The following is a 53,725-nucleotide window of genomic DNA, read 5'->3' as shown; positions in this document are numbered from 1 at the left end:
TGCGCTGTGGATCGCCCTTGCGGAGAACGGATCGATGGCTGCGGGCGCTTCGTCAGAATGAAGCCTCGCATCCTCGAGGGCAGATGTGGCCGAACTGGCAGGGCGATGAACCGGCAACGGGCCATCGCCACCCGGAGGGGTAAGGGTCGGACCTTGAAATGTCCGACCGTTCCAACGGCAAGGTTCCCCTTGCTCTCCCGGGTTCTGCCAGCCGTGGCAAGAGGATCGCTATCTGGCCAAAAGAGCTGAACGGGGCGCTGCGAGGTGCCATTTTATAGACTACCCAACGAGGCAACTTACAGCGCCCCGTCCGAATACCCATGGCCGCAAATGGCGGTGGGCACCTGAGAGAAGGTCATGCCACGGGCAGGTGCTGCCGCGTGAACGGCGAAGCTTGTGTGACAGGTGGCCGGGATTTTTGACAGGATTGGATTTGGAGGGTGTGGCTGGATGCTTCGAGGCTTTGTCCTTCGGCCAAAGCGCCTCAGCATGAGGGCGGTGGGTGTGGCGGGCCTTGCCCTGGAGAGGGCGGAGGAAGGGACTGGGCAAACGCAGCAACCCTCATCCATCATCCTGAGCCTGTCGAAGGAGAGGTGCGCAGGCGCAGCCGGAGCCTCGAAGGACGCGGGTTGCGGGCTTGGGGCACGAGTGCGCGGCTGGATGCTTCGAGGCCCCTGCGGGGCGCCTCAGCACGAGGGCAGTGGGTGTGGCAGCCTCAACCTCATCGAAAGGGCAGCGTATGCCACTCACCCCCCTCTGGCCTGCCGGCCATCTCCCCCACAGGTGGGGAGATCGAATCGCGGATAGCGCTCGAACATCTCTGCCGCTGCGGGTTGATTGGGGAGCGTGCCCCCAGCCGATCTCCCTCCTTGTGGGGGAGATGGCCGGCAGGCCAGAGGGGGGTGAGCGGCTGGCTCCGGCGCCAGACATTTGGATGCAACCTGGCGCCTACGCCACCATTGGGGATGAGCTTGCTCCGACGCTAGACCGTTCCCCTTTGCCAAATGAAGCGCTCCCAAACCTCCATATCACTCCAAACGGCGAGGGCGAATCTACAACCCCAACCCCTCAAACAGCGCCGTCGAAAGATACCGTTCCGCAAAGGACGGGATGATCACCACGATGGTCTTGCCCGCGTTTTCCTCGCGTGCGCCGATCTTGATGGCGGCAGCCAGCGCACCGCCGGAGGAGATGCCGACGGGGACGCCTTCGAGACGGGCGACGAGGCGGGCGGTTTCGAAGGCTTCGTCATTGGTGACGGTGACGATTTCGTCGTAGATTTTCGTGTCGAGAACAGCGGGCGCGAAGCCTGCGCCGATGCCTTGAATCTTGTGCGGCCCCGGATTGCCGCCTGAAAGAACCGGGCTGTCGGCGGGCTCCACGGCGACGACCTTCAGGTCCGGTTTGCGGCCTTTCAGCACCTGGCCCACGCCGGTAATCGTGCCACCGGTGCCGATGCCGGAAACGAAGATATCGACGTCACCATTTGTGTCGTTCCAGATTTCCTCGGCTGTCGTCTTACGGTGAATTTCAGGGTTGGCCGGGTTTTCGAACTGCTGCGGAATGATCGCATCGGGAAGCGTTTCGGCCAGCTCATGCGCCTTGGAAATCGCTCCCTTCATGCCCTTGGGGCCTTCGGTCAGAACCAGCTCGGCACCGAGCAGCGCCAGCATCTTGCGGCGCTCGATGGACATGGTCTCGGGCATGGTGAGGATCAGCTTGTAACCCTTGGCAGCGGCGGCGAAGGCAAGTGCAATGCCGGTATTGCCGGATGTCGGCTCGATCAGCGTCGTCTTGCCGGGCGAAATCCGGCCCTGCGCTTCCAGCGCTTCGATCATGGCGACGCCGATACGGTCCTTGACCGAGGCGATGGGGTTGAAGAATTCAAGCTTGGCGAGGATCGTCGCCTTGACACCCTTGTCCGCGGCCAGCTTGTCGAGGCGCACCAGGGGCGTATCGCCGATCGTCTCGGTGATCGAGGAATAGATCCGTCCGCGTCCGGGTTTTCTGGCTTCAGACATGGCATGCTCCCATTGTGTCGCTGCAAAGAATTTTGCGCAGAATAGGAGGAATGGTCTGATGACGCTAGAGAACCAGAATGCGTATATGGCGCGATATGCGGTATGTCATACTCAAGATCGTCACGCTTTGAGACGATTGTTTCACGTCGCGCGGGTGGCGATCATCGCAGCCGTTGCTGCCAGAATGCCGGCCGCCGTCCGGTTGAGCAGGACGAGCGCTGTGGGTCGTTTCAGCAGCAACCGGGCCTTGGACGCCAGCAGGATATAGGGCAGCAGAACCGCCATCAGCACGGCAAAGGTCACCGCCAGCAACGTGATATATTCGCTGCTGCCGATGATGCGGATGTCGATCAGGGTCGGCACCAGCGCGACGTAAAACAGCATGGTCTTTGGGTTGCCGAGCGTGATCAGCAGACCTGAGAGAAACGACATGGCGATGCTCGTGCTCTTTTTCGCCTGCAAATCCTGCGGCAGAAGGCCTGCCGTCCAGAGCTTCCAGGCGATATAGAGCAGATAGGCCGCACCGGCGATTTTCAGGATCATGAAGGCTTCCTGAAAGGTCTGCGCCACGAAGGCGAGGCCCAAAATAACGGCGGTGAGATAGACCATATCGCCCAGCACCAGCCCAAGACCCATGAAGAAGGTTTCGCGAAAGCCGGAGCCCAGCGCCCGCGCCACGATGGCTGTCATGCCGGGGCCGGGGATGGCGGCGGCGATGAAGAGAGCGGTGGCATAGGTGATGAGCGTTGCAATGGTCACGACGAGGTCCCCGGAAAATCGGTTCTCCCGATATAGCACGACGCGCGGTTTTGAAAAGCACGACCAGCGCAAAAGCACAAAGCCCGCGACGAGGCGGGCTTTGCTGGTTTGACAATGTGAAGAGAGATTAGAGGAACGGGCGGTCCGGCATGTCGTCGATGCTGATGACGCCGTCATTGTTCTTGTCGAGGCGCGTGAACATTTTCTCGCCAGCGGCTGTAAATTCTGCCTTGCTGATCTGGCCGTTGCCATCGGTGTCGACCATGGCGAACATCGCGTTCATGCGACCGCCGTGGCCACCTTTGCCGCCCATGCCACCGTGACGACCCTCATGCTTGCGGCCTTCATGGCCCTTGCGGTCTGCCTGGTCTGGGCCGCCTTTTTTGTCATCCGGGCCATCGGTATTGGCACGCTCAGGGCGTGGATTGGCTTCACGGAAAGCTTCCATCTTGGCCTTGCGATAGTCACGCATTTCCTTTGGTGTAATCGAGCCATCCTTGTTGGCGTCGATTTCAGTGAAAAGCGCGTCCTGGCGGGCGGCGAACTCTTCCTTGGTGATCTTGCCGTCCTTATTGGCATCGGCTGTCTTCAGCAGATAGACATAGGCCAGTTCCGGGCGCATGGGCGGGCCGTGTCTGTCTGGGCCACCCCGTGGTGCCGCCATGGCGATTGGAGCCGCCGCGCTCAACATAAGGGCTGCGCCAAGTGCGGTGAGAGTCAATTTTCTCGTAATCATGGTTGGTTACCTTTTCCTTTGGTGTCCCTCTCGGAAAAACTAATCCGCGCATGTCACTACCGCCACTTAAACATCAGTAATGTGCATGACAAATCGGTAACATGCCTCAGCCTGCCGGTGCGGTCAGGCCCTTGAGGAAAGAGGTCAGATCATCGGTGATGAAATCGATATGCTCATCGGTAACATCAGGAATTTCCCAGCGCTCCATGACGATGCCTTCCAGATTGCGCGGCACCAGCAGCACCGTCTTCATGCCCAGAGCCTTCGGTGCCGTCAGGTTGCGCGGCAGGTCCTCGAACATGGCGGCCTTGGTCGTATCGAGCTTGGCAAGGGCTGCGAATTTCTCGTAGGTCGCGCTGGCTGGCTTGGGCAGATAATCGGCAGCGACGATATCGAAGATGTCCTCGAAATGGTCGAGAATGCCCAGTGCGCCAGCGGCAGCTTGCGCATGCGGCACGCTGCCATTGGTCAGAATGAACTTGCGGCCCGGCAGCGCCTTGATCGCCTCGCCCAGTTCCGGGTTGGGCAGAAGTGCTGAATAATCGATCGCATGCGCCCGCTCCAGAAAGGCATTTGGGTCGATGCCGTAATGGATCATCAGGCCCTGAAGCGTGGTGCCATGCTCATGGTAATAACGCTTCTGCAACGCCCGCGCCTCGTCCGGCTCCAGTTGGAGGAGTTCTGCGACATAGGCGGTCATGTTTTTATCGATCTGCGAAAACAGGTTTACCTCATGCGGATAAAGCGTGTTGTCGAGATCGAACACCCATTCGGTCACATGCGAGAAATCGGCGGCATTCGGTTCGTTTTTCGGTTTTGTGCTCATGGCCTTCTTATGCCCTGTCATCGGCACAAATAAAATCGAAAAGGCGACGCCTGGAGCACTTTGCCGCCTTGGGGCGGAAAGCTGCGACGTGATAATTTACGCGGCATGGAACTCTGGATACCCATCACCATAGCCGCTGCCTTCATGCAGAACCTGCGCTCCGCCTTGCAAAAGCATTTGCAGGGCTCGCTCGGCACGCGCGGCGCCAGTTTCGTGCGCTTTGGTTATGGCTTCCCCATCGCCATCCTCTACGTGCTGTTACTGCATTTTGTGGCAAAGCAGATTTTCCCGACCTTCAGCACGGCCTTTTTCATCTGGGCGGTGGTGGGCGGTCTGGCGCAAATCTACGCCACCATGCTGTTGGTGCATCTGTTTTCGCTGCGCAACTTCGCCGTCGGCACGGCCTATTCGAAGACGGAGCCGGTGCAGGCCGCGCTGTTCGGTTTCGTCATTCTGGGCGAAAAGCTGACGCCGGGCGCGATCATGGCCATCATCGTCGGTGTCATAGGCGTGATGACGATATCCATGGCGCGGCTGCCGCTATCGTGGAAAAACACCGTCACGGCCATGACCAGCCGCACCGCACTGATCGGCATCGCCTCGGGCGGTGTCTTCGGCATATCGGCAGTAGCTTACAGAAGCGCGTCGCTGTCCTTGGAAGGCGCGGGGCCGATCATGTCGGCTGCGGTGACGCTCGCCTGCGTCACGACGTTTCAGACCGCCTTCATGCTGGTGTGGATGGCGTGGAAGGACAAACGCGAGATCGTGCAGGTTCTCGTCACATGGCGCTCATCGTCTCTGGTCGGCATTGCGGGCGTGCTGGGCTCGGCGGGCTGGTTCACGGCCATGACGCTCCAACAGGTGGCCTATGTGAGGGCGCTCGGACAGATCGAGCTGGTCTTCACCTTCATGGCGTCTTGGTTCCTGTTTCGCGAACGGGTCAACGCCATGGAGCTTGCAGGATGCCTGCTGATCGTCAGCGGCATCCTGGGATTGCTGTTCTGGTAAATCTGCGGAAAATCAGGGAACGATGAGCGTGCCTGCGCCTTCGGTAAAGATTTCCAACAGAACCGAGTGTGCCGTCTTGCCGTTGAGAATGACGACGCCCTGAACGCCTGCCTTGATGGCCTCGATGCAGGTTTCGACCTTGGGGATCATGCCGCCGGAAATCGTGCCGTCCTTGATCAGCGCGCGCGCCTGCGAGACCGTCAGTTCCTTGATCAGTTCCTTGTTCTTGTCGAGAACGCCTTCGACGTCTGTGAGGAACAGCAGGCGGCTGGCATGCAGCGCACCAGCAATGGCACCGGCAAAGGTATCGGCATTGATGTTGTAGGTCGCACCGTCACGGCCCGGAGCCACCGGTGCGATGACCGGGATCATCTCCGACTTGGCCAGAAGGTCCAGCAGCGTGCGGTCGACTTCCACCACTTCACCGACGAAGCCGAGGTCGAGTACGCGCTCGATATTGCTGTCGGGATCAATGACGGTCTTCTTGGCCTTTTCGGCAAAGACCATGTTGCCGTCCTTGCCGCACAGGCCGATGGCCCATTCGCCGGTCTGGTTGATGAGGGCGACGATTTCCTTGTTGATCGAACCGGCCAGAACCATTTCGACGATTTCGACCGTCTTGGCATCGGTGACGCGCAGGCCGCCTTCGAATTTCGATTCGATGCCCATCTTGGAGAGCATCGCGCCGATCTGCGGGCCGCCGCCATGGACGACGATGGGGTTGATACCGGACTGCTTGAGAAGGGCGATGTCTTCGGCAAAGGCCTTGCCGAGGCCGCTGTCGCCCATGGCATGACCGCCATATTTCACGACGATGGTCTTGTTTTCGTATTTCTGCATGAAGGGCAGGGCCTGCGCCAGAAGCCGGGCCTGCATTTCGCTTTCGGAAGACGCCATGGAAACTAACCTCGTCGTTGAATGCCGCGCTTTTAACCCAAGTTTTTGACGGATGAAACAACGGACAGCCCATCGCGGGCAGAAAATTCAATCGTGATCGCCTCTGACTCCTCAGCCGGTTGACATAACGGCGCAATCGGACCAGCTTTGTTGCCGGGGGCGTGGACGCGTATCTGCCAGGGGCGGGCGGTACAGCCGTCATGATGATGGCATCGCGTCAAAGCCAGGAGTTCGATGACGGATGAGCTTGCCGGATCGGGAGAAGCGTTGCGGTTTGAAAGACGAGGTGCTGGCGGGCGAATACGTCCTCGGCGCATTGACTGCCGATGCGCGTGCCGAACTTGCCAAACGCATGAAGACGGATCGCCAGTTTGCCGCCATGGTGCGCCGCTGGCAGGACAATCTCACAGACACCGACAGACATGAGCGCCGGTCCTTTTCCTCCTATGTCGATGCGTCCAAGAAACACGAACGACACCAAACCCATGACAGGTTGCACCAACGCAGGTATCGGCGTTTTTCCATCGTGGCTGCTTTGTGGAATTCGGTGCGCTTCTGGCGGCTGGCGACATCGGCAGCGTTGTTGTGGGCAGCGGTGCTGCTCTTCACGTTCCCTTCAGTCTAATCGCAGACCAGACCGGGAAGATCAAAGCGGCACCTGTTTCGGGCCGCTTTGATCGATATCAGAGGCTGATGGTCCTGACGATTTCGTCACGAACGAGATCCAGACCCGAGGACTTTTCCGAGGAGGTGGCCAGCACCTCCGGATAGGCGGCAGGGCGCTTGCGGATTTTTTCCAGCGTTTCGTTGATAAGCCGCGGAACGCCAACATCCTTGATCTTGTCGGTTTTGGTCAAAATGACCTGATAGGACACGGCAGCCTTATCGAGAAGCGACAGAACGTCCTCATCGTTTTTCTTGATGCCATGGCGGGAATCGATCAGCACATAGACCCGCTTCAGGGTTGCGCGACCGCGCAGATAGTCGAAGACGAGCTTTGTCCAGGCGTCGACCTGGTCTTTCGGCGCCTGCGCATAGCCATAGCCCGGCATGTCGACCAGAGCCATGGGCGGCAGATCGCTTGCTTCGCCAGAATAGCCATCTGGAACGAAATAGTTCAGTTCCTGTGTCCGGCCCGGCGTGTTTGACGTGCGCGCCAGCCCTTTATGGCCGACGAGCGCGTTGATGAGAGATGACTTGCCAACGTTTGAGCGTCCGGCAAAGGCGATCTCGGGCGGGCCTTCCGGTGGCAGGAATTTCATGGCGGGCACGCCGCGAATGAAAATCCAGGGCCGTCCGAAGAGCGGCTTTTCCGCCGCCGGTTGCCCGCCTTTGATGTCAGTCGTCATTTCGATTGCACCGGCTTTCGCTTGAACAACGATTTCAGATTATCGAACAGTTCGATCTTGGCGCCGTGACGCTTCATGATCAGAGCCTGCTGCGAAATCGACAGCGTGTTGTTCCATGCCCAGTAGATGACGAGACCCGCAGGGAACGACGCCAGCATGAAGGTGAAGATCAGCGGCATCCAGGTGAAGATCATCGCCTGGGTCGGATCTGGAGGCGTCGGGTTCATACGCATCTGCATGAACATGGTGATGCCCATGATGATAGGCCACACGCCGATCATCAGCATATGCGGTGGCGTAAACGGCAGGAGACCGAACAGGTTGAAGAGCGAGGTCGGATCGGGCGCCGAGAGGTCGTGAATCCAGCCAAAGAACGGCGCGTGGCGCATTTCGATGGTGACGTAGATGACCTTGTAGAGCGCGAAGAACACCGGAATCTGCAACAGCATCGGCCAGCAACCGGCCACCGGATTGATCTTCTCTTCCTTGTAGAGCGCCATCATCGCCTGCTGCATGGCCATGCGGTCATCGCCATGTTTGGCTTTCAGCTCCTCCATCTTCGGCTGCACGCGCTTCATGTTGGCCATGGAGGCGTATTGCTTGCTGGCCAGCGGGAAGAACAGGAGTTTCACGACGATGGTGGTGAGCAGGATGGCCACACCGAAGTTGCCAAAATAACGGAAGAAGAAATCCATCAGTTTGAACATCGGCTTGGTGATGAAGTAGAACCAGCCCCAGTCGATCAGAAGATCGAACTTCGGAATGCTGTATTCATGCTCGTAGCGGTCGACCAGCGGCACTTCCTTGGCACCTGCAAAGACGAGATTCTTCAGCTCGATCGACTGGCCGGGCGCAACGGTAACCGCATCTGCACGGTAATCGGCCTGATAGCGTGGCTGGCCGTCCGTGAAGTGCGTGTAACGGGATTCGACCGGAAGGGTCTGCGGTGGAATGATGGCTGCTGCCCAATACTTGTCGGTAATGCCAAGCCAGCCACCAGTCGCCTTAGGCGATGTGAAAGGCTTTTCCTCGATGTTCTTGTAGCTCTCTTCCGCCAGACTTCCGTCTGCTCCGGCAACGCCGAGGAAGCCTTCGAAAATGACGAAGACGGGAGGCGTGACCGGCTTGTTGTTGCGGGTGATGCGACCGTAAGTCGAAAACGAGATCGGCTCCTGGCCGGGGTTCTCCACCTTGTCAGTCACCGTGATCATGTAGTGATCGTCGATCGACAGCGTGCGGGTGAAGACGACGCCCTTGTCGTTGGTGAACGACAGCGCGACCGGGGTCGATTCCGTCAGCTTGGAGCCGGAGGCCACGGTCCAGACGGTTGAGGGGCCAGGAACGGTGCCCACGGCCTCACCGGCGATATAGCCGAGTTCCGTGAAATAGCCGTCATGGGTATCCGACGGTGAAAACAGGGTAATCAGCGGGCTCGAGTCGTCGACCGTCTCATGGTAGTCCTTGAGGCGGATATCGTCGAGACGTGCGCCCGTCAGGTTGATGGAGCCCTGGATGGCGTTGGTATCGATCTGGACGCGCTGCGACTTTGCAAGTGCTTCGTCGCGCGAAACGGTGGCTGCCTGCTGGCCTGTCGCACCGGGCAGGGTGCCTGCAGGCTGTGTGGTGCCAGGGGCCGCGCCCGCCGTTGTTTGCTGGGTCTGCTGCGTCGCCTGCTGCGCCTGACGAGCCTCTTCGGCGCGGCGCTGCTGTTCGATACGCGGGTTCATGTACAGGAACTGCCAGGCTAGTACGATGACAACCGAAAGGCCTATCGCGATAAAGTAGTTGCGGTTTTTTTCCATCATTCTTTCCTGGGGCGGGTCTCCCGGGCGCGTCCGGATTTTGCGCGTCCCTTGATCCGCTCTATGAGCAAGTGTTCCAGTACGGCAAATTCGGTATTCAATGCGTCCCTTCGGGCGACAATCACATAGTCATGTCCGGGCTGCATTGCAAACCCGGCCGAAAGCCTGACGGCTTCCCTCAAACGGCGGCGCATTCGATTGCGTTCAACCGCATTACCTTGGCGTTTGGTGACCGTAAAGCCGACCCTTGGTTCGGTTTCGGGTGCCTTGCGATCCAGAACCTCCAGAAGAAAGGTGCTGCCTCGCCGTTTTTCTCCTGCCTGAACAGCAAGAAACTCCGGTCGGTTTTTCAACCGACCGGGTATTTTCTTCTCATGCGTCATGTGCCACGACTTTCATCGGGCTAAGGCCCAATTAGGCCGAAAGACGGGCGCGGCCGCGTGCGCGGCGAGCAGCCAGAACCTTACGACCGCCGGCAGTTGCCATGCGGGCACGGAAACCATGACGACGCTTGCGAACAAGCTTGGATGGCTGGAAAGTACGCTTAGACATTTATTTAATACCGCGGGGTGCGGCCCTTCTTGACTTTGTTCCTTCAGGAACAAGAGCGTTTCGTTGATGCCTGAACCACCGCGCAAACGGTAAGATGCCCAGACGTGCGGGCTTATAAGGGTTTAAGGGCCTCAAAGTCAATCGCCGAACCGCACAGCCTTTCCCGGCTCTTCCCGTCTGTATGACAGATAAGAAAATCTATGCTTGTCCCAATCCCAATATCTCGCTTTTTGGTGGATGAATTTGCTTAAAATTAGAAAGTCTTTCTTAAGGTAAGGTAGATATAGATTTACTGACAAACTATCGACAGGGGTTTCGTCTCTTGCATGTGTGCAACGGGCGATTTGAGGGGACATAGACGTGAAAATACGGGGCAAGATCAATCTTCTGGTGGGGCTTTTGAGCCTTGTAGCGTGTACCATTGGCGGATTGTCGATTTACGCCGTCAATGAATACCATGCACAGACACTCTCCCTCGATGCCGTGGCCGACCGTGCCCGTCATGGAGAGACCCTCAATCGCCTCGTGACAGCCGTGGTGATGGAATCGCGTGGTATCTACGCCGCCAAGGACACGGCCGCTGCCGCAAAATTTGCCGACGGAATTCAGAAAAACCTGGATGACATGGCTGCCCTGCTGACCGAATGGAAGCCACAGGTTCCCGCAACGCAGGCGGGCCAGTTCTCCAACCTCGAAAAGCGTTTCGCAGAGTTTCGCACCTTCCGGACGGAAACGGCCCGCCTAGGCCGCGAAGTCGGTCCGCAGGAAGCGAACGCCCAGGGCAACAACGATGCCAACCGCGAAAACCGCAAGGCCTATCAGGCCGATATCGACGCGGTGGTGAAGGGCGACCTTCAGGCACTCGAAGCCATCAAGACTGAAATCGAAACATTCGGTAACACGATCTTCTTCGTGGTCGCCTTCGTAACCGTGGCCGGTGTCGCCATCGGTGCAGTCTTTGGTCTTTACATCGGTTCGCGAGAGCTGAGCGCGCCCATTCTCAAGGTATCCAACGTCATGAACGCGGTTGCCGAAGGCAATCTGGATACGGAAGTGCCCTATCTCGACCGCAAGGACGAAATCGGCGAAATGGCCGCGGCAGTCGAGGTTTTCAAGCGCAACGGGCTGGAAGTGCGTCGGATGAACGCACAGGAAACCGCCATGCGTGCCAAGAGCGACGATCTGCAGGCCGGTATGGCGCAGGTTGTCGGTGCTGCCGCCGAGGGCGATTTCAGCCACCGCATCACCAAGGACTATGGCGACGACAACCTCAATCGCTTTGCGCAGAACATCAATTCGCTGCTGGTCAGCGTCGATACCGGCGTGACCGAAACCGGCCGCGTGATCGAAAGCCTGGCCCATGGCGACCTGACGCAAACGATGAACGGCACCTTCCACGGTGTGTTCGCCGAGCTTCAGGCGAACGTGAACGAGACGTTCAACAAGTTGAGAGCGACCCTGTCTGAAGTGCGTGGCAGCACGGAAAGCATCAACGGCAATGCCAATGAACTGCGCGCGGCGGCAGACGATCTGTCCAAGCGCACGGAGCAGCAGGCTGCCGCGCTGGAGGAAACATCGGCCGCACTCGACGAAATCACCGCCGTGGTGCGCAACTCCACCGACCGCGCGCAGGAAGCCAGCGCGATGGTCTCGGAAACCAAGGAAAAAACCGCCCAGTCCGCGACAGTCGTCCGTGATGCGGTTTCGGCCATGGGACGCATCGAACAGGCATCGCGTGAGATCAGCCAGATCATCAACGTCATCGACGAGATCGCTTTCCAGACCAACCTTCTGGCGCTGAATGCCGGCGTCGAGGCGGCGCGTGCCGGTGAGGCGGGCAAGGGCTTTGCGGTGGTGGCACAGGAGGTGCGCGAACTGGCGCAACGCTCCGCCAATGCGGCGAAGGATATCAAGGCGCTGATCACGAAATCGGGCGAGGAAGTCGGCAATGGCGTGACGCTGGTGCAACGCACCGGTGAGGTTCTGGACGAAATCGAGACCCGCGTTCTGGGCATCAACGATCATATCCACTCCATCGCCACGTCGGCCAAGGAACAATCCACCGGCCTGCAGGAGGTCAACACGGCCATCAACCAGATGGACCAGGTGACACAGCGCAATGCGGCGATGGTGGAAGAAACCTCTGCCGCCACCCACAAGCTGAGTGCCGAAGCGCAGAACCTCGTTTCTCTCGTCGGCAGGTTCCGCCTGGGCAACGAGACGGCCTCGGCCTACGCTGCCACGTCTTCACGGCCTGCTGCCGCATCGCCACGCTCTACCCCGGTGGCATCGCCAGCCCGTAAAATGATGGGCAACGTCGCCCGTGCTTTCAACGGCAATGCCGCGGTTGCCCAGAGCAGGGACGAGTGGCAGGAGTTCTGAGAACCATCTGAGCCGAATTGAAAAAGGCCCGCCGGGAAACCGGCGGGCCTTTCTAGTATGCTCGAGCGAACCGGGCTCGAACTCAGTTTCGCCCGGGGCGGTATTGGCTCATTCGGCAGGTGCCAAGGTGGGATCGAGCGCATCAATGCCTTCGTGACGGTCATAGGCAGCCTGATCGAGAATGCCCTGACGCTTGGCGACGATGGTCGGGATCAGCGCCTGACCGGCCACGTTGACCGCCGTGCGGCCCATATCGAGGATCGGATCGACCGCCAGCAACAGCCCGACGCCTTGCAGCGGCAGACCGAGCGTGGACAGTGTCAGCGTCAGCATCACGGTGGCACCCGTCAGACCCGCCGTTGCGGCAGAGCCGAGAACCGAGACGAAGGCGATCAGCACATATTCCTGAATGCCAAGCGGCAGGCCGTAAAACTGCGCAACGAAGATGGCGGAAATCGCGGGATAGATGGCCGCACACCCGTCCATCTTGGTCGTCGCACCCAAGGGAACAGCGAAGGCGGCATATTCACGCGGCACACCGAGATTGCGCTCCGTGACTTGCTCCGTCACCGGCAGGGTGCCGATGGAGGAGCGGGAAACGAAGGCAAGCTGGATGGCTGGCCATGCGCCGGAGAAAAAGCGGATCGGATTCAGCCCGTTGGCCACGAGGATGGTAGGGTAGACGACGAAAAGCACGATGGCGAGGCCGATATAGATCGCTGCCGAATACCAGCCGAGCGATGCCAGCGCCTCCCAGCCATAGACGGCAACGGCATTGCCCAGAAGACCGATCGTGCCGATGGGCGTCAGGCGAATGACCCACCACAGAATCTTGCGCGTAATGGCCAGCAGCGAGCGGTTGAACGCCAGAAACGGCTCTGCCTTCTCACCCACCTGCAAAGCGGCGATGCCGACGGCGATGGAAATGACCAGTATCTGCAAGACGTTGAAACTCAGCGCGGTCGTCGCACCACCAGGTGTGACCTTGGTCGATGCCTGAAGACCGAGCAGGTTGGCGGGGATCAGGCCTTTGAGGAAGTCGAGCCACGAGCCGGTGCTGGAGGGAACCGCCGCCGCCGTTGCCGCCACGCCGGAATTGATGCCCGGCTGGATCAGCAGACCCAGCGCAATGCCGATGAGAACGGCGATCAGAGCCGTGATGGCAAACCACAACAGCGTCTGCCACACCAACCGCGCCGCATTGTTCAGCTCCCGCAGATTGGCGATGGAAGCCACGATGGCGGTGAAAATCAGCAGCGGCACGAGTGCGCGCAACAACTGAACGAAGATCGAGCCGATGGTCGAGAGCGTCTGAACCAGCCAATTCGGCCCAGCCTCGGTCGCGCCCATCTGCCGGGCGATATAGCCCAGCGCAAGACCTACAACCATGGCGGCGAAGACTTGGAAGCCGAACGACGTGTAGAAGGGCTTATGTGCCCGTGTGGTGGATGAAGCAGACATTTTGTATTCCATGAAAGCGCTAAGGTGAAGGAAACAGCGCAGGAGGTGAGGTTGCCTCTATATTTGGCATATCGCCTGAAATATCAACGTATGAGATTGCGCGCTCTAGAGCGCTACTGGAAATTTATTTCAGCCACTTTGCGGCGCGTGTTGAACTTTGAATATGCGCGTAAAGAAAGTTTTGTCTGAAAGACGCTTGAGGAGAAGGGCGATGATAGCCGTGGCGATGATGGCAAAGGCCAAACGACCGGCAAGAACGGCATAAGCATCGGCACCGAGCGACATCATCAAGAGGGAATCTTCTATCACGCTATGTGCAAAACCCATGAAGACGCAGGAGAGAAAAATCTGGCGTGGGGAAATTTTACCGGATCGCGCTTCGCGGATCAACAAGCCTGCACCGTAGGAAATGCCGAGAAAAAGACCCACTGCAGTCAGATGCTCGGCCTCCCCACGAATGCCTGCCAGCCGCAGCAAAGGTGCAAGTGCGACCATCATCAATTTCAGAAGTCCTGTCGCTTTGAGGATTTCAAGGCACCACGACAGGACGAAGAGGACGATGAACATGGTCACCAGCGTTTCGCCTAGCCCCCAGAGATAATCAACCCAATCGGGCGCCGTGCTCATCGGCACCCAGGTCGGGTCGACCGGCGCTGACAACCAGCCAGTGGTCGACAGGATTTGATGCAGCAGAAAAGCATAGATCAAACCGCCGCCGATCCGCAGCGTCGTCGTCGCGATCATTCCGGGCCCGGCTTGCTGGATGATCTTCTGCTCCATGGGCAGTCCATGCGCGAAAAGGATAAGCGCGGAGAAGATCGTGACATCTGCAACGCTGAGGGCGGAAACGGGCACAAGCGTGAAGATAAGCGGGACAGCGGCCCAGATACCCACCAACATCGCGGACAGCCATGCCAATCCCAGTTCGGACGGTAGGCCGAGGATGTTCATGACGGGAGCAAAAACGGGAGAGAGCGCTTCTATAGCCCCGACCCTTGAGAGGAATTCGGTGGCAATAGCAATCGGGACGGTGATGCGGACCAGCAACCAGTAAATGGCAAGTGTGTGCCGGGTGCCTGCAAAAAGTGACGTTATAAATGACATGGGAAGCTCCGTGTTGGGACTCTCCTTTGCTAGCGCGAATGCCCGGGATTTTTGGTCAAAGATTGCACGTTCATGCAATTTTATTGCAAAGCTCCACTGTGCCGATACAGTGACACCCATGGACAAGATCGACCGAAAAATTCTGAACCTGATGCAACGCGACGCATCGCGAACCAATGTCGAGATGGCGGAAGCAGTCAACCTGTCTCCCTCCAGTTGTCTTCGGCGTGTCCAGCGCCTCTACAAGTCTGGAATTATCGAGCGCGTTGTCGCCATCCTCAACCCCGCTAGAACGGGCCGTGGTATCAAGGCACTGGTGATGGTGGAATTGAGTTTGCATGGTGAACAGCATATGCGCCGCTTTCTTGAGATCGCCTCTGCTGAGGAGACCGTTTCGCAAGCCTACGCCGTGACAGGCCAGTCCGATGTCGTTCTGATGATGCGTTTGCGGGACATGGAGGAATTCGACACTCTTTGCGACAGGCTTTTTCGCGATCAAAACAACGTCGCGCGCTTCGTCACCATGATGGTGATAAGAACCGCGAAGGAAGAAACCGCAGTTTCTTTGTGATCGTAACAGGCGGAGTACGGAGGACACGATCAAAAACATTCATCGGGCTCATAAGCCTCGCAGAATGGATTCTTCGATTTGAACCCCATAGGGTCTATCGCAATGAGTCATCTCGAGCGAGCATGGCTGGGTGCTTGATCGTGTTTGGAGAAAGTTTTGATGGCGCTTCTCAACGAAAATGCGATCCACCCCATCATCCTGCCGGACGGGTCCGTCTACAGAGACACGGTTTATCTAAAAAATGTGATCGACCATCCGCGGATGGAGATAGGGGATTACAGCTACTACACCCATTCGGGAAAGCCCGAAGATACCGCCCAGATTTTGGCCCCTTTTCTAGGGCATGGCGTTCGCGAGCGGTTGCTGATCGGGAAATTTGTGCAAATAGCGAGGGGAAGCTATTTTATTACCAGTTCCGCAAACCATCCGATGAATGGATTTACGACTTATCCCTTCCGCATCTTCAAGCCAGAAACCTTCGGCTATCAGGACCTTCCGGTGAAAGATACGGTCGTCGGTCACGACGTCTGGATCGGACAAAACGCCGCCATTATGCCGGGCGTGCAGATCGGCGCAGGTGCCATTGTGGCCGCAGCCGCAGTCGTCACCCGCAATGTGCCGCCTTACGCCGTTGTCGGTGGAAACCCTGCAACGATCATCCGGATGCGCTACCCGGACGACGTCATCGATGAATTGCTTGAGCTCGCTTGGTGGGACTGGCCATTGAGCAAAATAGAGGCCAATCTGCCTGCACTGACCGGTGGCGACATGGCCGCACTGAGATTGGCTTAGCCGCTTTGAGCGGCCACTCCGCTGCGCCGGAAGCTTCTCACAACCCGATCTCATTCGCCCAAGGCGGGTTCGCCCCTGCGCGCGACACCGTTACAGCCGCAGCCTTTGCGCCGAGCGCCAGTGCCTTGGCGATCTGGTCTTCTGTCAGTGCTGCGACCTGTGGCTTGGTCAGCAGGCCCTGAAGCTTCAGCGAGGCGAGGATGCCGGCGTCGAAGGTGTCGCCTGCGCCGACCGTGTCGACCACCTCTACGCGTTCGCTGGGGACTTCCACGCGCAGGTTCGCGGTGTAGCCAACTGCGCCTTCCGCACCGCGGGTGACGACGACGAGTTTGGCGCCTTGGTGTAGCCAGTGGCGGGCAAGCGTGTCTTCGTCGCCTTCCAGACCGAACCAGGCCAGATCCTCATCAGAGAATTTGACGATGTCCGATTTGGCGGCCATGCGGTTGATGCGTTCCAGATGATTCTGCTTGTCCTTGATGAAGCCGGGGCGGATGTTGGGGTCGAGCGAGATGACGCGTTTTTCGTGCTCGCGCATCAACAGCGCTTCATAGGTGCCGCCGCAGGGTTCAGGGATAAGGCTGATCGCGCCGAAATGCATGGCTTCGCAATCGGCACCGATGTTGGGCAGATCGGCTTCGGAGAGCATACGCAGCGCCGTGCCTTCATCGTAAAAGGCGTAGGTCGCGTGGCCATCCACCAGTTTGACGAAGGCGATTGTGGAGGGGCGGTGCGAGAAGGCGCAGAGGCTGTAATCGACATTGCTGGCCTTCAGCGTGTCCTTCAGGATTTCGCCCATCATGTCATCGGCGATGCCGGAGAAGAAGGCGGAGGGAACGCCGAGACGCCCCAGCGCGATGGCCGTGTTGAAGACCGCCCCGCCTGCATAGGGCGCAAAGCCCGGCTCGCCTTTCGTGGTCTCACGCGGTAGCATGTCGATCAGGGCTTCACCACAACACAGGATCATCCGGTCCTCCTCCGTATCAAAAACTAAATCGATTTAAACAAATTCGCCTGAAATGGCCAGATGTCTGCCAATCGAAAATTCTTCCCCAAACAAGATCAGGATTGCGGCAATTCGCTGACCCCGCCGCGGGCAGCAGACCATGGCAGCGGGTTGTCGAGAAAGGCCTCGACTTCCGACAAGGTCTTGTCATCGAAGAGTTTTTCCGCGCGGGCGACGGCCAGAACATTGCGCCATGTGCTCAAGTAATGCAGCTTCACGTTTCCGTTGCCAAAGCGTGCTTCAGCCTCCGGGAAGATGCCGTAATAGAACAGCGCAATGCCGTGATCGACAATGCCGCCAGCGGCTCTGATAGCATTGATGAAGGTGAACATGGAGCCGCCAGCGGTCGTCAGGTCTTCGATGACGAGCACGCGCGCACCCTCAGGCATATGGCCTTCGATCTGCGCATTGCGGCCATGGCCCTTGGGCTTCTTGCGGCAATAGATCATCGGCAGGCCCAAGCGTTCCGCCAGAAAGGCTGCGAAGGGAATGCCCGCCGTTTCACCACCGGCCACGCAATCGAATGTCTCGAAGCCAGCATCGGCAACGATCTTGGCTGCGGCGAAATCCATGACGGTGGAGCGGATGCGGGGATATGAAATCAGCTTGCGCATGTCGATATAGACCGGGCTCTTCATGCCGGAAGCAAAGGTGTAGGGGCTTTCAGAGTTGAAATGCACCGCCTTGATTTCCCACAACATCTTCGCAACAAGTTCCGCCACAAGCGCGCGATCCGTGAATGTAAACTGGGACATCGGCATTTTCCTCTTTTGATCATCGAGTGCATAAAAAAACTGCCGGATAAACCGGCAGCGATTGAAAAATTCAGGCAACGTCCCAGTGCAGCGGGAACATCGGGTCGAACACCGTGACCGGACCTGCGCCGGTGTCGATCTTCTCCGGGAAGCTCACCGGATCATCGCGCTTGACCATGGTGATCGTGTCGTCGTTGGACGCCAGACCATACCATGCCGGGCCGTTCAGCGAGGCGAAGGCTTCGAGTTTATCGAGCGCGTTGTCCTGCTCGAACACATGGGCAAGGCAGCTCATGGTGTTGATGGAGGTGTAAACACCGGCGCAACCACAGGCGCATTCCTTCAGCGGGTCCACATGCGGGGCGGAATCCGTGCCGAGGAAGAAGCGCTTGTCGCCAGACGTGGCGGCAGCGCGTAGTGCCAGACGATGCTCTTCGCGCTTGGCCACTGGCAGGCAATAATAATGCGGCTTGATGCCGCCCACCAGAATGGCGTTGCGGTTGATGATGAGGTGGTGGGTGGTGATGGAACCGGCCAGATTGGCCTTGGATGCCTTGATGTAATCCACGCCATCGCGCGTCGTCACATGCTCCATCGTGACTTTCAGTTCCGGCAGGCGCTGGCGCAGCGGGGCCAGAACCGTATCGATGAAGACCTTTTCGCGGTCGAAAATATCCACTTCCGGCGTCGTCACTTCGCCGTGCACGCAAAGCGGCAGGCCGATCTTCGCCATGCGCTCCAGCACCGGCATGGCCTTGTCCATATCCCTGACGCCACCGTGGGAATTGGTGGTGGCACCGGCGGGGTAGAGTTTGACGGCGGTGATGAGGCCGCTGTTCTTGCCTTCTTCCACGTCGTCAGGGCTGGTGTGTTCGGTGAGGTAGAGCGTCATCAGCGGTTCGAAACGATCCCCCGCTGGAATGGCTTTGACGATACGGTCCTTGTAGGCAATCGCATCTGCCGTCGTCACCACCGGGGGCACGAGGTTGGGCATGATGATGGCGCGCGCGAAATGGCGGCTGGTATCACCAATCACGCCTTCCAGCATCGCACCATCGCGCAAATGCAGGTGCCAGTCATCAGGGCGGCGAAGGGTGATCGACTTCATCGTGGGGCTCCAAAGCATGTCGCGCAAAAGTGTGCCGCGGTTTTGCGATAACGACATGCGTAAAACAAGACCGACAGCTTGCTGGAATTGCGCCCGTTTAACACCATTCTGCGCGAGAAGACAGCGCCAAAAACCACTTTTTCAGCGCAAAAGCTGGCGTTAAATCGCGCCCGCCTGCGGACCCCAGACATCGGTCATGGCAAAACCATCGGCCAGCGGATCGTTCGGGTCGAGCCAGACCTGATGCAGGCCGAAGGTGAACCCGCGCCCGGTAATGGTGGGAATGACTGCCGGTTTGCCAGCAACGTCCGTGACCGCCGACAGGCCCACCTCGAACTGTGTGCCGATGATGGAGCGGGATGTGTAGGTGTCACCGACCTGCACCTTTCCGCGCGCATGCAGCGTGGCCAGATTGGCTGAATTGCCGGTGCCGCAGGGCGAGCGATCCGCCCGGCCCGGCCACATGGTGGTGCAGGTGCGGATGGTGCCATCGGCTTCGGTATCGCGGAACATGACATAGGCCACGCCCGAAATGGCGGGGATTTCGGGATGCACGACGGGGATTTCGCGGTTGACGATATCCTTCAGCACCATGCCCGCCGTCACCAGTTTCGCCGCATTGGCCTTTTCGATGGTCAGTCCGATCTGGCTCACATCTACCAACGCGTAGAAAATGCCGCCATAGGCGATATCCATGCGGATGCGGCCCCAATCCGGCGTGTCGATCTCAACATCCAGCTCATGCACGAAGGATGGCACCATGGTGAGTTTCACCGTCTCGCAGCGTCCATCGCGGCAGGTGGCGGTTGCCTTTACCAGACCGGCAGCCGTTTCCAGCATGACGATGGTTTCCGGCTCTTTCATCTCCACCATGCCGCTTTCCAGCAGCGCGGTCGTGGCGCAGATGGAGTTGGAGCCGGAGCTTGCATGCGCCTGATCCGGCTGGAGAATGACGAAAGCAGCATCTGCATCCGGGTGCTTCGGCGGCAGCAGCAGATTGACGGAGCCGATGGGCGCGCCGCGCGGCTCCAGCGTCAGGAAGCGGCGAAGCTCTTCGCCTTTCGGATCGGTATTGAGCCAATGCAGCTGCTCGGCCACCGTATTGCCCGGAATTTTCGGCACGCCACCTGTCGCCACACGCCCGATTTCACCTTCGCAATGAACATCGAGAAGCTGAATTGTGCGTCTGAAGCGCATGGGGACCACTCCGAAAATGGATTATTATCAGCCGGTCATATCCGATAAAATACTGTTTGTATATTGCGTGTTCAGCGATCCCGGCATTCGGAATTTCCGCGATTGATAGACAGGCTGCAGTCGTTCGACCGTCGTGTGCTTCCGTTCAGTGCCTGCGGATCGACAACGCTGGTTGCCGTGTCTCCCACCGAACCGACCGTGTTACCCACGGAGCGACCAAGGCGCTCGACCTGTCGCCCGTAGTTTTCCCGCGTGCGCGGATCGAACACCGCAATCGGTGCGCTGACCACGACGCTCGCCGCCGTGCCGACCGTCTGCGCGGCACCAATGCCCACGGCACCGATGGCTTCGCCGAGGCCGACATCGGAATCCGTTACCGTCTGCCCGGCAATCAACCGGTCGCCGATGAGGCGCACGACCTCGGGGCTTTCAGCGAACTTGCCATGGTTGAGATTGTCACCGGATTTCAGCTTGGTCAGGTCAAGCACGGTGATTCCAGCACTCTCCAACTGGCTGCGATAGGGCTCCGCTGACGGATCGATCTGGCCGAGGCGGTCGACATTGCCGGAAATGCGACGCGAGAGGCTGAGCGCCCGGTCATCCTGAGAGACGAACAGCGTGAATTTCGGCTTTTCCTTGCCAAGGCTGGCGTATTGCCGGGCAAACACATCCACATCGAGATCGGGTGCAGCCAGAATGACATTGTTGATCTTGGGATAAACCCGGCCATGGCGGATCGCCATCTGGCGCAAAGCCTCCACCGCAAGCCAGGTACCCATGGAATGCGCCATGATGGTAACATCATTGATCGAGCCATCTTTGGCCAGCCGTGTCAGCATCTCTTCCAGCGCATCGCGGGAATAATTGGTGCTTTCCTTATCGTAATTATAATCAAACACGCTGGCGCGCGATGGCCATGTAAACACGACCGGCATCACATCGGAGCCGGAATCATGGACGATCTGCGCAAAGCGATAGACCGATTCCTCATAGCGGTTGTTGAAGCCGTGCACGAAGACCAGCACGCGCTTGCTCTTCAGGCTGTGGCGCTTGATCCAGCTGCGGCTTTGCGCCTCATCGGCAATCGGCTCGACGGAAACGGTGGTGAAATTCTTGAGTGGATCGGCAGGCAGCTTCTTCGGCCATTGCACCTGGCCTACCTTGCGGTTCGCCGCAGGTGGAATGGACACGGTTATGGCATCCACCTTCAATCCCGTACCACGCTCACCGCCAAACAGAATCGCCTTGTCATCGGACGGCGCACGCGTGGTCGCCACAAGCAGGTTGACCGCAGACGTGCCCTGCACGACTTGCCCTGTGGGTGTCATGACCCCGATAGGACGTCCGCCGCAACTGACAAGAAAGGCAAGCAGGGTAACTAAAGCAACGAGCCTTGCGGCCATTCCGATACTCCGGGAGCAGGACGGAGGTTCCATCGTCAAAATGACGAGCGAGAGCCTCGGCAATCAATTGCTCCCTTATTGCAGAATAGCCCTACATAAGCCAGCCGCGAAACGGGCATATGTCGTTCTTCAGGCAGACCGGGCCTCAACCGCGTTGGAGTGATGAAACCCTTTTATTTTCGTCGGCAGGTCTATCTGTCGTCACATTCCTGATGTCGGCCTGTCGTTTTGATAACGGCATCATGATTTCACGTCTCGTATGTTGGTTACACCGTGAACCGCTACGTTCAGCGACTGAGCGATCACGCCATTGAAAAGCGGACAGACGAAGAACAAGTCGCGATAGGTCTGCGTCGACGCGTTTTCTAGAGCATGAGCAACCGCTCGTAAAAAAACCGGACCGCTTTTGAACGCATAGGTTCCAGCCGAGGCTTCTTCGGAAATGACCTTTTTTTCTGCGGCTTCGACAACTTTGCCATGGGCGTCCTTCCGCAAGTAGCTGTAGATTGGATTGGTGCTGGCAAAGGTCAAAGCAATGCCGCCATCAGTAGGGTTTTCGTCAAAATGGCGCGCTGGATCGAGGTCCGTCGTGTACAGGATGTCAGCAAGGTCGATCAGCAACGGTCGATTGTCGCTGCCAAGTTGTACGGCAGCGCCAGCCAGGCTGCTGAGAGCGGCACCAGCGGTGAAGTGAGAGATGAAAACGACTTTGCAACCGGGAAACCAGGCCTCCAGATGCGACTCCGCAAAAGCACGGGTTTCGCGCCGATCGTGCAAAACGAATGTATAGGCCGTAGGCGCGACCTTCCCGGCCCACGGGCGCTGCATTAATGTCGCCTGCAAAAACGGCTGAGGATCGCCGATATTCTTGAGCGCCTTTACGCTGCCATCCGCTGACACGAAATCCGGTCCTGCCAGGGGAACCACAATGGTGACGTCAGAACCTGCCATCGTCCATCAACCGGCCATCGACATCGGCGCATCGACCGACACAGGCGCTCCACGCTCGACCAGAAATGCAGTCAGATCTTCTGGCGTTCCAAGACCCTTCATCGCATCGCGGCCGACCTCGTAGACCCCGATCCTGGCACCGTTGCGGATCATATAATTGTAAGCCGGGCAGGTGTAGAACTCGTTGTTGACGCGGTCATTGCTGGCAATCATGTCAATGGCCGCACGAACAAAATCGGAGCCACGACGAAATAGGTAGATGCCGACGGTCGCGAGATCGGAAATCGGCTTTTTCTCGGCGACCTCTGTTACCAGCCCATTCTCATCGACTTTTGCAAAAGACCATTTCGGGTCCATATCGGCATCGCGAAACACCAGGATAGAACCGTCGAGCTTGCGATCAAGGCAATCCTTGACGAAAGCACTGCAGTCGAAATCGACCCATTGATCGGAGTTTGCAACGAGCATTGGCTGGTCGTTGTCGAAGGTGCTGCGCGCAAGGAGCAAGGTACAGGCGGTTCCTTCAGTCAGGCGGTCGACCGTTCGAATGGTCACGCCCATCTCATTCAGACGCTCCACATCGGCACCACATGTCTTGATATGTTCGGCGCGCAGCAAGACCGTGGCACTCGCGTTTGTCGGGCAAACGTTTTCGATGACATGCTCGAGCATCATACGTCCATCGACATTGATGAAGGGCTTGGGTTTGCGCCAATTCTGCTTGGCAAAGCGGCTTCCCTCACCGGCAGCAGGTATCATAACGTTGATGAGTGTGTCGGTCGTTGGTTGATCACGCAGATTGGCCGCAAGTTCGGTAGCGGCAAATTCCGCGACTTTTTCCGGTGAATAGAAACTATAATATTTGGACGCGTCGATTTTCACATAAGCGACGGTCATGTCCTGAAGGATGATCTGGTTGAGCGCGGCCGAAAAGTAATATTGTCCATCGACCTCATCGCTGCTGAGAATAGCGCGACGAGCGGCAGCGAAGAAATCCCCTGCGCGTTTGAAATAGTAGAAACCGGCAATGGCGATATCGGAGACCACACGCTTTTCCGCTGCCTGGGCGACACGGCCATGCTCCTCTGGCACGATGTAGCACCATCTGGGATGGACTGAGCGAAAGGTGATGACGCCGGACGCCACATCGTCCTGCTGAAATTTTTCGAGGATGTCCATGAGGGGCACATCGATGATCTGATCGCTGTTGCAGATGACGAGTGGCTGTTCGTGGTCAAGTTCGTCGCCTGCAAGAAGTGCTGAACAAAGCCCGCCTTTGGTCTCGCCAACGCGTTGCACAACCCGGGTATGGTGTCCGCCGACAATTCTCAAGGTTTCATCGAGAGAAAACTTCCGCGCATCATCGGCAGAGATGATGAAGCAGAAGCGGGCGCCGGGAATCGACGTCTTCAAAGCCGATACGACCGAGTCTATCATCGGTTTGCCAGCGATTTCGATCAACGGCTTGGGAAAGAAATACTCCTGTTCGGGAAAGAACTGGGAGTGGCTGGCAATCGGCATGAGAATCTGCATAGCGAATCCTGACTGATGTTACGCTATCTTGCGTGGTGAAATATCGTTGTTGCCGACATTTCCCGAAACACGGCTATTCATCAAAATGTTGGCGTCCGCGTCCGCGCCTTCTGCGAGCAATTGCGTCATTTCCGCAAGCTCGATTTCGTTGATACGGGCCATGATGCGTTCGTAGGTCACGTCTGCCGGTGTCCCCACGACAAGCACATGACCGCCGCTTGCGCGGGCGGCGCGTATTCCATGCTCGTTATCTTCCAAGATAAGGCACTCATGCGGTTCGACGCCAAAGCGCTGCATCGCAGAGAGATACATTTCTGGATCAGGCTTGGCCTTGACCACGTCTTCATTGGAAATGATCTCGTCGATGAAAGGTGTCAGTGCCGCAAGCCGCATCATCACTTCAATCGAGTTGCGGATGGAGTTCGAGCAAACGGCGATCTTGCGACCACTTTTGTGCAATCGTGACAGAGCTTTCTGATGGTGGAAGACCGGCTTGCAACGCAAATGCGTAAGCTCGATCGTATAGTTCTGCTTGAGATTGTTGATCAGGTCACTCAGCCCACTTGGCAGACCGTGGGCCGCACTCAGAATCTCCAGCTTGCGGCGGGTCGGCAGACCGTCAAAGGTCGACAGATGGGACTCTCGGCTGATGGTGTAACCGAACAATTCAAGAGCGCGGTTAAGCGCCTCATAGTGCCAATCCTTGGCATCGATGAGGACGCCGTCCATGTCGAACAGAACCGCTTTGATCATAATGTTGCACTCCTGAAAAATGACGCCGCCTCATCCGGAAAATCGGTGCACAGCAATATGGAAGACATGGTCAGATCGACCCTGTTACTCAGCTCTTCCCAGACAGCTAGATGCGGTCTCCTGTGGAGCTCAGGGGAGACAACCGCGATCGGCTTGCCCAGTGCCTGAAGTTTGACCGCCGCTGCAACTTGAGGAAACTGGCCCGTGAAATTATCCAGCCAGATGCCCGAGCATCGGTCAGCCAGAGCAGGTTCGGGCTCATATTCGCTCACACGGCTGTAGGCAGGCATATCTGCTTTCAAATAGGCAAGCATGTCAGGAATGGACATGTCGAACACAAAATATTGCGAAACGCCATAACGTCGAAGAGTGTCGTCAGCGATCGTGGCCAATCCATCGGATTTGATGTTGAGTGCGAGCACCCCGTCACATTTGTTGGAAACGTAGAAATCGAGAAGCCATTCAAATGAAATGATGTCGTCGGACGTTTTTGGCGGATCATGGGAAACGACCAGCGCCCCATCGAGATCGCGGATATCCGTTTCCAGCCCATAGCCAGCCAAAAGTGCACGGGAGAACGCTTCGCGTGAGTTTTTTGTAATACTGTCGTTCCAACTGCCGCGATGTGCCAGAATATGACTTTTAGCAAGATCACTCATCTTAAAACTGCCCCGTTGCAGCTCACCTGCCGACGAACTTTGTCATCGCCGTTCTTATTTTGATTTGAATCGAGATATTCTATTTTCCATTAAAGATATCGAGCTTGCGCCAAGCTTATTGCCAGACGTGCAATTTTCTCAAAATACTGTGCATCGACCTATCGTGCCCGGCGTTACTTTCGTCAGTTGATACGAAAGATCGAAAAGACACTATAAAAGCGGTTTTGGAAAACAACGACATGCGCAATGAACATCGTCGCGCCCAAAGCTAGACCGTTTAAACATCATTGGATTATGGAACAGGATGCAAAGCGTCAGTTCGGCCTCCGCGAGAGACCACGCATGGTCGCTCATTTGGCAGATTGTCTTTTGCAGATTTTTTAGAAGAAAAATGGCGCACCCGAAGAGATTCGAACTCCTGACCCCCAGATTCGTAGTCTGGTGCTCTATCCAGCTGAGCTACGGGTGCGTGCCGTGGAAGCATGTTCCGTTGGCGTGGCGATCCTCTAAAACGTCCTCGGTTTTAATGCAAGCGATTTTGCTGAGAAATTGTCATTTTCGTGTAATGAAATTACTAAACATTTGAAATTTATGTGTTTTTTGATTTGGTGATTTTCACGGCAAAGAACTGACGTTGAAATTGGCTTTGCCCGGTCAGGCGTCTCCAACCGTCGCGGGGCGTGTCTCGGTCGCAGGGCGATCAGGGATTTCGATACGGAACTGGGTACCGTGGTGAGATTTTTCCACGAGCGCGATGGTGCCCTTGTGCGATAGCACGAGCTCACGCGCGATGACGAGGCCGAGGCCGGTGCCGCCGGAGCGGGCAGAGCCGCGGAAGGCCGAGAAGAGGTTCTCGCGGGCTTTTTGAGGCATGCCCGGTCCATTGTCATCGATAACGATGCTGACGACGTCTGCGTGGCGCTGAGCGGCAATGGTCAGGCGCTTGTCCGGGTAGTCTTCGTCGCTTGCCTGTTGCAGGGCCTGAACCGCGTTGCGACAGAGATTGTAGAGGACGCGGAACAATTGCTCGCTGTCGGCATCGATTCGCAGACCCTGCGGAACGGTATCGACGAATTCGATGCGGCTTGTCGGATCGATGGCAAGGATGTCCTTGACGTCCTGCACCAGCTCATCCAGATCGACAAGACGGCGCTTCGGCGCGCCTTCTGTGGCTTGGCCATAGGCCAGAACTTCGCTGGTATAGCCCACGGCGCGGTCGATGGTGCGCAGCAGTTTCGGCGCAAAGCTTCGTACCATGGGGTCCTCGACATCGACCAGCCTGTCTGACATCAGCTGGGCAGACGACAGTATGTTGCGCATGTCGTGGTTGATCTTGGAAACGGCGAGGCCGAGATCGGCGAGATTCTTCTGCTGCTTCAGCGTCTTTTGCAGCTGCGTCTGCATGTCGGCCAGATGTCGACCTGCCACGGCAAGCTCATCGCTGCCATCGTCGGGTCTGAACACCCGTGACGGGTCATCCGGCTGGTCTGAAAACACCTGCATCCCGACAGTCAGCCGGCGAATGGGCCGAATGAGAATGCGATTGATCGACACGAAAATCAGGCTGGCGGTAATCAGGGACAGGGCAACCGAAATCATCAAGACGTTGCCAGCATAGGCGATCATCGCAGCGCGCAGCTTGTGTTCGCCGATGACGATCTCGATGATCATGTTGCTGTCGCCGATGACATCGAACACACGAATGACGCGATTGCCGCCAAACAGCAAAACGGAGAAGGCGTCCCGCACGGCAGCCAGTTGCGAGACATCGGACAGATCATATTGATCGTCCACGCTCGGTGGGACTTCGGTGGCAGCCAGCAAAGTGTTGGTGCCGTCTTTTCTCAGCGCGATCAGCTTTGCACCGGTGGCCAGCAAGGTGTCGTTCTGGACGCTTCTGGGCAGTTCGGTCTGCAGGCCATCGATGACAACACCGGCTGCTGCCGCAGTGTTGAGCCGGTCGCGCAGCCACGAAAGGCGCATATTGGCGACGGACGGTACGAAGATCAGGACTTCGGCGATCATGACGAAAATCACCGTCAGCAACAGAAGGCGACCGGACAGGCCTTTCGTCAAGGCCGGTACCTCGCTCTGCGGGTCAGCCTGCCGACTGTCGGTCCTGTTTGTGATGGTCGAAAACACCAGGCCTGTTCCTGTTGTTGCATGGGCCATTGGTGTCATATCGGCGCGAGACCCGAATTCCAAGCGTTAATAGGCTTTTCGCACGATTTTCAAGCGCATGGACACGCTTACGCAGTGAGGTGTCGTCAGGTCCCGCGAAAAAACAAACCCGCCGATCAGTTCAGCGGGTTCGTGATAGGTACAGGCTGACATGACCGGCAGCGGATGCGCGGCTTGCAGATCGTCAGGCCGTCTTCGCCAGCCCAGACAGCGCCTTGACTAGACCCTGCGTCGAGCTGTCATGGCCTTCAGCACTTTCCTTGCCTTCGACCACGGGCAGAAGGCCGGTTGCCAGTTCCTTGCCAAGCTCCACGCCCCACTGGTCGAAGGAGTTGATGCGGAACAGCACGCCTTCCACGAAGACGCGGTGTTCGTAAAGCGCGATGAGGCGACCGAGCGCAAACGGCGTCAGCTTGTCGTAGACGAAGGTGATGGACGGGCGGTTGCCGGTGAAGACGCGGTGAGGGGCGATGAAATCGGCCTTCTTGTCGTCCATGCCCTTGGAGGTCAGCTGCTCTTTCGCCTCGGCCAGCGTGCGGCCCTTCATCAGCGCTTCCGATTGTGCAAGGCAATTGGCGATGAGCAGCTGATGCTGGTGGCGCAGCTTCGGCTCGAAACCATTGGCGGCAATCATGAATTCGGCGGGAATGACGCTCGTGCCCTGGTGGATCAACTGGTAGAAAGCGTGCTGGCCGTTCGTGCCGGGCTCGCCCCACACGACAGGGCCGGACTGACCTTCGACAGGCGTGCCATCGATGGTGACGCCCTTGCCGTTGGATTCCATATCCAGCTGTTGCAGATAGGCCGGGAAGCGCGACAGGCGCTGGTCGTAGGGCAGAATGGCGCGGGTCGAGTAATCCAGCACATTGCGGTGATAAAAGCCGATGAGGCCGAGAAGCATGGGCAGGTTTTGGCGCACCGGCGCTTCGCGGAAATGGGTGTCCATGGCATGTGCGCCATCCAGGAACTTGCCGAAATTGTCAGGGCCAATGGCAATCATCAGCGGCAGGCCGATGGCCGACCAGATGGAGTAGCGACCGCCGACCCAATCCCAAAAACCGAAGACACGGTCGCTATCGATGCCGAATTTCGCGACCTTGTCGAGCGCGGTGGAAACAGCGCAGAAGTGGTGGCCGACGGCCTCTTCGCCCAGCTTGTCGGCGATGAAGGCGCGGGCCGCGGCCGCGTTCGTCATCGTCTCGATGGTGGTGAAGGTTTTCGACGCGATGATGAAGAGCGATGTTTCCGGATCGATCAGCTTCAGCGTATCGGCAATATGCGCGCCGTCGATGTTGGAAACGAAATGCGCGCGCGGGCCATCGTGGAAGGGCGCCAGCGCCAGCGTGGCCATGACCGGGCCGAGATCGGAGCCGCCAATGCCGATGTTGACGATATCGGTGATCTTTTTGCCGGTTGCACCCTTCAGCGTGCCGGAGCGGATGGCATCGGCGAATTTGCCCATAGCAGCCAGCACGCCGTTCACGTCAGGCATCACGTCCTTGCCTTCGACAAGGACCGGGGTGTTGGAACGGTTGCGCAGTGCCGTGTGCAGCACGGCGCGGCCTTCGGTGAAGTTGATCTCCGCGCCGGAGAACATTTCGTCACGCTTTTTCTCGACGCCGCCTTCGATGGCCAGCTTTTCAAGAAGCGCCAGCACCTCGTCATTCACGGCGCATTTGGAGTAATCCATCAGCAGATCGTCGAAGCGCACGCTGAATTGCTCGAAACGATTAGCGTTTGCGGCAAAAGCGGCGCGAAGATCGGTGGCGGCAGTCTTCGCGGCAGTGGATTTCAGGTTTTCGACGATGGCCTGCATGGAATGCTCCTCATGCTCCGTGGAAGGATGAGGAAACTATTCTTTTTCATCGGGCTAAATCAAGGCGAGATAGCTAAATCGATTGAAATATCGTAAAGCACACCAATCAGTTAGCCAGCTTTCGAAGTTCACGCCGCAGGATCTTGCCGACATTGGTCTTGGGCAGTTCCGGCAGGAACTCGATGAACTTCGGTCGCTTGTAGTTGGTCAGGCTTTTGGCGCAGAAGGCCTTCAGCTCTTCCACCGTCAACGCCTCATCTTTTTTCACCACGTAAAGCTTCACGGCCTCGCCGGAATGCTCATCCACAACGCCCACTGCGGCACATTCCTGCACGCCGGGATGGGCGGCGGCCACCTCTTCGATTTCGTTGGGATAGACGTTGAAGCCCGAGACGAGGATCATGTCCTTCTTACGGTCCACGATTTTGGTGTAACCGGCCTCATCCATGAAACCCATGTCGCCGGACCGGAAGAAACCATCCGGCGTCATGACCTTGGCGGTCTCATCCGGGCGCTGCCAGTAACCCGGCATGACCTGCGGGCCGCGAATACAAATTTCGCCCACTTCGCCAAGCGGCAGACTGTTGCCGTCATCATCGCGAATGTCGATGTCGGTGGATGACACGGGAAGGCCGATAGTGCCGCTGAATCCGCTCGCCGTCAGGCAATTCACGGTCGCCACCGGCGAGGTTTCCGAAAGGCCATATCCTTCGCTGATCTGAGAACCGGTGACGGAGGTCCAGCGTTCGGCAACAGGTCTTTGAACCGCCATGCCGCCGCCCAGCACCAGCAGGAGCGAGGACAGGTCGAGCTTGCGGAAATCCTCATTGTTCAACAGCGCGTTGAACAGCGTGTTGATCCCCGGAAAGATGTGGGGCTTGTAAGCCGACAGCTCTTTGACGAAACCGGGAATATCGCGTGGGTTGGCAATGAGCAGATTGTGTCCGCCCAGCGCAATACCCATCAACGAGTTCACCGTGAGCGCGAAGATGTGATAGAGCGGCAGGGCGCAAACGAAGTTCAAGACCTCTGGCCGGTTCTTCAGCGCAAATACCGGCTCCATCCAAAGCGCGATCTGGGCTTTGTTGGCCAGCAGATTGGCGTTGGTCAGGATCGCGCCCTTGGAAACGCCCGTCGTGCCACCGGTATATTGCAGGAACGCCACGTCGCTGCGGCCGATATGGGTGGGCTTCAAGTCCATTTGACGGGATTGCGCCAGAACATCCTTGAAGCTGACAGCCTGCGGCAGCGCATAGGCCGGCACCATCTTCTTGACCTTGCGGACCACAAGATTGACGATGTGGCCTTTCAGTCCGAGCAGATCGCCCATCGTCGCGACGATCACATGTTTCACATCCGTCTTGGGCAGCGCCTGCTGAACGACATGGGCAAAGTTTTCCAGAACGAAGATCGCTTTCGCGCCGGAATCCTTCAACTGGTGTTCAAGCTCGCGCGGGGTGTAGAGAGGGTTGACATTCACCACGGTCAGCCCGGCACGCAGAATGGCATAGGTCGCCACGGGGTTCTGCAGAATATTCGGCATCATCACGGCGACGCGGTCGCCCTTTTGCAGGCCAAGTTGCTGCAGCCACGCACCGATGCGGCGGGTCTGTTCTTCCAGCTGGCGGTATGTCAGCGATTTGCCCATGCTGGAAAACGCCTTGCGATCCGCATAGCGCGCGCAGCTTTTTTCCAGAAGTTCCGCCAGCGAGGCGTAGCCGAGGTCGGGAAGTTCCGCGGGCACTGCCGGCGGATAGGATGCAAGCCAGGGCCGCTGTACGATGCGGGTCTCCTCACGGCTCAAATTCATGTCGTTCATAGTATCCTCCCCATGCCGGCATTTGCAATCATCTACGATGCGCGATCATACCTGTCTGCTCCTCAGCCCGACAGGTGCGCCAGCGAATATTGCAATCGTAGATGAAGCCTCCAAAACCATCCACTCACATCAGCGTATTTAACTCTAACGTAAACGTCAACTATTGCCCGTCCAAATCCCATTGCATCTGTTGTGAAGGGGAGAGCGATTGGCTTTTGACTTTAATCCTGATTTGAGCAATCAACAAAGCGGACAGAAATGCACGGAAACCGCCATGTCAGAAATCGCCGCTCTCACACTCAGCACCATCGGAAAGCGTTTCGGCGATGTTGATGTGCTTGAGAATATCGACCTGACGGTCAGGCGCGGCGAGATCATCTGCCTTGTCGGGCGTTCCGGCTGCGGCAAATCCACCCTGTTGCGGATCATCGCCGGTGTGGAAACGCCTGACGCGGGATCTGTGATGATGAACGGGCGCGAGATTGCCGGGCCGACGACCTTCATGGAACCTGAAAAGCGGCGCATCGGCTTCGTCTTTCAGGATTACGCGCTGTTTCCGCATCTGACGGTGGAGCAGAATGTTCTCTTCGGCCTGAAGGGCCAGCCGAAAGCGCAAGCCAGAGCGCGGGCAGCCGATATGATCGAGCATGTGCGGCTGACCGATCTGGCCAAACGATATCCGCATACGCTGTCAGGCGGGGAACAGCAGCGCGTCGCGCTGGCACGGGCTCTGGCGCCCAAGCCTGACATTCTCTTGATGGACGAGCCCTTTTCCAATCTGGACCGTGGCCTTCGCGACAGTGTACGGGAAGAAACGCTGGGCTTGCTGAGGGAGCTGAAGACGACGGCCATCATGGTGACGCATGACCCGGAAGAAGCGCTTTCGGCAGGTGACCGCGTGGTGCTGATGCAGCAGGGGCGTATCGTTCAGATCGGTACGGGATATGAGGTTCACGATCATCCCGTCAGCCGTTACGCCGCCGACTTCTTCTGTGCCTTCAACAAGGTGGAGGGAACGGTGCGCAACGGCCATCTGGCAACACCCGTGGGCGATTTTCCGCACATGGGGGCTTTCGGTGAAGGCAGCCGCGCTTATGCTTACATCCGTCCCAGCGCAATTTCGCTCGCCGATGGAAACGGTGGGGACGGGGTGTCGGGCCGCATTACCCATCGGGTCTTTATGGGCGAGATCGAACAGGTGTCGGTCAGCGTCGACGGTCTGGCGCAGGCATTGCGCGTGCGCAGCATGAACAGAAGCCCTGCAAACGCCGACCATGTCACGCTTTCCATCGCGAAAGACAGTGTGCTGATGTTTACCGCAGATTGAAAACGGATATTCGGGTCCGAAAAAGGGCGTCGAATTCAACTCAAAGTGACGGTATACCCCTAGAAATCGGTTGCGCATAACTTGATTTATTCGATCAGGTATGGTGCATGCATCTCCGACATCATTTTCAAGTCTCAAGGGGGATAGACATGACATCTTCGACCGTCGCCAGAGTAGCACTTCTTGCCAGCACCGTTGCTTTCGCAGCCAGTGCGGCCAATGCGGCTGAACTGAACATCTACACGACACGCGAACCGGCCCTGATCCAGCCGCTGCTCGAAGCCTTCACCAAGGACAGCGGCGTGAAGGTCAACACCGTGTTCCTGAAGGACGGTCTGGCCGAGCGCGTCTTGAGCGAAGGTGCGAGCTCCCCTGCGGACGTGCTGATGACGGTCGATGCCGGCAATCTGGTTGATCTGGTCGAAAAGGGCGTAACCCAGCCGGTCGAATCCGAGGTGCTGACCAAGGCTATTCCCGCTGAACTGCGCGATGCCAAGGGCAACTGGTTTGCGCTGTCCATGCGCGCACGCGTTCTTTACGCTGCCAAGGATGTCGATCTGTCTTCCTTCAATTATGAAGACCTCGCTGACGCCAAGTGGAAGGGCAAGGTTTGCATTCGCTCTGGCCAGCATCCTTACAACACGGCACTCTTTGCAGATTACATCGCCCACCACGGCGCGGAAGCAACCGAAAAGTGGCTGGCTGGCGTGAAGGACAATCTGGCCCGCAAGGCTGGCGGCGGCGACCGTGATGTGGCCAAGGACATCCTCGGTGGCATTTGCGATATCGGTATCGCCAATTCCTATTATGTCGGCCTGATGCGCTCCGGCAAGGGCGGCGAAGAGCAGGTCAAGTGGGGCGAAGCCATCAAGGTCATCTTGCCGACCTTCAAGGATGGCGGCACGCAGGTCAACGTGTCAGGTGCAGCCGTTGCCAAGAACGCACCGAACAAGGCCGAAGCCGTCAAGCTTCTCGAATATCTGGCTTCCGACGAAGCCCAGAAGATCTACGCGGAAGCCAACTACGAATACCCCGTCAACAAGGGCGCTGCCGTCGACAAGATCGTTGCCTCCTTCGGCGAACTGAAGATCGACAACAAGCCGCTCACGGAAATCGTGTCGCACCGCAAGGAAGCCAGCCAGCTGGTGGATAAGGTCGGCTTCGACAACTAAGGGCTACAGTTCCTGGCCGCGCTTGCCACGGCCCCTCCGTCATTCTCTGTAACGGAGCAGGTTTGGTGAGGTGATTAGATCCTCGGGACAAGCCCGAGGATGACGCGGAGTCAAATGTAGCCGTCTGCACAAACAGGCGCCCGTTTCACGCGGGCGCCTTGCCTGTTTCAAGCAACCTCGTATTCCGCGCGGCAAAACCTCAAGATCAGCATGCACGCCACCACCAGCACAGCCATTCCTTCCAAACCCAGACTGCGGATCAACTCCGCATTCTGGTGGCTGTTGGCATCGTGCGTCGTCGCCGCGCTCGCCATGTTGCCGGTTCTGGCGCTGCTGTCGGAAGCGATCAAGGGCTCGACAGGGCTGTGGCAGCATCTGCGCGAAACGGTGCTGGCAACCGCACTTCCGGAAACGCTGATACTTTTGCTCGGCGTCGGTCTGCTTGCCGGGTTTGTTGGCACGGCCAGCGCGTGGCTCGTCAGCGCCTATGATTTTCGTGGGCGAAGGCTGCTGGAATGGGCGTTGCTGCTGCCGCTCGCCATGCCGACCTATATCGTCGCCTATGCCTATCTCGATATTCTGCATCCGCTCGGGCCGGTGCAGGGCGTGGTGCGCTGGGTGCTGGGATATTCAAGTCCGCGCGAATTTCGCCTGCCCGATATCCGCTCGATGACGGGCTGCATCATTCTGCTTGGCTTCGTGCTCTATCCCTACGTCTATATCCCTGTCAGGGCGATGTTTCTGACGCAGGCCGGAAATCTGCTGGATGCCGCGCGCATGCTTGGAACCTCGCGACACGCGCTGTTCTTCCGCGTTGCCGTGCCGCTTGCCCGTCCGGCCATCGCGGTGGGTGTCAGCCTGGCACTGATGGAGGCGCTCAACGATATCGGCGCATCGGAATTTCTGGGCGTGCGCACGCTGACGGTATCGATCTATACGACATGGATCACGAAATCGGACCTGCCGGGAGCAGCCCAGATTGCGCTCTGCATGCTGCTTCTCGTTGTCGCCCTTGTTGCGGTGGAGCGTTGGGCGCGGCGCAGGCAACGCTATTCCACCTCGGCGCAGAAAAGCACGGTTCTTGCACCCGCACGCCTTAACGGCCTGCGCGGTATTCTGGCGTTCAGTCTCGGCAGTCTGCCGATCCTGATCGGCTTTGTGGCTCCGGCCATCTATCTCGTCGTCGAAGCCTGGAAACGTTTCCAGTTCAGCGGCCTTTCCTCGCGCTTTGCAGCGGAGACGTTCAATACCGTCCTGTTCGCGGGTACGGCCACGCTGGTCACGGTCGGGGCGGGGCTGGTGGTGGCCTATGCCATGCGGCTTTCCCCGGGCAAGACCTCGCTCTGGTCGTTCCGGCTGGCAACCGTCGGCTACGCCGCGCCGGGCACCGTCATCGCCATTGGTGTGCTGATCGCACTTGGCGGGTTTGACCGGTTTCTGGATGCCACGATGCAGCAATGGTTCGGACTTTCCACCGGGCTTCTGCTCATCGGCAGCGGAACGGCCCTGATCTTTGCCTATACCGCCCGGTTCCTCACCATTGCGGGCGGTGGCATCGATGCCGGGCTCAGCCGTATTCCGCTTTCTTTCGATCAAGCATCGCGAACGCTGGGACGAACATCCACGGCAACCTTCAGCGCCGTTCATCTGCCCTTGTCCAAGGCGGCCATGGCCGCTGCCGCGCTGCTTGTCTTTGTCGATTGCGTCAAGGAACTGCCAGCAACGCTGCTGCTGCGCCCCTTGAACTTCGAAACATTCGCCACGCATCTTTACGGTGAAGCCGCCCGAGGGACCTATGAGGAAGCCTCGATCGCGGCGCTTGCCATCGTAGTCATCGGCATACTGCCCGTCATCCTGCTGGCTCGCATCGGTCGTCTGCGCACGTGATGCTGGGCGGGTGGTGAGGCAGACAGGTCGGAACGATTTTGCCGCCTTGGGGTTTACAAGCCATAACGCATGCAAGCCCAAGGAGGAAACGTTATGGTACATCATGAACCCCGCGCCGGTCAGGACCCCTACGTCAAGGACACGCCGAGCTTCATCGCCAGCGACAAGGTCGAAGGCACCAGCGTTTACGGAGCCGACAGCAAGAAGATCGGCTCGATCCAGCGAATCATTTTGGAGAAACGGGGCGGGCGCGTCGCTTATGCCGTTCTGAGCTTCGGAGGCTTCCTCGGCATCGGTGACGACTACTATCCCCTGCCATGGGAAAAGCTGCATTACGACGAAGAGTTGGATGGCTACCGTATCGATCTGACAAAAGAGCAGATCGAAAACGGCCCGCGTTTTGCCAACAAAGACGATGAGAGCCTATTTGGCCGGGATGACCGAAAAGTCTACGACTACTACGGCGTCCCGCCCTATTGGATGTAATAAAGCATAAAGAGATGGCCCCGATCGGGGCCATTTTCTTTCGCGCATCATCTTGAAAGTTCAAATGAAAAAGCGGGCTAATGAGCCCGCTGACGCTTTGCTTCCGAGACTGCATCTTCGAAGCACTTGCGTGCTTCTTCAGGCGTTTTGCGCCCGTCAAGTGCAGCGCGGCACGCGCTCCGTGCACGAACAAAATTCAGCCCGCGCGTATGCGGCCAGTTTTCGGTCAGAAGTGCCAGCGCGTCGAACGGGCCGGCTATGATGTCTTTTGTCGTTTTGTCGAAATTCACTTCGACAGGCTCTGTCCATATAGTTTGCTTCATCGGACGCCTCCCTAACAGCCCATGTCAACGAGCAAAAAGTCGACATGGTTCCCGTTAAAAAGAATATTTCCAATGTCGCAGATTTACAACTGTAAAGTTGTGGCTCAGCGGAAGCCGAAGAACGACAGAATGGCGAGGACGATGACGACGAGGCCGACGATATAGATGATCTGGTTCATGGATAATCTCCGCTTTGTAATATCGAACAGAACGGATGACCGTCCATGCAGCGTTCGATGCTGAAACATTTGACACTCACCGTAACGTGAGCGGCTGCGTGAGGTTCCATGAATATAAGAATTTCATTGTGCGCGAGCAGATTGCGCCCTCATCATGGTCTGCCGAGAGCGCGATCTCCATGCCTATGACTTGGCAAGTTTGAACTGCACCACGTCAATGCGATCGGTGCGGAAACCGGCGGCGCAGTAATGCAGGTAATATTGCCACATCCGGCGGAAACGCTCATCGAAACCAAGCGGCTCGATGCGGTGCCAGTTGGCCATGAACGTCCGATCCCATGCCATCAGTGTCCGGTCGTAGTCCTTGCCGAAGCGCAACATGTCTGGCACGGCGAAGCCCTGTTCGGCGGCGGCGTCGCGAAAGGCGCTGATCGTGGGTAGCATTCCACCGGGGAAAATGTAGGTCTGGATGAAATCGGCGTTGCGGCGATACTCGTCGAAGCGGCTTTCATCGATGGTGATGACCTGCACCATGGCCTCGCCGCCATCGGCCAGAAGCTCGTTGAGCCGCTGGAAATAGACCGGCCAGTTTTCTTCACCCACAGCTTCGAACATCTCGATGGAAACGATCTTTGAGTATTGGCCCCGGCAATCGCGGTAATCTTCCAGCCTGATGTCGGCACGCTCGGAGAGCCCCGCTTTTGCAAGGCGTTTTCTGGCGAAGTCAGCCTGTTCGGTTGAAAGCGTCAGCCCGGTGACCCGGCATCCGGTCTTGGCGATGGCGTATTCGGCAAATCCGCCCCAGCCGCAGCCGACTTCCAGCACATGGTCGTCGGGTCCGATCTGAAGCTGTTCGACGATCCGGTCGTATTTGGCGTTTTGCGCGTCGGCCAGGCTCTGCCCCGGCTTTTCGAACAGCGCAGAAGAATAGGTCATCGTTTCATCCAGCCATGTGGAATAGAAACGGTTGCCCAGATCGTAATGGAAGGAAATATTGCGGCGGCTGCCGGATTTGGAGTTGCGGCGTAGCCGGTGACGCAGATAGGCAAAGGCCGAGACCAAGCGTGCGGGCTCGGAAACCGACACCCAATCCTGCTCATTGGCAATCGCCACTTCCAGAAGGGTGGCAATGTCTGGGGTATCCCAATCGCCGTCCATGTAGGCCTGTGCAAAGCCAAGACTTCCACCCATGATCAGGCGACGAACCACGCGACCGCGATTGAGTGAGATGACCGCGTGCGGACCGGGTTCCCGACCACTGACGACATATTCATAGCCGCCCGGGAAGAGCACCGTCAGGCGTCCCTGCGTCATGTTTTTCAGGCGGCGGCAGATCATCCGCTGCCAAAGAGGCGCATGTTCCATGAGAAAGGGGATGGTCTCCTGTTCAGCGTGGCTCATCTTTCATTCCTCCCAATGGTGCCGCTGCTACGGGGCTTTCGCCGGTGATGGTGCTGGCGATGCGATTGCGTGCAGCCTTGTGTCGATAGACCGGATTGCCTTTGGCCCAGAGCAGAAGCGCCTCCCAGTGGATCGCTCCCATGATCTTCAGTGTCATCAGCGGATACAGGAAAAGCGCGCGCAGCAGCGCTCCGTCGCTCAACGGGCGGCGCTTTCCCGAAAAGGAAGCAAACAGCAACTCGCCATCTCGATCACGTTCGTTGATGGCGATCAGGACCTTGTCATCGGGGGGCTGGATGCGGAAATCATAGGTGCATTCCATCGGCACGAAGGGCGAGACATACATTTCTTTGGCACAGGAATGTCGCACGGTCCCGGGCGTGTCGGACGCTGTCGGAATGACGTAGGTGTGGCGCTCATGGAAGGTGTTTCGAACTTCGTAGAGAATAGCGACCAGCCTGCCGTCCTGCCTGTCGTGGCAGAAATAAACGGTCAGCGGATTGAAGACGTAACCGAAGATGCGCGGATAGCAGAGCATGTCGACCCGCAAGGCATCGCGGTCAAGCGTCATGCCTGCCTCGGTCAGGTGCCGGACGACCCAGTCCTTCAGGCCACCCGTTTCGCCGACCCCGTGATCCCTGTCGTGAAGGCTGAAAAGTGCACCGCGATTGTGACCGAACAGTCGCAGGCAACTGTCGAGCAGCGGGAGTTCGTCGAGATCGATCAGCAGCGAAAAGACGCGGTAGCGCATCGTGTGGGCATGCGGGCGATGGCGCGCATGCACGACGTGTCCGGCATAGATGGCGGAGCGAAACGTCATGGCGCCATAACCCTTTCCGTCGTTACGAAAATGCGCCCGGATTCGTTTTCGACACTCCAGGGCCGCTTGACGCCGCCCAAGGCTTCCGCAACAGCCAGCCCGGACTGAAGGCCATCCTCGTGAAAGCCGCTACCGAAATGCGCGCCGCAGAACCAGGTGTTCCGGCGTCCCTGCAAATTCCAAAGGAGTTTCTGAGCCTCAAGGGCCTTCGCGTCGAATAGAGGATGAGCGTAATCGAACGTCCGGATCAGCTTTGCCGGATCGATCGGCCGGGAGGGGTTGAGCGTCACGAACAGTGGCGTCGCGTCATCGATGTTCTGGAGACGGTTCATCCAGTAGGTCACGCAAAGCTGCTCAGCGCCGGTCGCGTTGGGCTCGCTGAGATAGTTCCAGCTGGACCAGACATTGCGCCGCGCAGGCATCAGCGTTTCGTCCGAATGCAGGACGGCGGCGTTGCGGGTATAGTCGAATGCACCAAGAATGGAGCGCTCGTCCGTATCCGCATCTGCAAGCAGTGCAAGTGCCTGGTCGGCGTGAGTTGCAATCACGACATCATCGAAAATCGACATCTGGCCGGACCGGTCAAGGAGCTTGACGCCATCGTCGTCACGTCGCACCGCTGCAATCTGGCTGTTGAGGACGATATTGCCTTTAAAATCAGACCTGATGCGGGCGACATATTCCCGGCTGCCGCCCTTCACCGTGCGCCACTGGGGCCGGTCTGACAGTTGCACAAGACCATGATTGACGAAGAACCGTATAAACGCCTGAAGAGGGTAGGCACGCATATCTGCAGCAGTGGTCGACCAGATTGCAGCCCCCATGGGCAGCAGATGATCGTCGATGAAGCTTGCCGAATAACCGTTCCTGTCGAGATACTCGCCAAGGCTCATGCTCTCCAGCGTGCTGTCGGCAAGAAGTGAGGGAGCCTGCTTGTAGAACCGCAGCACATCGCGCACCATTGTCCAGAAGCGTGGACGCAGCAGATTGGACGTCTGTCCAAAGAGGCCCGCAAGACCGGAGCCGGAATATTCCAGCCTGCCACCATTGAGCGACGCGGCAAACGACATGTCCGAGGCATCCGTTTTCACATCCAGATGTTTGAAAAGCGCGACGAGGTTCGGATAATTGCGTTCGTTGTAGACGATAAATCCGGTATCCACGGCGATCGTATCCTTACCAGGCAGATCGACGGAAACGGTATTTGCATGGCCTCCCAGCCGGCTGTCCGTTTCGAACAGCGTCACATCCGCCGATTTATCCAGCAGCCACGCTGCGGAAAGGCCGGAAATACCCGAACCGATGACGGCGATCCGCCGGCGGTGAGATCGGTTGGAGTTGTCTGTCTGAAAGTCCATGACGCCGGGTTCCGCATTTATCATGTCAGCCAATACGCATGAAGCGGGCGAATGGATTGCTTGCCGCGCATTTTTTTCTTGTGGGTGATCCGTTTCATTGCCGTTGGCGTAATCGCTTTCATGACAATAAACGTTTCCATAAAAGGCCCTGCGTGCCACTATATAAGCAGCACCCGGACAAAGCCGTTGGTGGGCAAGTCGCATGGAAGCGGAGTGAAGCCGATCCGCATGAACGAGACCGTCAAAAACGAAATCGAAAGCCAATGTCCCACGCTCATCCAGGCCGTGGCGAGCGAGCGCAGCGTCGAAGCTTTCGAGGTGCTCTTTCGGTACTACGGCCCCCGTGTGCGGATCTATATGTTACGGCAGGTGCGTGATGCGCAGGCCGCTGAGGAACTGATGCAGGAAACCATGATGACGGTCTGGAACAAGGCCGCCCTCTTCGATCCGGCGCGGGGCAATGTCTCCGCCTGGATATTCAGGATTGCCCGAAATTTGAGAATCGATGCGCACCGCAAGGACAAGCGCCCGGAATTCGATATCAACGACCCCGCCTTCGTGAAAGACGATGCGCCCGCTGCCGATACGCAGATGGAAGAGGTTCAGGATGCCGAACGTCTGCATCGCGCGCTTGCCGAATTGCCGCAGGAACAGCGCGATTTGCTGAAGCGCTCCTTTTTCGACGAGGTTTCGCACAGTGCCATCGCTCAACAACTCGGCTTGCCCATCGGCACGGTAAAATCACGTATTCGTCTGGCATTCGCCAAACTGCGCGCGGCGCTGGAGGCACGCACATGAGTGTACGCCACAAGGTCAGCGACGAATTGCTGCTGGATTATGCTTCGGGAAGTCTCGGCGAAAGCTGGAGCCTCGCCGTTTCGACCCACTTGGCGCTGTGTCCCGAAAGCCGTCAGAGGCTGGTCGCGCTGGAAATGACGGGTGGTGCGCTTCTGGACGAACTGACCCCAACCCAGCCCGTATCCGATACGGACTGGCAGAATATGCGTGAGCTGCTGCAGACAAGGCCTGATGTGGTCCATGCGAAGCAGACATCACAATCCATCGAAACGGCCGTGTTGCCCGAACCCTTGCGGTCTTACGCCGGTGGCGATGTCGATGTGCTGAAATGGAAACAACTCGGCCCCGGCGCTTATCACTTCCCCATCCGCACACGCGATGGCGAGGCGAATGTGCGGCTGCTGCGTATCCCTGCTGGAAAGCCGGTGCCGGAGCATACCCATGGCGGGCGCGAACTGACCGTCGTTCTCTCCGGCTACTTCAAGGACGGCGACGATGTCTTCCGTCGCGGTGATTTCGAAGAGGCCGACGAGGATTTGACCCACCAGCCGATTGCCGGTGAGGGCGAAGACTGCATATGCCTTGCCGTGACCGACGCGCCGTTGAAATTCAAGAGCTGGCTGGTTCGGCTGGTACAGCCGGTTCTCGGCATTTAAGGAGACTGGACGATGGACTATCTCGTCGCCTATATCGGTACGGCCATCGTCTTTTTTGGTCTGGATTTCATTTGGCTGTCGAAGTCAACGAGCTTTTACAAGCGCGAGATTGGCCCTCTGCTTTTGCCGAAACCCAATTTCTTTGCTGCCGGTATCTTCTACCTTTTTTACATTGCAGGCATCGTCTATTTCGCCGTCGTCCCGGCTATCGACGGTGGCGGATGGAGCAAGGCGCTCACTGCGGGCGCAATTCTCGGCGGTTTCGCCTACGGCACCTATGACATGACCAATCTGTCCACCTTGAAGGGCTGGTCATGGCGTTTGTGCGTGGCCGATATCCTTTGGGGAACCTTCCTGACGGGCCTTGCTGCCGTTGGCGGTTTCTGGCTGGTTCAGGCCATCGCGTAATCCGCTTCCACGATCTTCCGCCATCTATCATAATGGTCCGAGAGACCGTGAAGCGCCTTGACGGCGTGATAGGATTGGCGGGGCGCATGGCGGGTGGCAAGCAGTGCTGCACCTAGAGCTGTGCCAGACGGGCTGTTGCTATCGGTCACCAGCACATCGGATCCTGAAATCGCTGCCAGCGCCTGCGTGTAAATGCCATTGCTGCCGAACGGACCTTCCACGATGGTCGTCTTGGCATTGCCAACCAGCCCGAGACAGGACGCCGTCATCATCGCCGCATAGAGACTGGCCGCAACATAGCGTTCTGTGTCGTTACGTGGTTCGTGCAGCCAGTGGCCTTCGCGGCCTGGGTAGGGGCCGGAACCATCAACGGCATTGGGAAGATAGACAATGTCATCCGCCAGCACACGCTCCAGAGCTCTCTCAAGCTCAGCCTCACTGGGCGGTGTGATGCCCGCCGTCAACATCTCGAATTCCCGCCCACCCATGAAGCGGGAAGAGGGAACGGGCTTTCCAAAGGCATCGACATTGACCAGCGTGTCGCGTGCCGGGTCAAGCTTCTCCAGCGAAGCGCCGACGCCGAAGCAGATGACCCATGTTCCCGTGGAAACCACCGAGAACGGACGTTCGCGAACCATCAGATGTGGCAGTAGCGACGCGTTGGAATCGTGCAGCCCGCAATAGACCGGCATGTCGCCATCAATGCCAATTTTTCCTGCGATCTCAGGCAAAACTGTTCCAAGCGTATCAAAAGCAGACCGCACTGGTGAAAGCAGATTGACGATGCCGAGCGTCTGCGGCAGGCTCGAAAACGTTGACTTGCCGGGTTGCCAGAGATCGGTGTGGCAGCCCAGCGATGTCGCCTCATTGGCCTTCACGCCTGTCAATCGATAGGCCCAATATTGCGGATAGGTCAGGATGTCAGTGACATCAGCGAAGGCGTCGGGAAACGTCGTCTTCTGGTAATGCAGTTGCGCCCCGACATTTAGCCCCATGGGTAGAGCAGGCGAAAAGGTCTCAGCAAAGGCTGGGCGCAGAGCGGCATAGGCTTTTTGAACCTCATCGTGATAGCTGTGTTCGTAATCCAGAACCGGCAGTGCCAGATCGCCCTTGCTATTCAGCAGAGCGGCACTTGCCCCATGTGTGGTGATCGAAATGGCTTGATATCCAGGCCGCTCCCGAAACGCCGCCAGCCCCTCGATGATAAAGCCCCACAGCGTCTCGATATCATAATGCGGGTAGGGCGGAGCGCTCAGAACCCTGTTGGCGATCTTGCGAGAGGCGATTTCCTCGCCGCTCTCGCCACCGACCACGATCAGCTTGGCGTGCGTCTTGCCGATATCGATGACGGCGACATTCTCGATGGTCATGGCAGGTGAAACAGCGTCACGAGGTCGGTCGCAACAGGGGAGTTATCCTGATGGCTCTCCATGATGTCGGCCATATGCGCCCACCAGCGTTTCATTACCGGATGGTCGGGTAGTGCGGCCATGCCGTGGTTCTTCGGGCGGGTCAGCACGCCGAAGAGGATGTTGGTTTCAGGGTCGAGGTGAATGGAATAATCGCTGACGCCCGCCTCGTGCAGCAATGTGACCAGCTCCGGCCAGATTTCGTCGTGGCGTTTCCGGTACTCGTCCTCCATGCCCGGAAAGAGCTTCATCTTGAAGGCGTGTTTTTCGAGTTCTGTCACGGTCTACCTCATGGCCCGCAGGCGGCGCACGACGATGGGAATGGCAATGGTGATGATCAAAAGCAGCCCGACGAAAATCGACATGACGATGCCGGGAACGTTCAAAAGGCCGAGCCCGAAGGTGACGAGGCCCATGACGAAAGCCGCAATCACCACGCCGCCAATGGTGCCGGAACCGCCCAGAATGGAGACACCGCCCAGCACCACCATCGTCACCACTTCCAGCTCCCAGCCTTGCGCGATGGAGGGGCGGGTGGAGCCGAGGCGCGAGGTGAGGCAGACGGCAGCGATGCCACTCATCAGACCGGTCAGCAGGAACAGGATGAACTTCACCCGCTCCACCGGAATGCCGGAAAAGCGTGCGGCAAAGGGATTGGTGCCGATGACGAAGACCTGACGGCCGAAATTCGTGGCGTGCAGCAGAATGGCGAAGATGACGGCCATGATCACGAACAGCACAAATTCGAAGGATATGACCCAGAACACGTAGCCCTGTCCGAAATAGGCGAAGCTTTCTGGATATTTGCCAAAAGCCTGATCGCCCAGCACCAGATAGGAAATGCCGCGAAACAGGCTCATCGTGCCGATGGTGACGACGATGGAGGGCAGCTTGAGCCCTGCCACCAGAAATCCGTTAAAGGCCCCGCAGACAAGGCCGGTGCCGATGCCGATGGCTACAAGCCCGGGCGTGCCGACGCCCATCTGCACCGCATACCCCATGGCGGTGGAAGCGAGCGCGATGATGGCGGCGACCGAAAGATCGATTTCACCGGCGATGATGAGCAGCGCCATGGCGAATGCGATCAGCGCTTTTTCGGTAAAATTGAAGGTGGCGTCCGAGAGGTTATAGGCATCGAGGAAATAGGGCGACGCGAAGGAGTTGACGATGAAGATCAGGATCGCAACGCCTAGCAGCAATACTTCCCAACTGGCCATGATGCGCTTGAACGGCGTGCCGAGCTTGTCTGGAATGATGCGGGTTTCGGGTGCAGTCGCGCTCATGCCGAAGCCTCCTTGGTGATTTCGGTCTTGGCCCTGTCACGCAAAATGATGCGGCCCTTCTTGGCCTCGGCACGGGCGTTGAAGACCACGGCCAGCACGATAACGACACCTGAAATCGCCATCTGCGCGAAGGGTGAAATGCCGATGACGGGCAGCGCATTCTTGATAACGCCGAGAAACAGCGCGCCCAGCACCGCTCCGGCAACCGAGCCGATGCCGCCGGCAATCGAGATGCCACCGATGACGTTGGCGGCAACGCTGTCCAGTTCAAAGCCCGAGGCGATATCGACATAGGCCACGGCATAGCGCGAAACCCAGAGGTAACTCGCCAGCCCCGCCAGCGCGCCGGACAAGACGAAGGCGAGAAAGCGCGTGCGACCGACATCGATGCCCGCATAGATAGCAGCGCCCGGATTGCCGCCGGAGGCATAGGCGGAGCGTCCGAAGGAGGTGCGTGTCAAAACCAGCCATGCGCCCGCAACGATCAGGATCGCGACCCAGGACAGGACGGGCACTCCCATGACCGGTGCGCGCGGCACGTTGAGGAACGTCGGCGACATCTGGTGCGCGTTGACCCAAGCGCCACCTGAGAGAACAAAGGCCATGCCGCGATAGATGGTCAGCGTTCCCAGCGTAACCACAATGGAGGGCAGGCCGAGCCACCAGACGAGAATGCCGTTGATCGAGCCCAGAAACGCACCGATGACGACTGCCATGGCGGTGAGGAAGGGCAGGGGTATCGAGGGAAAGGCCGCATTGGTCATGGCCACCGCCATGCCGGTAAAGGCGAGATTGGCAGCGACCGAGAGGTCGATGGATTTCGTCAGGATAACCCCCATCTGGCCGAGCGCCAAAATGATCAGGATCGACGTGTCATTGAAGATATTGACGAGATTGGCCGGGCGTTCAAAGCCGGGGGAGCGCAGCGAGAAGCCTGCAATCAACAGGATGATGATGCCTGCCAGCAGCCATTCGCGATTTTTGAGCAGTCTTTTCATGGTGTGGCTCCTCTCACGCATTGCCCGTGGCGGCACGCACCAGCTTTTCGGCTGAAAAATCGGTCCGTTCGAACATGCCCGCCATCAGCCCTTCGCGCATGACGATAGCGCGGTCGGACATGCCGAGAATTTCCGGCAGTTCGGATGAAATCATGATGATCGACAGCCCCTCGGCGGCAAGTTCGCTGATGAAGCCGTGCACGGCAGCTTTAGAGCCGATATCGATGCCCTTGGTCGGCTCATCCAGAATGATGACCTTGGGCTGTGTCGCCAGCCATTTGCCGATGACCACCTTCTGCTGGTTGCCGCCGGAGAGTGTGCCGACGGGCACCGACAAGGCGGCAGCGCGCAGATCCAGCCGCGAGGCATATTTGCGGGCCAGCGCAAACTCATTGGCCGCCGCCAGAAAACCCTTTCGCGATGTGCGTGCCAGCGATGGCAGCGACATGTTCTGATAGATCGGCAAATCCAGCGCCAGCCCATGCCGTCCGCGCTCTTCCGGCACGTAAACGATGCCAGCCCGGATCGCATCTTCGGGCGAGCGTATGGACAGCAGTTCGCCATTCAGTGTGAGGGAGCCGGAAGCGGGACGGGTGATGCCGAAGAGCGACTGGCAAAGCTCCGAACGCCCCGCGCCGATCAGCCCGTAAAGGCCGAGAATCTCACCCTTGCGCAGATCGAATGAAATATCGCGAAACTCGGTGTCGTGGCAGTAACGCTGCACCGAAAGCGTAGTAGCGCCGATATTGACCGCCTGTTTCGGAAAGGCGTCCTTCACATCACGCCCCACCATCAGGCGCACGATTTCGTCCTGCGGCGTCTGCGCCAGATCGCCGGACCCGACCATCTTGCCATCACGAAAAACCGCGTAGCTTTCAGCGATTTCATAGACCTCATCGAATTTGTGGCTGATGAACAGGATGGCCTTGCCCTGCCGCTTCAGGTTTTCCACGATGCGGAAGAGGTCATCGATTTCCTTGCGCGATAGCGCCGCCGTCGGCTCGTCCATGATGACGATGCGGGCCTCGACGGACAGCGCACGCGCAATCGCTACCAGATGCCGCTGCGCAATCGAGAGGTCTTTTAGCCTGATAGTTGGATCGATCTTGCTTTCCAGCCGCTCCAGCAGCGCGCGGGATTTTTCATTGATCGTTTTCCAGTCGATCAGCCCGAAACGGGCCTTCGGTGCGTGGCCGAGGAATATGTTTTCAGCCACCGACAGTTCATCGAACAGCACGGTTTCCTGATGAATGGCGGTGACGCCCGCATCGATGGCATCCTGCGCGCTGTGGAAGGTGACGGGCTGTCCATCCAGCAGGATTTCGCCCTCGTTGGGGCGGTAGATGCCGGTCAGGATTTTGACAAGCGTGGATTTGCCTGCGCCGTTCTCGCCGATGAGGGCGGTGACCTTGCCGGGGTAGAGCGCAATGTTGACGCCATCCAGCGCTTTGACGCCGGGGAATATCTGGCTGATGCCGCGCATTTCGAGAATGGGCGAGGTGTTTGAGGCCTCGGGCGCTTCTGCAATTTTTGTTTCAACACGCATCATCTAATTTCTTTGATTTGTGGGTGGGGCGACCCCCTCTGTCCTGCCGGACATCTCCCCCACAAGGGGGGAGATCGACCTGCGGCAGCCTCTCGGCCATCTCGAACGCTTGCGAAAAAAGTATTGGGTGAGCGCCCAGCCGATCTCCCTCCTTGTGGGGGAGATGCCCGGCAGGGCAGAGGGGGGTCGCCCCACCCTCAACTCCATCACATCAGAAAATCTTAGAAAACTGATCGATGTTCTTCGCGTCGTACACAAACGGATCGGCCATCGCGGCCTCACTGTTCTCACCAACCTTGATCTTGCCCATGCGACCGGCTTCGATCTCGGTGCCCGGCTTGCCATCCGCATCACCCTTTACGAGGTGGTAGGCGATCTGGGTGGCGGAATAGCCGAGGTCGATGGGGTTCCAGATGGCGAATTCCTTGGTGGCGCCGGACTTGATGGCACCGGCCATTTCGGAGGGAAGGCCGAGGCCTGTCACGAAGACCTTTCCGATCTTGCCCGCATCCTTCACCGCCTGCGATGCCGCCAGCACGCCGACCGTTGTCGGTGCAACGATGACCTTCACATTCGGCTGCGATGTGAGCAGGCCCTGTGCTTCGCGGTAACTCTTGTCGGCCAGGTCGTCACCATAAACGGTGGTTACGAGGTTGAGGCCGGGGAAGTCCTTCAGCTGCTTCTTCATCTCGTCGATCCAGATATTCTGGTTCGTGGAGGTGGTGGTGGCAGAGAGGATGGCAAAATCGCCCTTGCCGCCTTCCAAATGGTCGGCTGCCAGCTGCAGGCACATCTTGCCGATCAGCGCGTTGGAGGATGGGTTGAGCTGCAGAATACGGCCTGCCGGTGCGACGCCGCTATCCCATGAGATAACCTTGATGCCGCGCTGTGCAGCCTTCTTCAGGGCTGGCACGACCGCATCCGGGTCGTTGGCGGAAATGGCGATCGCATCGACGCCCTGCGCGATCAGCGAGTTGATGACTTCGATCTGGCCCTCTGCCGTCGTCGTCGTCGGGCCGGTATAGATGATCTCGACGCCGCCGAGGTCCTTGGCGGCTTCCTGCGCACCCTTGTTGGCGGCTTCGAAGAAGCCGTTACCGAGCGATTTGACCACCAGCGCGATCTTGATGTCCTTGGCCTGCGCCATGCCGCCAAATCCGGCAACGCCGATGGCGACGCTGAGCGCCAGTGCCTGGCTGAGTTTTCTGCGTGTCAGTTTCATGTTGGTTCTCCTCCCGATTAAACCTCATTGCCGCCGCGGTGCTCCTCAAGCAACCGAAGCGGAATTCTCCTCGTCCGGTGGTCGCGGCACTTGCGCACCCGCGACCACTCCGGCCACGATCAACGTCACGCCCGCTGCCTCCACCATCCGTGCTGCCTCGTCGGTAATGCCCTCATCGGTAATGATGGTGGAGACATTTTCCAGTGGGCAGAGAATGAGGCTTGAGCGTTTGCGGAATTTGGAGGAGTCGATCATCACGATCAGCTCTTCCGCCTGCCGCATCAATTTCTGTTCGCTCTGAATGACGAGCGCATCCGATTCCATGATGCCGAGCGCGCCGACACCTTGCGCGCCGATGAAGATACGCCGCGCATAAAAATTGCGGATCGCGTCATTTTCAAAAGGCGACAGGATCAGGCTCTGGTCGCGGTAGATCGCGCCGCCGGGCACACTGACATTGCATTTGGAGTGCTTGACCAGATGTTCGGCAATAGCAAAGGAATTGGTCATGACCTGCAAACGGCGAGCAGAAAGATAATGGACCATCTGGAAGGTCGTTGTGCCGCCATTGATGATGATGGCATCGCCCTCTTCGCAGAGATCAACCGCCTTGCGTGCAATTGCGCGTTTCTTATCGATATTGACCGATTCAGACACGCGAAACGGTCTTGCCGCGAGATTTCCAAGCTGTGGCGGATGCACCGCTTCGGCCCCGCCACGCACGCGCCGCAGCTTTCCCTGCACATGCAAAGACGCGATATCCCGGCGGATCGTCGCTTCGGAAGCGTCCGTCAACTCGGCAATATCCTGCACCGTCACCACAGGCTTTTCCTGTATGGCGCTTAGGATAATGCGATGTCGTTCGCTCTCGTGCATGGGGTCCTCCTGAACATCAGTTATTCGTAAAGTTTTTACGTTGTCAATCAAGTTCGATCAAAATAAACAATGCTGCATCGCACAATGAAAATATATGATCGTTTATGATTGACATTGCGCTTTTGATTGCGCGATATCTCCCGTCAATGGGAGGCGGGCTGGTTCGATACGTCCGCGAATAACCGATATGGGAGGATATTGCGATGGGACAGACCCGTCTTCTCGACAACCGCTGGGATGATGCCTATGCCGCAAAGCTCGATGAGCCCGGTAAGCTGCTCTATCGCTCCAACCTGTTGGGCGCAGACAAGCGCATCACCAATTACGGCGGCGGCAATACCTCGGCCAAGGTTCTGGAAACTGATCCGCTGACGGGCGAAAAAGTCCGCGTCATGTGGGTCAAGGGCTCCGGCGGCGATGTCGGCACCATCAAGCTGGATGGCTTTGCCACGCTCTATCTCGACAAGCTGGAAGCGCTGAAGGGCATCTACAAGGGTGTGGAAGACGAAGACCGCCTGGTCGGTTTTCTGCCCCACTGCACCTACAATCTCAACCCGCGCGCCGCCTCCATCGACACGCCGCTGCACGGTTTCGTACCGTTCGACCACGTCGACCACATGCACCCGGATGCGATCATCGCCATTGCGGCGTCGAAGAATTCCAAAGAGCTGACGCAACAGATTTTCGGCGATGACATCGGCTGGCTGCCATGGCGTCGCCCCGGCTTCCAGCTGGGTCTCGACCTCGAAGCCTTCGTCAAGGCCAACCCCACAGCCAAGGGCGTGGTGCTGGAAAGTCATGGCCTATTCACCTGGGATAATGACGCGCAAAAGTGCTACGAGCTGACGCTTGAGATCATCAATAAGGCCATCGAATGGTTCGCTGGGGAAACCGAGGGCAAGACCATCTTTGGTGGCGCGGTGGCAAAGAGCCTGTCACCAGAGCAGCGTCGCGACATCGCAGCTCGCCTTATGCCAGAAATTCGTGGCCGTATCGGTCGTGAGGAGCGTAAGCTCGGCCATTTCGATGATCAGGATGCCGTGCTGGAATTCCTCAACTCGAAGGATTTGAAGCCGCTCGGCGCACTCGGCACATCCTGCCCGGACCACTTCCTGCGCACCAAAATCCGCCCTCTTATCCTTGATCTCGATACGGCAAAGCCGGATGTGGAGGCGCTTCTCGCGGGTCTCGATCAGGCGCTGAAGGATTACCGCGCCGATTACGTCAGGTACTACGAGAGCTGCAAGCACGAAAATTCGCCTGGGATGCGTGACCCGAACCCGGTGATCTTCCTCATCCCCGGCGTTGGTCTGCTGTCCTTCGCCAAGGACAAGGCGACAGCCCGTATTGCCGGTGAGTTTTACGTCAACGCCATCAACGTCATGCGCGGCGCGTCCACTGTCTCGGAATATCAGGGTCTGCCGGAGCAGGAAGCTTTCGACATCGAATATTGGCTGCTGGAAGAGGCAAAGCTTCAGCGCATGCCCAAGCCTAAGAGCCTTGCTGGCCGGGTCGCCTTCATCACCGGCGGCGCAGGCGGCATTGGCCGTGCGACGGCGGAGCGTTTGGCCAATGAAGGTGCCTGCGTTGTGCTGGCGGATATCGACGAAGGCGCATTGGACGCCACCAAGGGTGATTTTGAGAAGCGTTTCAGCACGGATGCGGTGCGCAGCGTCAAGCTGGATGTGACGAAGGAAGACGCGGTTCTCGCCGCCTTCACGCAAGCCAGTGTCGAATTCGGCGGCGTCGATATTCTGGTGTCCAATGCGGGCATCGCATCCTCGGCTCCGGTCGAAGAGACGACGCTTGCCATGTGGAACAAGAATATCGACATTCTCGCCACCGGCTATTTCCTCGTCTCGCGGGAGGCCTTCCGCCTGTTTCGTCGCCAGAACCTCGGCGGCAACGTCGTCTTCGTAGCCTCCAAGAACGGCCTTGCCTCATCGCCCAATGCGTCTGCCTACTGCACGGCAAAGGCTGCGGAAATCCATCTGGCCCGATGCTTGGCACTTGAGGGGGCTGACGCTGGCATCCGCGTCAATACGGTCAACCCGGATGCGGTTCTGCGTGGATCGAAAATCTGGAATGGGGAGTGGCGCGAACAACGTGCGGCGTCTTCCAAGATCGAAGTGACCGATCTGGAAGAACATTATCGCAAGCGCTCGATGCTGAAACTGAATGTGTTCCCCGAAGATATTGCCGAAGCGATATACTTCCTCGCTTCGGATGCCTCGGCAAAATCGACCGGCAACATCATCAATGTCGATGCCGGCAATGCGCAGAGTTTCACCCGCTGATTGCGGGTGAAATACCTCTTATCGGCGCAGGATAACCCAGATGGCGTGGATGATGCCGGGGATATATCCGCACAGCGTCAAGAGAATATTGAGCCAGAACTGCAGGCCAAGGCCGACCTGAAGAAAAACGCCGACTGGCGGCAGGAAAATGGCAAGTAGAATGCGAATAACGTCCACGATTGAATATCCCGTCTGTTTGTTTCCAAGCACATAACGTGGGGAACGCGGAATTGGTTCAATCGCGGGAGGCGAGGAACGGGAGGACAACATGACCGAACAGAAAATAGCGGCAGATATCGTTGATCGCGAAAATGAAAAGCGCGCACGCGCTCATCAGGCGGATTACGAGGCGCTGGGCGCGCATCTGTCGCGCCGCAACATCGATATCGAGGCGATCACCGCGAAGGTCTCGAAATTCTTCGTCGCCGTTCCCTCCTGGGGCGTCGGCACCGGCGGCACGCGCTTTGCGCGCTTTCCCGGCAAGGGCGAACCGCGCGGCATTTTCGATAAGCTGGACGATTGCGCCGTCATCAACCAGCTGACGGCTGCCACCCCCAATGTCTCGCTGCATATTCCCTGGGACAAACAAGACCCGAAGGCGCTGAAAGCCCATGCCGATGCCCTCGGCCTCGGCTTCGATGCCATGAACTCCAACACGTTTTCGGACGCGGAGGGGCAGCAGCATTCCTACAAGTATGGCTCTCTGAGCCATGCCAATGCGGCAACGCGCCAACAGGCGGTCGACCACAACATCGAATGTATCGAGATCGGTAATGCTCTCGGCTCAAAGGCGCTGACGGTGTGGGTGGGCGATGGCTCCAACTTCCCGGGGCAGAGCAATTTCACCAAAAGCTTTGAGCGCTATCTCTCGGCCATGGCCGATATCTACAAGGCGCTGCCGGATGACTGGCGCATCTTTTCCGAACACAAGATGTATGAGCCCGCCTTCTATTCGACCGTGGTGCAGGATTGGGGCACGAACTACCTCATCGCCAATACGCTGGGCGAAAAGGCTTTTTGTCTTGTCGACCTCGGCCACCATGCGCCCAACACCAATATAGAGATGATCGTTGCCCGCCTCATCCAGTTCGGCAAACTTGGCGGCTTTCACTTCAACGATAGCAAATATGGCGATGACGATCTGGATGCAGGCTCGATCGATCCCTACCGCCTGTTCCTCGTCTTCAACGAACTTGTCGATGCCGACCACCGTGGCGTCAAAGGCTTCCACCCGGCTCATATGATCGACCAGTCGCACAATGTGACCGATCCCATCGAAAGCCTCATCTCCAGCGCCAACGAAATCCGCCGTGCCTATGCACAGGCGCTGCTGGTGGACCGCACAGCATTGGATGGTTTCCAGCAGGACAATGATGCTCTGATGGCATCCGACACGCTGAAGCGGGCCTATCGCACCGATGTCGAACCCATTCTGGCCGAAGCCCGTAACAGGTCAAACGGCGCCCTAGACCCCATCGCCACCTACCGCGCCAGCGGCTACCGCGCGAAGGTCGCAGCCGAACGCCCGGAATCCAAAAGCGGCAGCGGCGGCATCATTTGATGCCATTGGCGAGCGCGGAAAACCTTAACAAAGGAAGGCACGCAAGGACGTGCCTTCACGCATTTGTAACCAAATATGTCCTGCGGTAAAAAATCGTGTGTTTCGCCCCATCATCTTCACATTCACGTCTATGTTAGCGAGGCATGAAGAAGCCAATAGATAGATCAGGCCTGATATTCGTCGCGCTGCTATGCGTGCTCGTGGGCATCGTGCTGAGCATCGCCTTCCTCAATGGCGACAGGCAGCTTTCGCCGCAAAGTCAGGACGGGACGTTGATACC

51 protein-coding genes and 1 tRNA gene (1 of these 52 only partly in view) are annotated in these 53,725 nt (G+C 58.1%); 15 read left to right on the top strand and 37 right to left on the bottom strand.

The genetic code is table 11. From position 1 onward, the window contains the following. Positions 1-1,052: 1,052 nt before the first annotated feature. The 4 genes from cysK to ASF29_RS12605 form a co-directional block, all read right to left on the bottom strand. Complete coding sequence (cysK, locus tag ASF29_RS12620) at positions 1,053-2,021, bottom strand: cysteine synthase A (RefSeq protein ID WP_062451016.1); 969 nt, start codon at positions 2,019-2,021, stop codon at positions 1,053-1,055. 141 nt (positions 2,022-2,162) lie between these two features. Beyond that, positions 2,163-2,780: a LysE family translocator gene (locus tag ASF29_RS12615; protein WP_062451015.1), complete on the bottom strand. Its 618-nt coding sequence runs from the start codon at positions 2,778-2,780 to the stop codon at positions 2,163-2,165. Between the two features lie 127 nt (positions 2,781-2,907). Then, positions 2,908-3,516 carry an EF-hand domain-containing protein gene (locus tag ASF29_RS12610; protein ID WP_062451014.1) on the bottom strand — a complete coding sequence of 203 codons (609 nt, stop codon included), beginning with the start codon at positions 3,514-3,516 and terminating at the stop codon, positions 2,908-2,910. Positions 3,517-3,622: 106 nt separating this feature from the next. Beyond that, positions 3,623-4,342: a pyrimidine 5'-nucleotidase gene (locus tag ASF29_RS12605; RefSeq protein ID WP_062451013.1), complete on the bottom strand. Its 720-nt coding sequence runs from the start codon at positions 4,340-4,342 to the stop codon at positions 3,623-3,625. A gap of 105 nt (positions 4,343-4,447) precedes the next feature. On the opposite strand from ASF29_RS12605, the gene ASF29_RS12600 reads away from it, so the two are divergent. Next, positions 4,448-5,350 carry a DMT family transporter gene (locus tag ASF29_RS12600; protein WP_062451012.1) on the top strand — a complete coding sequence of 301 codons (903 nt, stop codon included), beginning with the start codon at positions 4,448-4,450 and terminating at the stop codon, positions 5,348-5,350. 12 nt (positions 5,351-5,362) lie between these two features. Here the strand turns inward: ASF29_RS12600 and argB are convergent, their stop codons facing one another. After that, positions 5,363-6,247, bottom strand: coding sequence for an acetylglutamate kinase (gene argB, locus ASF29_RS12595; protein ID WP_062451011.1), 885 nt, complete (start codon positions 6,245-6,247; stop codon positions 5,363-5,365). Between the two features lie 241 nt (positions 6,248-6,488). Between argB and ASF29_RS12590 the strand changes: the two genes are divergently transcribed. After that, entirely contained in the window at positions 6,489-6,872 is a 384-nt protein-coding gene (locus ASF29_RS12590; RefSeq protein WP_062451010.1) for a hypothetical protein, read from the top strand. A gap of 58 nt (positions 6,873-6,930) precedes the next feature. Here ASF29_RS12590 and yihA read toward each other — a convergent pair whose 3' ends face one another. Genes yihA through rpmH form a run of 4 tightly spaced genes read right to left on the bottom strand, consistent with a single transcriptional unit; the run spans position 6,931 to position 9,950 of the window. Next, positions 6,931-7,596 carry a ribosome biogenesis GTP-binding protein YihA/YsxC gene (gene yihA / locus ASF29_RS12585; RefSeq protein ID WP_062451009.1) on the bottom strand — a complete coding sequence of 222 codons (666 nt, stop codon included), beginning with the start codon at positions 7,594-7,596 and terminating at the stop codon, positions 6,931-6,933. After that, entirely contained in the window at positions 7,593-9,398 is a 1,806-nt protein-coding gene (yidC, locus tag ASF29_RS12580) for a membrane protein insertase YidC (protein ID WP_062451008.1), read from the bottom strand. The genes yihA and yidC overlap by 4 nt, the downstream gene beginning before the upstream one ends. After that, a complete protein-coding gene (gene rnpA / locus ASF29_RS12575) occupies positions 9,398-9,781 on the bottom strand; it encodes a ribonuclease P protein component (RefSeq protein WP_062451007.1) in 384 nt (127 codons plus the stop codon). Before rnpA ends, yidC begins: the two co-directional genes overlap by 1 nt. A gap of 31 nt (positions 9,782-9,812) precedes the next feature. Beyond that, entirely contained in the window at positions 9,813-9,950 is a 138-nt protein-coding gene (rpmH, locus tag ASF29_RS12570) for a 50S ribosomal protein L34 (protein WP_010972613.1), read from the bottom strand. Between the two features lie 360 nt (positions 9,951-10,310). Between rpmH and ASF29_RS12565 the strand changes: the two genes are divergently transcribed. Then, a complete protein-coding gene (locus ASF29_RS12565) occupies positions 10,311-12,332 on the top strand; it encodes a methyl-accepting chemotaxis protein (protein WP_062451006.1) in 2,022 nt (673 codons plus the stop codon). A 108-nt stretch (positions 12,333-12,440) separates the two neighbouring features. Here the strand turns inward: ASF29_RS12565 and ASF29_RS12560 are convergent, their stop codons facing one another. Both ASF29_RS12560 and ASF29_RS12555 read right to left on the bottom strand, forming a co-directional pair. Then, on the bottom strand, positions 12,441-13,793 hold the full coding sequence (locus ASF29_RS12560) for a dicarboxylate/amino acid:cation symporter (protein WP_062451005.1): 1,353 nt from the start codon (positions 13,791-13,793) through the stop codon (positions 12,441-12,443). Positions 13,794-13,922: 129 nt separating this feature from the next. After that, the gene (locus tag ASF29_RS12555) at positions 13,923-14,897 is read right to left on the bottom strand and encodes a nucleoside recognition domain-containing protein (protein WP_062451004.1); all 975 of its coding nucleotides are present in this window, start codon (positions 14,895-14,897) and stop codon (positions 13,923-13,925) included. Positions 14,898-15,015: 118 nt separating this feature from the next. Between ASF29_RS12555 and ASF29_RS12550 the strand changes: the two genes are divergently transcribed. Then, positions 15,016-15,468, top strand: coding sequence for an Lrp/AsnC family transcriptional regulator (locus ASF29_RS12550; RefSeq protein WP_062451003.1), 453 nt, complete (start codon positions 15,016-15,018; stop codon positions 15,466-15,468). Between the two features lie 159 nt (positions 15,469-15,627). Next, the gene (locus tag ASF29_RS12545; protein WP_062451002.1) at positions 15,628-16,260 is read left to right on the top strand and encodes a CatB-related O-acetyltransferase; all 633 of its coding nucleotides are present in this window, start codon (positions 15,628-15,630) and stop codon (positions 16,258-16,260) included. 37 nt (positions 16,261-16,297) lie between these two features. Here the strand turns inward: ASF29_RS12545 and ASF29_RS12540 are convergent, their stop codons facing one another. From ASF29_RS12540 to ASF29_RS12480, 13 genes are all read right to left on the bottom strand, one after another. Beyond that, positions 16,298-17,224, bottom strand: a complete 927-nt coding sequence (locus ASF29_RS12540; RefSeq protein WP_062451001.1) for a carbohydrate kinase — start codon at positions 17,222-17,224, stop codon at positions 16,298-16,300. Between the two features lie 95 nt (positions 17,225-17,319). Continuing rightward, positions 17,320-18,018, bottom strand: coding sequence for an orotate phosphoribosyltransferase (locus ASF29_RS12535; protein ID WP_062451000.1), 699 nt, complete (start codon positions 18,016-18,018; stop codon positions 17,320-17,322). A gap of 70 nt (positions 18,019-18,088) precedes the next feature. After that, positions 18,089-19,126: a dihydroorotase gene (gene pyrC / locus ASF29_RS12530; RefSeq protein WP_062450999.1), complete on the bottom strand. Its 1,038-nt coding sequence runs from the start codon at positions 19,124-19,126 to the stop codon at positions 18,089-18,091. Positions 19,127-19,285: 159 nt separating this feature from the next. Next, entirely contained in the window at positions 19,286-20,323 is a 1,038-nt protein-coding gene (locus ASF29_RS12525) for a 4-hydroxyproline epimerase (RefSeq protein ID WP_062450998.1), read from the bottom strand. A 71-nt stretch (positions 20,324-20,394) separates the two neighbouring features. Beyond that, positions 20,395-21,726: an alpha/beta hydrolase gene (locus ASF29_RS12520; RefSeq protein WP_062450997.1), complete on the bottom strand. Its 1,332-nt coding sequence runs from the start codon at positions 21,724-21,726 to the stop codon at positions 20,395-20,397. Between the two features lie 240 nt (positions 21,727-21,966). Beyond that, a complete protein-coding gene (locus ASF29_RS12515; RefSeq protein ID WP_200925536.1) occupies positions 21,967-22,626 on the bottom strand; it encodes a hypothetical protein in 660 nt (219 codons plus the stop codon). Positions 22,627-22,683: 57 nt separating this feature from the next. Then, positions 22,684-24,210 (bottom strand): glycosyltransferase family 2 protein, encoded by a 1,527-nt coding sequence (locus ASF29_RS12510; protein ID WP_062450995.1) that lies wholly within the window; start codon positions 24,208-24,210, stop codon positions 22,684-22,686. An 18-nt stretch (positions 24,211-24,228) separates the two neighbouring features. Beyond that, a complete protein-coding gene (locus tag ASF29_RS12505; RefSeq protein ID WP_082453478.1) occupies positions 24,229-24,963 on the bottom strand; it encodes an HAD family phosphatase in 735 nt (244 codons plus the stop codon). After that, positions 24,960-25,622, bottom strand: coding sequence for a hypothetical protein (locus ASF29_RS12500; RefSeq protein WP_062450994.1), 663 nt, complete (start codon positions 25,620-25,622; stop codon positions 24,960-24,962). Before ASF29_RS12500 ends, ASF29_RS12505 begins: the two co-directional genes overlap by 4 nt. A 392-nt stretch (positions 25,623-26,014) precedes the next feature. Further along, positions 26,015-26,091 (bottom strand) — tRNA-Arg (locus ASF29_RS12495). A 185-nt stretch (positions 26,092-26,276) separates the two neighbouring features. Further along, a complete protein-coding gene (locus ASF29_RS12490) occupies positions 26,277-27,647 on the bottom strand; it encodes a HAMP domain-containing sensor histidine kinase (protein WP_244473547.1) in 1,371 nt (456 codons plus the stop codon). A 340-nt stretch (positions 27,648-27,987) separates the two neighbouring features. Next, positions 27,988-29,619 (bottom strand): glucose-6-phosphate isomerase, encoded by a 1,632-nt coding sequence (gene pgi / locus ASF29_RS12485; RefSeq protein WP_062450993.1) that lies wholly within the window; start codon positions 29,617-29,619, stop codon positions 27,988-27,990. Positions 29,620-29,725: 106 nt separating this feature from the next. Then, complete coding sequence (locus ASF29_RS12480) at positions 29,726-31,438, bottom strand: long-chain-fatty-acid--CoA ligase (protein WP_062450992.1); 1,713 nt, start codon at positions 31,436-31,438, stop codon at positions 29,726-29,728. Between the two features lie 274 nt (positions 31,439-31,712). Here ASF29_RS12480 and ASF29_RS12475 point away from each other — a divergent pair, with 274 nt between their 5' ends. The 4 genes from ASF29_RS12475 to ASF29_RS12460 all read left to right on the top strand — a co-directional run bounded on the left by ASF29_RS12475 (position 31,713) and on the right by ASF29_RS12460 (position 36,310). Continuing rightward, entirely contained in the window at positions 31,713-32,765 is a 1,053-nt protein-coding gene (locus tag ASF29_RS12475) for an ABC transporter ATP-binding protein (RefSeq protein WP_062450991.1), read from the top strand. A 149-nt stretch (positions 32,766-32,914) separates the two neighbouring features. After that, positions 32,915-33,937: a Fe(3+) ABC transporter substrate-binding protein gene (locus ASF29_RS12470; RefSeq protein WP_062450990.1), complete on the top strand. Its 1,023-nt coding sequence runs from the start codon at positions 32,915-32,917 to the stop codon at positions 33,935-33,937. A 210-nt stretch (positions 33,938-34,147) separates the two neighbouring features. Further along, on the top strand, positions 34,148-35,824 hold the full coding sequence (locus ASF29_RS12465) for an iron ABC transporter permease (RefSeq protein WP_062450989.1): 1,677 nt from the start codon (positions 34,148-34,150) through the stop codon (positions 35,822-35,824). A gap of 93 nt (positions 35,825-35,917) precedes the next feature. Further along, positions 35,918-36,310 carry a PRC-barrel domain-containing protein gene (locus tag ASF29_RS12460; RefSeq protein WP_062450988.1) on the top strand — a complete coding sequence of 131 codons (393 nt, stop codon included), beginning with the start codon at positions 35,918-35,920 and terminating at the stop codon, positions 36,308-36,310. A 77-nt stretch (positions 36,311-36,387) separates the two neighbouring features. On the opposite strand, the gene ASF29_RS12455 is transcribed toward ASF29_RS12460, so the two are convergent. From ASF29_RS12455 to ASF29_RS12440, 5 genes are all read right to left on the bottom strand, one after another. Further along, positions 36,388-36,633 (bottom strand): DUF982 domain-containing protein, encoded by a 246-nt coding sequence (locus tag ASF29_RS12455; protein ID WP_062450987.1) that lies wholly within the window; start codon positions 36,631-36,633, stop codon positions 36,388-36,390. Between the two features lie 104 nt (positions 36,634-36,737). Then, entirely contained in the window at positions 36,738-36,881 is a 144-nt protein-coding gene (locus tag ASF29_RS24400; RefSeq protein ID WP_156462647.1) for a hypothetical protein, read from the bottom strand. A 114-nt stretch (positions 36,882-36,995) separates the two neighbouring features. Beyond that, on the bottom strand, positions 36,996-38,213 hold the full coding sequence (locus ASF29_RS12450; protein WP_062450986.1) for a cyclopropane-fatty-acyl-phospholipid synthase family protein: 1,218 nt from the start codon (positions 38,211-38,213) through the stop codon (positions 36,996-36,998). Next, a complete protein-coding gene (locus ASF29_RS12445) occupies positions 38,200-39,033 on the bottom strand; it encodes a DUF1365 domain-containing protein (RefSeq protein ID WP_062450985.1) in 834 nt (277 codons plus the stop codon). The genes ASF29_RS12450 and ASF29_RS12445 overlap by 14 nt, the downstream gene beginning before the upstream one ends. Further along, positions 39,030-40,391 (bottom strand): FAD-dependent oxidoreductase, encoded by a 1,362-nt coding sequence (locus tag ASF29_RS12440; protein WP_062451043.1) that lies wholly within the window; start codon positions 40,389-40,391, stop codon positions 39,030-39,032. The genes ASF29_RS12445 and ASF29_RS12440 overlap by 4 nt, the downstream gene beginning before the upstream one ends. A 228-nt stretch (positions 40,392-40,619) precedes the next feature. Between ASF29_RS12440 and ASF29_RS12435 the strand changes: the two genes are divergently transcribed. From ASF29_RS12435 to ASF29_RS12425, 3 genes are read left to right on the top strand one after another with little or no spacing between them, the layout of a single operon-like run. Continuing rightward, positions 40,620-41,189 carry a sigma-70 family RNA polymerase sigma factor gene (locus ASF29_RS12435; RefSeq protein WP_062451042.1) on the top strand — a complete coding sequence of 190 codons (570 nt, stop codon included), beginning with the start codon at positions 40,620-40,622 and terminating at the stop codon, positions 41,187-41,189. Further along, positions 41,186-41,845, top strand: a complete 660-nt coding sequence (locus ASF29_RS12430) for a ChrR family anti-sigma-E factor (protein ID WP_062450984.1) — start codon at positions 41,186-41,188, stop codon at positions 41,843-41,845. Before ASF29_RS12435 ends, ASF29_RS12430 begins: the two co-directional genes overlap by 4 nt. Before the next feature lie 12 nt (positions 41,846-41,857). After that, complete coding sequence (locus tag ASF29_RS12425) at positions 41,858-42,253, top strand: DUF2177 family protein (protein WP_062450983.1); 396 nt, start codon at positions 41,858-41,860, stop codon at positions 42,251-42,253. On the opposite strand, the gene ASF29_RS12420 is transcribed toward ASF29_RS12425, so the two are convergent. From ASF29_RS12420 to ASF29_RS12390, 7 genes are all read right to left on the bottom strand, one after another. Beyond that, a complete protein-coding gene (locus tag ASF29_RS12420) occupies positions 42,238-43,623 on the bottom strand; it encodes an FGGY-family carbohydrate kinase (protein WP_062450982.1) in 1,386 nt (461 codons plus the stop codon). The two genes, ASF29_RS12425 and ASF29_RS12420, sit on opposite strands and share 16 nt — an antisense overlap. Beyond that, positions 43,620-43,943 (bottom strand): L-rhamnose mutarotase, encoded by a 324-nt coding sequence (gene rhaM / locus ASF29_RS12415; protein WP_062450981.1) that lies wholly within the window; start codon positions 43,941-43,943, stop codon positions 43,620-43,622. Before rhaM ends, ASF29_RS12420 begins: the two co-directional genes overlap by 4 nt. 3 nt (positions 43,944-43,946) lie before the next feature. Continuing rightward, the gene (locus ASF29_RS12410) at positions 43,947-44,945 is read right to left on the bottom strand and encodes an ABC transporter permease (RefSeq protein WP_062450980.1); all 999 of its coding nucleotides are present in this window, start codon (positions 44,943-44,945) and stop codon (positions 43,947-43,949) included. After that, positions 44,942-45,943: an ABC transporter permease gene (locus ASF29_RS12405; RefSeq protein WP_062450979.1), complete on the bottom strand. Its 1,002-nt coding sequence runs from the start codon at positions 45,941-45,943 to the stop codon at positions 44,942-44,944. The genes ASF29_RS12410 and ASF29_RS12405 overlap by 4 nt, the downstream gene beginning before the upstream one ends. Before the next feature lie 13 nt (positions 45,944-45,956). After that, positions 45,957-47,492, bottom strand: coding sequence for a sugar ABC transporter ATP-binding protein (locus ASF29_RS12400; protein WP_062450978.1), 1,536 nt, complete (start codon positions 47,490-47,492; stop codon positions 45,957-45,959). Between the two features lie 208 nt (positions 47,493-47,700). After that, positions 47,701-48,711 (bottom strand): rhamnose ABC transporter substrate-binding protein, encoded by a 1,011-nt coding sequence (gene rhaS, locus ASF29_RS12395; RefSeq protein WP_062450977.1) that lies wholly within the window; start codon positions 48,709-48,711, stop codon positions 47,701-47,703. Between the two features lie 45 nt (positions 48,712-48,756). Beyond that, complete coding sequence (locus ASF29_RS12390) at positions 48,757-49,587, bottom strand: DeoR/GlpR family DNA-binding transcription regulator (protein WP_062450976.1); 831 nt, start codon at positions 49,585-49,587, stop codon at positions 48,757-48,759. 203 nt (positions 49,588-49,790) lie between these two features. On the opposite strand from ASF29_RS12390, the gene ASF29_RS12385 reads away from it, so the two are divergent. Beyond that, complete coding sequence (locus tag ASF29_RS12385; protein ID WP_062450975.1) at positions 49,791-51,884, top strand: bifunctional rhamnulose-1-phosphate aldolase/short-chain dehydrogenase; 2,094 nt, start codon at positions 49,791-49,793, stop codon at positions 51,882-51,884. 18 nt (positions 51,885-51,902) lie between these two features. On the opposite strand, the gene ASF29_RS24000 is transcribed toward ASF29_RS12385, so the two are convergent. Continuing rightward, the gene (locus ASF29_RS24000) at positions 51,903-52,061 is read right to left on the bottom strand and encodes a YqaE/Pmp3 family membrane protein (RefSeq protein ID WP_082453484.1); all 159 of its coding nucleotides are present in this window, start codon (positions 52,059-52,061) and stop codon (positions 51,903-51,905) included. Between the two features lie 91 nt (positions 52,062-52,152). On the opposite strand from ASF29_RS24000, the gene rhaI reads away from it, so the two are divergent. Together rhaI and ASF29_RS24690 are read left to right on the top strand one after the other, a co-directional pair. Then, positions 52,153-53,445 carry an L-rhamnose catabolism isomerase gene (gene rhaI, locus ASF29_RS12375; RefSeq protein WP_062450973.1) on the top strand — a complete coding sequence of 431 codons (1,293 nt, stop codon included), beginning with the start codon at positions 52,153-52,155 and terminating at the stop codon, positions 53,443-53,445. A 143-nt stretch (positions 53,446-53,588) separates the two neighbouring features. Then, a protein-coding gene (locus ASF29_RS24690; RefSeq protein ID WP_200925535.1) for a hypothetical protein crosses the window boundary here: on the top strand, positions 53,589-53,725 show its 5' portion. The gene runs 28 nt beyond the window's last position; the window shows 137 of its 165 coding nt (coding positions 1-137); the start codon lies at positions 53,589-53,591; its stop codon lies off the right edge, out of view.

The organism is Rhizobium sp. Leaf262 (assembly GCF_001422245.1).
Lineage (GTDB): Bacteria > Pseudomonadota > Alphaproteobacteria > Rhizobiales > Rhizobiaceae > Agrobacterium.
Note: the sequence above shows the minus strand (reverse complement) of the source record. Positions and strands in the feature narration are given on the sequence as shown.

Excerpts from the sequence above, each read along its gene's own strand:
- ASF29_RS12445 (WP_062450985.1), bottom strand. The coding sequence starts at position 39,033 with ATGACGTTTCGCTCCGCCATCTATGCCGGACACGTCGTGCATGCGCGC.
- ASF29_RS12390 (WP_062450976.1), bottom strand. The coding sequence starts at position 49,587 with ATGCACGAGAGCGAACGACATCGCATTATCCTAAGCGCCATACAGGAA.
- rhaI (WP_062450973.1), top strand. The coding sequence starts at position 52,153 with ATGACCGAACAGAAAATAGCGGCAGATATCGTTGATCGCGAAAATGAA.
- ASF29_RS12465 (WP_062450989.1), top strand. The coding sequence starts at position 34,148 with ATGCACGCCACCACCAGCACAGCCATTCCTTCCAAACCCAGACTGCGG.
- ASF29_RS24400 (WP_156462647.1), bottom strand. The coding sequence starts at position 36,881 with ATGTTTCAGCATCGAACGCTGCATGGACGGTCATCCGTTCTGTTCGAT.
- rnpA (WP_062451007.1), bottom strand. The coding sequence starts at position 9,781 with ATGACGCATGAGAAGAAAATACCCGGTCGGTTGAAAAACCGACCGGAG.
- ASF29_RS12535 (WP_062451000.1), bottom strand. The coding sequence starts at position 18,018 with ATGTCCCAGTTTACATTCACGGATCGCGCGCTTGTGGCGGAACTTGTT.
- ASF29_RS12425 (WP_062450983.1), top strand. The coding sequence starts at position 41,858 with ATGGACTATCTCGTCGCCTATATCGGTACGGCCATCGTCTTTTTTGGT.
- ASF29_RS12410 (WP_062450980.1), bottom strand. The coding sequence starts at position 44,945 with ATGAGCGCGACTGCACCCGAAACCCGCATCATTCCAGACAAGCTCGGC.
- cysK (WP_062451016.1), bottom strand. The coding sequence starts at position 2,021 with ATGTCTGAAGCCAGAAAACCCGGACGCGGACGGATCTATTCCTCGATC.
- ASF29_RS12460 (WP_062450988.1), top strand. The coding sequence starts at position 35,918 with ATGGTACATCATGAACCCCGCGCCGGTCAGGACCCCTACGTCAAGGAC.
- ASF29_RS12440 (WP_062451043.1), bottom strand. The coding sequence starts at position 40,391 with ATGGACTTTCAGACAGACAACTCCAACCGATCTCACCGCCGGCGGATC.
- ASF29_RS12400 (WP_062450978.1), bottom strand. The coding sequence starts at position 47,492 with ATGATGCGTGTTGAAACAAAAATTGCAGAAGCGCCCGAGGCCTCAAAC.
- ASF29_RS12605 (WP_062451013.1), bottom strand. The coding sequence starts at position 4,342 with ATGAGCACAAAACCGAAAAACGAACCGAATGCCGCCGATTTCTCGCAT.
- rpmH (WP_010972613.1), bottom strand. The coding sequence starts at position 9,950 with ATGTCTAAGCGTACTTTCCAGCCATCCAAGCTTGTTCGCAAGCGTCGT.
- pyrC (WP_062450999.1), bottom strand. The coding sequence starts at position 19,126 with ATGAAGTCGATCACCCTTCGCCGCCCTGATGACTGGCACCTGCATTTG.
- ASF29_RS12540 (WP_062451001.1), bottom strand. The coding sequence starts at position 17,224 with ATGATCCTGTGTTGTGGTGAAGCCCTGATCGACATGCTACCGCGTGAG.
- ASF29_RS12610 (WP_062451014.1), bottom strand. The coding sequence starts at position 3,516 with ATGATTACGAGAAAATTGACTCTCACCGCACTTGGCGCAGCCCTTATG.
- ASF29_RS12500 (WP_062450994.1), bottom strand. The coding sequence starts at position 25,622 with ATGAGTGATCTTGCTAAAAGTCATATTCTGGCACATCGCGGCAGTTGG.
- pgi (WP_062450993.1), bottom strand. The coding sequence starts at position 29,619 with ATGCAGGCCATCGTCGAAAACCTGAAATCCACTGCCGCGAAGACTGCC.
- ASF29_RS12600 (WP_062451012.1), top strand. The coding sequence starts at position 4,448 with ATGGAACTCTGGATACCCATCACCATAGCCGCTGCCTTCATGCAGAAC.
- yihA (WP_062451009.1), bottom strand. The coding sequence starts at position 7,596 with ATGACGACTGACATCAAAGGCGGGCAACCGGCGGCGGAAAAGCCGCTC.
- ASF29_RS12385 (WP_062450975.1), top strand. The coding sequence starts at position 49,791 with ATGGGACAGACCCGTCTTCTCGACAACCGCTGGGATGATGCCTATGCC.
- ASF29_RS12550 (WP_062451003.1), top strand. The coding sequence starts at position 15,016 with ATGGACAAGATCGACCGAAAAATTCTGAACCTGATGCAACGCGACGCA.
- ASF29_RS12455 (WP_062450987.1), bottom strand. The coding sequence starts at position 36,633 with ATGAAGCAAACTATATGGACAGAGCCTGTCGAAGTGAATTTCGACAAA.
- ASF29_RS12490 (WP_244473547.1), bottom strand. The coding sequence starts at position 27,647 with ATGATCGCCGAAGTCCTGATCTTCGTACCGTCCGTCGCCAATATGCGC.
- ASF29_RS12545 (WP_062451002.1), top strand. The coding sequence starts at position 15,628 with ATGGCGCTTCTCAACGAAAATGCGATCCACCCCATCATCCTGCCGGAC.
- ASF29_RS12520 (WP_062450997.1), bottom strand. The coding sequence starts at position 21,726 with ATGGCCGCAAGGCTCGTTGCTTTAGTTACCCTGCTTGCCTTTCTTGTC.
- ASF29_RS12420 (WP_062450982.1), bottom strand. The coding sequence starts at position 43,623 with ATGACCATCGAGAATGTCGCCGTCATCGATATCGGCAAGACGCACGCC.
- ASF29_RS12525 (WP_062450998.1), bottom strand. The coding sequence starts at position 20,323 with ATGCGCTTCAGACGCACAATTCAGCTTCTCGATGTTCATTGCGAAGGT.
- rhaS (WP_062450977.1), bottom strand. The coding sequence starts at position 48,711 with ATGAAACTGACACGCAGAAAACTCAGCCAGGCACTGGCGCTCAGCGTC.
- ASF29_RS12475 (WP_062450991.1), top strand. The coding sequence starts at position 31,713 with ATGTCAGAAATCGCCGCTCTCACACTCAGCACCATCGGAAAGCGTTTC.
- argB (WP_062451011.1), bottom strand. The coding sequence starts at position 6,247 with ATGGCGTCTTCCGAAAGCGAAATGCAGGCCCGGCTTCTGGCGCAGGCC.
- ASF29_RS12505 (WP_082453478.1), bottom strand. The coding sequence starts at position 24,963 with ATGATCAAAGCGGTTCTGTTCGACATGGACGGCGTCCTCATCGATGCC.
- ASF29_RS12435 (WP_062451042.1), top strand. The coding sequence starts at position 40,620 with ATGAACGAGACCGTCAAAAACGAAATCGAAAGCCAATGTCCCACGCTC.
- ASF29_RS12590 (WP_062451010.1), top strand. The coding sequence starts at position 6,489 with ATGAGCTTGCCGGATCGGGAGAAGCGTTGCGGTTTGAAAGACGAGGTG.
- ASF29_RS12510 (WP_062450995.1), bottom strand. The coding sequence starts at position 24,210 with ATGCAGATTCTCATGCCGATTGCCAGCCACTCCCAGTTCTTTCCCGAA.
- yidC (WP_062451008.1), bottom strand. The coding sequence starts at position 9,398 with ATGGAAAAAAACCGCAACTACTTTATCGCGATAGGCCTTTCGGTTGTC.
- ASF29_RS12430 (WP_062450984.1), top strand. The coding sequence starts at position 41,186 with ATGAGTGTACGCCACAAGGTCAGCGACGAATTGCTGCTGGATTATGCT.
- ASF29_RS12560 (WP_062451005.1), bottom strand. The coding sequence starts at position 13,793 with ATGTCTGCTTCATCCACCACACGGGCACATAAGCCCTTCTACACGTCG.
- ASF29_RS12470 (WP_062450990.1), top strand. The coding sequence starts at position 32,915 with ATGACATCTTCGACCGTCGCCAGAGTAGCACTTCTTGCCAGCACCGTT.
- ASF29_RS12480 (WP_062450992.1), bottom strand. The coding sequence starts at position 31,438 with ATGAACGACATGAATTTGAGCCGTGAGGAGACCCGCATCGTACAGCGG.
- ASF29_RS12405 (WP_062450979.1), bottom strand. The coding sequence starts at position 45,943 with ATGAAAAGACTGCTCAAAAATCGCGAATGGCTGCTGGCAGGCATCATC.
- ASF29_RS12450 (WP_062450986.1), bottom strand. The coding sequence starts at position 38,213 with ATGAGCCACGCTGAACAGGAGACCATCCCCTTTCTCATGGAACATGCG.
- ASF29_RS12555 (WP_062451004.1), bottom strand. The coding sequence starts at position 14,897 with ATGTCATTTATAACGTCACTTTTTGCAGGCACCCGGCACACACTTGCC.